The 55,664-nt window shown below is 71.7% G+C and carries 51 protein-coding genes (1 of these 51 only partly in view); 31 read left to right on the top strand and 20 right to left on the bottom strand.

The features are described from left to right. Positions 1 to 29 precede the first annotated feature (29 nt). The 4 genes from J2S22_RS16865 to hpnK all read left to right on the top strand — a co-directional run bounded on the left by J2S22_RS16865 (position 30) and on the right by hpnK (position 4,720). Complete coding sequence (locus tag J2S22_RS16865) at positions 30 to 1,034, top strand: lysylphosphatidylglycerol synthase domain-containing protein (protein WP_272778552.1); 1,005 nt, start codon at positions 30 to 32, stop codon at positions 1,032 to 1,034. 6 nt (positions 1,035 to 1,040) lie between these two features. After that, entirely contained in the window at positions 1,041 to 2,237 is a 1,197-nt protein-coding gene (hpnI, locus tag J2S22_RS16860) for a bacteriohopanetetrol glucosamine biosynthesis glycosyltransferase HpnI (RefSeq protein WP_272778551.1), read from the top strand. Continuing rightward, positions 2,237 to 3,667 (top strand): hopanoid biosynthesis associated radical SAM protein HpnJ, encoded by a 1,431-nt coding sequence (gene hpnJ, locus J2S22_RS16855; RefSeq protein ID WP_307155851.1) that lies wholly within the window; start codon positions 2,237 to 2,239, stop codon positions 3,665 to 3,667. The genes hpnI and hpnJ overlap by 1 nt, the downstream gene beginning before the upstream one ends. 207 nt (positions 3,668 to 3,874) lie before the next feature. Further along, the gene (gene hpnK, locus J2S22_RS16850) at positions 3,875 to 4,720 is read left to right on the top strand and encodes a hopanoid biosynthesis-associated protein HpnK (RefSeq protein ID WP_272778549.1); all 846 of its coding nucleotides are present in this window, start codon (positions 3,875 to 3,877) and stop codon (positions 4,718 to 4,720) included. 116 nt (positions 4,721 to 4,836) lie between these two features. Here hpnK and hpnA read toward each other — a convergent pair whose 3' ends face one another. From hpnA to waaF, 7 genes are all read right to left on the bottom strand, one after another. Next, on the bottom strand, positions 4,837 to 5,829 hold the full coding sequence (hpnA, locus tag J2S22_RS16845) for a hopanoid-associated sugar epimerase (RefSeq protein WP_272778548.1): 993 nt from the start codon (positions 5,827 to 5,829) through the stop codon (positions 4,837 to 4,839). A gap of 76 nt (positions 5,830 to 5,905) precedes the next feature. Next, positions 5,906 to 7,336, bottom strand: a complete 1,431-nt coding sequence (locus tag J2S22_RS16840) for a hypothetical protein (protein ID WP_272778547.1) — start codon at positions 7,334 to 7,336, stop codon at positions 5,906 to 5,908. A 171-nt stretch (positions 7,337 to 7,507) separates the two neighbouring features. Continuing rightward, entirely contained in the window at positions 7,508 to 9,016 is a 1,509-nt protein-coding gene (locus J2S22_RS16835; protein WP_272778546.1) for a tripartite tricarboxylate transporter permease, read from the bottom strand. A gap of 9 nt (positions 9,017 to 9,025) precedes the next feature. Then, positions 9,026 to 9,565, bottom strand: a complete 540-nt coding sequence (locus J2S22_RS16830) for a tripartite tricarboxylate transporter TctB family protein (RefSeq protein WP_272778545.1) — start codon at positions 9,563 to 9,565, stop codon at positions 9,026 to 9,028. Positions 9,566 to 9,679: 114 nt separating this feature from the next. Further along, entirely contained in the window at positions 9,680 to 10,657 is a 978-nt protein-coding gene (locus J2S22_RS16825) for a Bug family tripartite tricarboxylate transporter substrate binding protein (RefSeq protein WP_272778544.1), read from the bottom strand. Between the two features lie 254 nt (positions 10,658 to 10,911). Continuing rightward, positions 10,912 to 11,982, bottom strand: a complete 1,071-nt coding sequence (locus J2S22_RS16820; RefSeq protein ID WP_272778543.1) for an Ldh family oxidoreductase — start codon at positions 11,980 to 11,982, stop codon at positions 10,912 to 10,914. A 164-nt stretch (positions 11,983 to 12,146) separates the two neighbouring features. Next, positions 12,147 to 13,217, bottom strand: coding sequence for a lipopolysaccharide heptosyltransferase II (gene waaF / locus J2S22_RS16815; RefSeq protein WP_272778542.1), 1,071 nt, complete (start codon positions 13,215 to 13,217; stop codon positions 12,147 to 12,149). 154 nt (positions 13,218 to 13,371) lie between these two features. Here waaF and rfaD point away from each other — a divergent pair, with 154 nt between their 5' ends. Together rfaD and rfaE1 are read left to right on the top strand one after the other, a co-directional pair. Then, entirely contained in the window at positions 13,372 to 14,352 is a 981-nt protein-coding gene (gene rfaD / locus J2S22_RS16810; RefSeq protein ID WP_272778541.1) for an ADP-glyceromanno-heptose 6-epimerase, read from the top strand. Positions 14,353 to 14,496: 144 nt separating this feature from the next. Continuing rightward, positions 14,497 to 16,011, top strand: coding sequence for a D-glycero-beta-D-manno-heptose-7-phosphate kinase (gene rfaE1 / locus J2S22_RS16805; RefSeq protein WP_272778540.1), 1,515 nt, complete (start codon positions 14,497 to 14,499; stop codon positions 16,009 to 16,011). Between the two features lie 120 nt (positions 16,012 to 16,131). Here the strand turns inward: rfaE1 and J2S22_RS16800 are convergent, their stop codons facing one another. Next, positions 16,132 to 16,749 (bottom strand): flavin reductase family protein, encoded by a 618-nt coding sequence (locus tag J2S22_RS16800; protein WP_272778539.1) that lies wholly within the window; start codon positions 16,747 to 16,749, stop codon positions 16,132 to 16,134. A 58-nt stretch (positions 16,750 to 16,807) separates the two neighbouring features. Then, positions 16,808 to 18,073, bottom strand: a complete 1,266-nt coding sequence (locus tag J2S22_RS16795; protein WP_272778538.1) for an HAD-IIIA family hydrolase — start codon at positions 18,071 to 18,073, stop codon at positions 16,808 to 16,810. A gap of 250 nt (positions 18,074 to 18,323) precedes the next feature. Between J2S22_RS16795 and J2S22_RS16790 the strand changes: the two genes are divergently transcribed. Continuing rightward, positions 18,324 to 19,742 carry a mannose-1-phosphate guanylyltransferase/mannose-6-phosphate isomerase gene (locus tag J2S22_RS16790; RefSeq protein ID WP_272778537.1) on the top strand — a complete coding sequence of 473 codons (1,419 nt, stop codon included), beginning with the start codon at positions 18,324 to 18,326 and terminating at the stop codon, positions 19,740 to 19,742. Between the two features lie 33 nt (positions 19,743 to 19,775). Beyond that, positions 19,776 to 21,335, top strand: coding sequence for a hypothetical protein (locus tag J2S22_RS16785; RefSeq protein WP_272778536.1), 1,560 nt, complete (start codon positions 19,776 to 19,778; stop codon positions 21,333 to 21,335). A gap of 164 nt (positions 21,336 to 21,499) precedes the next feature. Here J2S22_RS16785 and J2S22_RS16780 read toward each other — a convergent pair whose 3' ends face one another. After that, complete coding sequence (locus J2S22_RS16780) at positions 21,500 to 22,093, bottom strand: D-sedoheptulose 7-phosphate isomerase (RefSeq protein WP_272778535.1); 594 nt, start codon at positions 22,091 to 22,093, stop codon at positions 21,500 to 21,502. 255 nt (positions 22,094 to 22,348) lie between these two features. Here J2S22_RS16780 and J2S22_RS16775 point away from each other — a divergent pair, with 255 nt between their 5' ends. From J2S22_RS16775 to J2S22_RS16750, 6 genes are all read left to right on the top strand, one after another. Then, positions 22,349 to 23,374: a lysylphosphatidylglycerol synthase transmembrane domain-containing protein gene (locus J2S22_RS16775; protein WP_272778534.1), complete on the top strand. Its 1,026-nt coding sequence runs from the start codon at positions 22,349 to 22,351 to the stop codon at positions 23,372 to 23,374. A 63-nt stretch (positions 23,375 to 23,437) separates the two neighbouring features. Next, entirely contained in the window at positions 23,438 to 24,769 is a 1,332-nt protein-coding gene (locus tag J2S22_RS16770; RefSeq protein WP_272778533.1) for an FAD-binding oxidoreductase, read from the top strand. Then, positions 24,766 to 25,512 (top strand): SDR family NAD(P)-dependent oxidoreductase, encoded by a 747-nt coding sequence (locus J2S22_RS16765; protein WP_272778532.1) that lies wholly within the window; start codon positions 24,766 to 24,768, stop codon positions 25,510 to 25,512. Before J2S22_RS16770 ends, J2S22_RS16765 begins: the two co-directional genes overlap by 4 nt. A gap of 146 nt (positions 25,513 to 25,658) precedes the next feature. After that, positions 25,659 to 26,606, top strand: a complete 948-nt coding sequence (locus tag J2S22_RS16760; RefSeq protein ID WP_272778531.1) for an NAD-dependent epimerase/dehydratase family protein — start codon at positions 25,659 to 25,661, stop codon at positions 26,604 to 26,606. A gap of 2 nt (positions 26,607 to 26,608) precedes the next feature. Further along, positions 26,609 to 27,889 (top strand): NAD(P)/FAD-dependent oxidoreductase, encoded by a 1,281-nt coding sequence (locus tag J2S22_RS16755; RefSeq protein WP_272778530.1) that lies wholly within the window; start codon positions 26,609 to 26,611, stop codon positions 27,887 to 27,889. Next, a complete protein-coding gene (locus J2S22_RS16750) occupies positions 27,886 to 28,335 on the top strand; it encodes a GtrA family protein (RefSeq protein ID WP_272778529.1) in 450 nt (149 codons plus the stop codon). The genes J2S22_RS16755 and J2S22_RS16750 overlap by 4 nt, the downstream gene beginning before the upstream one ends. 138 nt (positions 28,336 to 28,473) lie before the next feature. Here the strand turns inward: J2S22_RS16750 and J2S22_RS16745 are convergent, their stop codons facing one another. Continuing rightward, entirely contained in the window at positions 28,474 to 29,934 is a 1,461-nt protein-coding gene (locus J2S22_RS16745) for a UbiA family prenyltransferase (protein WP_272778528.1), read from the bottom strand. Positions 29,935 to 30,035: 101 nt separating this feature from the next. Further along, positions 30,036 to 31,118: an NAD-dependent epimerase/dehydratase family protein gene (locus J2S22_RS16740; RefSeq protein WP_272778527.1), complete on the bottom strand. Its 1,083-nt coding sequence runs from the start codon at positions 31,116 to 31,118 to the stop codon at positions 30,036 to 30,038. A gap of 261 nt (positions 31,119 to 31,379) precedes the next feature. On the opposite strand from J2S22_RS16740, the gene J2S22_RS16735 reads away from it, so the two are divergent. Beyond that, entirely contained in the window at positions 31,380 to 31,754 is a 375-nt protein-coding gene (locus J2S22_RS16735; RefSeq protein ID WP_272778526.1) for a hypothetical protein, read from the top strand. Positions 31,755 to 31,779: 25 nt separating this feature from the next. Here J2S22_RS16735 and J2S22_RS16730 read toward each other — a convergent pair whose 3' ends face one another. After that, positions 31,780 to 32,529 (bottom strand): GntR family transcriptional regulator, encoded by a 750-nt coding sequence (locus J2S22_RS16730; protein ID WP_272778525.1) that lies wholly within the window; start codon positions 32,527 to 32,529, stop codon positions 31,780 to 31,782. A 171-nt stretch (positions 32,530 to 32,700) separates the two neighbouring features. Between J2S22_RS16730 and tcuA the strand changes: the two genes are divergently transcribed. Together tcuA and J2S22_RS16720 are read left to right on the top strand one after the other, a co-directional pair. After that, positions 32,701 to 34,200 carry an FAD-dependent tricarballylate dehydrogenase TcuA gene (gene tcuA, locus J2S22_RS16725; protein ID WP_272778524.1) on the top strand — a complete coding sequence of 500 codons (1,500 nt, stop codon included), beginning with the start codon at positions 32,701 to 32,703 and terminating at the stop codon, positions 34,198 to 34,200. 328 nt (positions 34,201 to 34,528) lie between these two features. Further along, positions 34,529 to 35,521: a Bug family tripartite tricarboxylate transporter substrate binding protein gene (locus tag J2S22_RS16720; protein WP_272778523.1), complete on the top strand. Its 993-nt coding sequence runs from the start codon at positions 34,529 to 34,531 to the stop codon at positions 35,519 to 35,521. On the opposite strand, the gene J2S22_RS16715 is transcribed toward J2S22_RS16720, so the two are convergent. Further along, positions 35,508 to 36,935: a sigma-54 interaction domain-containing protein gene (locus tag J2S22_RS16715; RefSeq protein WP_272778522.1), complete on the bottom strand. Its 1,428-nt coding sequence runs from the start codon at positions 36,933 to 36,935 to the stop codon at positions 35,508 to 35,510. The genes J2S22_RS16720 and J2S22_RS16715 overlap by 14 nt on opposite strands. 228 nt (positions 36,936 to 37,163) lie before the next feature. On the opposite strand from J2S22_RS16715, the gene cydP reads away from it, so the two are divergent. Genes cydP through J2S22_RS16690 form a run of 5 tightly spaced genes read left to right on the top strand, consistent with a single transcriptional unit; the run spans position 37,164 to position 40,519 of the window. Continuing rightward, the gene (cydP, locus tag J2S22_RS16710) at positions 37,164 to 37,352 is read left to right on the top strand and encodes a cytochrome oxidase putative small subunit CydP (protein WP_272778521.1); all 189 of its coding nucleotides are present in this window, start codon (positions 37,164 to 37,166) and stop codon (positions 37,350 to 37,352) included. After that, on the top strand, positions 37,342 to 38,898 hold the full coding sequence (locus J2S22_RS16705; RefSeq protein WP_272778520.1) for a cytochrome ubiquinol oxidase subunit I: 1,557 nt from the start codon (positions 37,342 to 37,344) through the stop codon (positions 38,896 to 38,898). The genes cydP and J2S22_RS16705 overlap by 11 nt, the downstream gene beginning before the upstream one ends. 18 nt (positions 38,899 to 38,916) lie before the next feature. Next, positions 38,917 to 40,056 carry a cytochrome d ubiquinol oxidase subunit II gene (gene cydB / locus J2S22_RS16700; protein WP_272778519.1) on the top strand — a complete coding sequence of 380 codons (1,140 nt, stop codon included), beginning with the start codon at positions 38,917 to 38,919 and terminating at the stop codon, positions 40,054 to 40,056. A 12-nt stretch (positions 40,057 to 40,068) separates the two neighbouring features. Then, on the top strand, positions 40,069 to 40,218 hold the full coding sequence (gene cydX, locus J2S22_RS16695) for a cytochrome bd-I oxidase subunit CydX (RefSeq protein WP_272778518.1): 150 nt from the start codon (positions 40,069 to 40,071) through the stop codon (positions 40,216 to 40,218). Continuing rightward, complete coding sequence (locus J2S22_RS16690; RefSeq protein WP_272778517.1) at positions 40,211 to 40,519, top strand: cyd operon YbgE family protein; 309 nt, start codon at positions 40,211 to 40,213, stop codon at positions 40,517 to 40,519. Before cydX ends, J2S22_RS16690 begins: the two co-directional genes overlap by 8 nt. Positions 40,520 to 40,573: 54 nt before the next feature. On the opposite strand, the gene J2S22_RS16685 is transcribed toward J2S22_RS16690, so the two are convergent. Beyond that, on the bottom strand, positions 40,574 to 41,569 hold the full coding sequence (locus J2S22_RS16685; RefSeq protein WP_272777452.1) for a Bug family tripartite tricarboxylate transporter substrate binding protein: 996 nt from the start codon (positions 41,567 to 41,569) through the stop codon (positions 40,574 to 40,576). A 242-nt stretch (positions 41,570 to 41,811) separates the two neighbouring features. Between J2S22_RS16685 and J2S22_RS16680 the strand changes: the two genes are divergently transcribed. After that, a complete protein-coding gene (locus J2S22_RS16680) occupies positions 41,812 to 43,599 on the top strand; it encodes a gamma-glutamyltransferase family protein (protein ID WP_272777453.1) in 1,788 nt (595 codons plus the stop codon). Positions 43,600 to 43,676: 77 nt separating this feature from the next. Here J2S22_RS16680 and J2S22_RS16675 read toward each other — a convergent pair whose 3' ends face one another. From J2S22_RS16675 to modB, 3 genes are all read right to left on the bottom strand, one after another. Beyond that, positions 43,677 to 44,138, bottom strand: a complete 462-nt coding sequence (locus J2S22_RS16675) for a hypothetical protein (RefSeq protein WP_272777454.1) — start codon at positions 44,136 to 44,138, stop codon at positions 43,677 to 43,679. A 207-nt stretch (positions 44,139 to 44,345) separates the two neighbouring features. After that, positions 44,346 to 45,455, bottom strand: coding sequence for a molybdenum ABC transporter ATP-binding protein (modC, locus tag J2S22_RS16670; RefSeq protein ID WP_272777455.1), 1,110 nt, complete (start codon positions 45,453 to 45,455; stop codon positions 44,346 to 44,348). Further along, positions 45,452 to 46,150: a molybdate ABC transporter permease subunit gene (gene modB, locus J2S22_RS16665; protein ID WP_272777456.1), complete on the bottom strand. Its 699-nt coding sequence runs from the start codon at positions 46,148 to 46,150 to the stop codon at positions 45,452 to 45,454. Before modB ends, modC begins: the two co-directional genes overlap by 4 nt. A gap of 256 nt (positions 46,151 to 46,406) precedes the next feature. Here modB and J2S22_RS16660 point away from each other — a divergent pair, with 256 nt between their 5' ends. From J2S22_RS16660 to J2S22_RS16650, 3 genes are all read left to right on the top strand, one after another. Beyond that, positions 46,407 to 46,949: a hypothetical protein gene (locus J2S22_RS16660; RefSeq protein ID WP_272777457.1), complete on the top strand. Its 543-nt coding sequence runs from the start codon at positions 46,407 to 46,409 to the stop codon at positions 46,947 to 46,949. A 126-nt stretch (positions 46,950 to 47,075) separates the two neighbouring features. Further along, the gene (locus tag J2S22_RS16655) at positions 47,076 to 48,113 is read left to right on the top strand and encodes a YeiH family protein (RefSeq protein ID WP_272777458.1); all 1,038 of its coding nucleotides are present in this window, start codon (positions 47,076 to 47,078) and stop codon (positions 48,111 to 48,113) included. Between the two features lie 92 nt (positions 48,114 to 48,205). Beyond that, positions 48,206 to 49,045, top strand: a complete 840-nt coding sequence (locus J2S22_RS16650) for a DUF5131 family protein (protein WP_272777459.1) — start codon at positions 48,206 to 48,208, stop codon at positions 49,043 to 49,045. Here the strand turns inward: J2S22_RS16650 and tcmP are convergent. Together tcmP and J2S22_RS16640 are read right to left on the bottom strand one after the other, a co-directional pair. After that, positions 49,042 to 49,950, bottom strand: coding sequence for a three-Cys-motif partner protein TcmP (tcmP, locus tag J2S22_RS16645; RefSeq protein ID WP_272777460.1), 909 nt, complete (start codon positions 49,948 to 49,950; stop codon positions 49,042 to 49,044). The genes J2S22_RS16650 and tcmP overlap by 4 nt on opposite strands. Before the next feature lie 85 nt (positions 49,951 to 50,035). Further along, positions 50,036 to 50,506, bottom strand: a complete 471-nt coding sequence (locus J2S22_RS16640; protein ID WP_272777461.1) for an Lrp/AsnC family transcriptional regulator — start codon at positions 50,504 to 50,506, stop codon at positions 50,036 to 50,038. 169 nt (positions 50,507 to 50,675) lie between these two features. On the opposite strand from J2S22_RS16640, the gene J2S22_RS16635 reads away from it, so the two are divergent. The 5 genes in view from J2S22_RS16635 to J2S22_RS16615 are tightly spaced (at most 40 nt apart) and all read left to right on the top strand, a layout consistent with a single transcriptional unit that may run on beyond the window. After that, on the top strand, positions 50,676 to 51,392 hold the full coding sequence (locus J2S22_RS16635) for an aspartate/glutamate racemase family protein (RefSeq protein WP_272777462.1): 717 nt from the start codon (positions 50,676 to 50,678) through the stop codon (positions 51,390 to 51,392). A gap of 27 nt (positions 51,393 to 51,419) precedes the next feature. Continuing rightward, the gene (locus J2S22_RS16630; RefSeq protein WP_272777463.1) at positions 51,420 to 53,735 is read left to right on the top strand and encodes a molybdopterin-dependent oxidoreductase; all 2,316 of its coding nucleotides are present in this window, start codon (positions 51,420 to 51,422) and stop codon (positions 53,733 to 53,735) included. Positions 53,736 to 53,769: 34 nt separating this feature from the next. After that, positions 53,770 to 54,711, top strand: a complete 942-nt coding sequence (locus tag J2S22_RS16625) for a 4-hydroxy-tetrahydrodipicolinate synthase family protein (RefSeq protein ID WP_272777464.1) — start codon at positions 53,770 to 53,772, stop codon at positions 54,709 to 54,711. Positions 54,712 to 54,749: 38 nt separating this feature from the next. Then, positions 54,750 to 55,529, top strand: coding sequence for an SDR family oxidoreductase (locus J2S22_RS16620; RefSeq protein ID WP_272777465.1), 780 nt, complete (start codon positions 54,750 to 54,752; stop codon positions 55,527 to 55,529). 40 nt (positions 55,530 to 55,569) lie between these two features. Continuing rightward, positions 55,570 to 55,664 carry the beginning of a Bug family tripartite tricarboxylate transporter substrate binding protein gene (locus J2S22_RS16615; protein WP_272777466.1) on the top strand. The gene runs 907 nt beyond the window's last position, so only the first 95 of its 1,002 coding nucleotides appear in the window; it begins with the start codon at positions 55,570 to 55,572; its stop codon lies off the right edge, out of view.

The following is a 55,664-nucleotide window of genomic DNA, read 5'->3' as shown; positions in this document are numbered from 1 at the left end:
CGGAGTAACCGGGCTTTCCGGGACGGCGCATGCGCATCGTTCGGACCACCGGGGTTCTCGGCCTCCTGATCGGCATTGCCGTGCTGATCGGCCTGACCGTCTGGTCGGGCACCGGCCTGGTGCGCGACGCGGTCGCCTCCATCGGCGTCGGCATCGTCCTCGTCGTGCTGGTGCGGGCCGGCACCGCCAGCGTCGCGGCGGTCGGCTGGTGGGTGCTGTTCCCGCCCAAGGAGCGGCCGCCGCTCGCCACCTGCCTGTCGCTGCGCTTCGTGCGCGAGGGGGCGAACGCGCTGCTGCCGCTCGGCCAGGTCGGCGGCGACCTCCTGGGCGCCCGTCTTCTCACCTTCAAGGGCGTGCCCGGCGCGCTCGCCACCGCGAGCGTGATCGTCGACGTGCTGGCGCTCGCGGTCACGCAGGCGCTGTTCGCCCTCACCGGCCTCGCCGTGCTGATCTGGCTCGGGGCCGATTCGTCGGTCGCCTGGATCGCGGCGGGCGGGCTCGCGCTCGCCGTGCCGGCGCTGGTCGGCTTCTGGATCGCCCAGCGGCGCGGCGGCCACAAGGCGTTCGGCTGGGTGCTGGCGCGCTTCCGCGGCGACTGGGCCCGGGTGGTCGGCGAGAAGGTCGACCGCCTGTTCCGCGACCTCTCGGCCCTGCACGCCAGCCGCACCCGCATGGGCGCGAGCCTGCTGCTGCACTATCTCGACTGGATGACCGGCGTCGGCGAGGTGCTGGTCGCCTTCTGGTTCATGGGCCATCCGGTGAGCCTCGCCGAGGCGCTGGTGATCGAGAGCCTGATGCACGCGATCCGCGGCGCCGCCTTCGCGATCCCGGGGGCGCTCGGTGCCCAGGAGGGCGGGCTGATCGTGCTGTGCGCCGTGTTCGGCATCCCGCCCGACCAGGCGATGGCGCTGTCGCTGGTCAAGCGCGTCGCCGATCTCGCCACCGGCCTGCCCGGTCTGGTCGTCTGGCAGTGGATGGAGGGCCGGCGCTGGCGGGAGCGGCGCGACGTTTCGGCGTCGCGGCCGGCCGGCTGATCCGCCATGGCCATTGTTCTCGCCATTCTGCTGATGCTGCTCGCGACCGCCGGCTGCGCCTATCTCGCCGTCGCGGCCGTGCTGGTCGGACGCTTCGCGGCCCGGCCGGCGCCGGGCGTGCCCGAGGGAGAGCCGGCGCCCGGCGTGACGGTGCTGAAGCCGCTGCACGGGGCGCCGCCCGGGCTGCTCGACGACCTCGCGACCCTGTGCCGGCAGCGCTATCCGGGGCCGCTGCAGATCGTCTGCGGCGTCGCCGATCCGGCCGACCCGGCCGTCGCCGTGGTCGAGCGGCTGATCGCGAGCCATCCCGGCATCGCCATCGACCTCGTGATCGACCCGGCCGTGCACGGCACGAACCGCAAGGTTTCCAACCTGATCAACATGGCGGCGAAGATCCGGCACGAGGTCGTGGTGCTGTCCGATGCCGACATCCGGCTGCGCCCGGACGACCTCTCGCGGGTGGTCGCGGCGCTGCGCCAGCCGGGCGTCGGGGCGGTGACCTGCCTGTATGGCGGGCAGGGGGCGGCCGGGGTGTGGTCGGATCTGGTGGCGCTCGGGCTCGTCTCGCACTTCCTGCCGAATGCTGTCCTCGGGCTCGAGCTCGGCCGCGCAAAGCCTTGCTTCGGCGCGCTGATCGCGCTCGATCGCACGACCCTGGACGGGCTCGGCGGCTTCCGGTCGTTCGTCGACACGCTGGCCGACGACTACGCGATCGGCGCCGCCGTGCGCGCGTCGGGTCGCCGCGCCGTCCTCGTCCCGTCGTTCGCCGTCGTCCACCGCTGCGACGAGGCGAGCCTCGCCGCCGCCTGGTCGCACGAGCTGCGCTGGGCCCGCACCGTGATGAGCCTCGATCCGGCCGGCTGGGCCGGCGCGGTGGTGACGCATCCGCTCGGCTTCGCGCTGCTCGCGGCGGCGTTCGGGGGCGGGCGGCCGGCGCTCGGCCTCGCGCTCGCAGCGATCGTGGGACGCGCCGCGCTCGCGTGGCGCGTGGGTGTGGCCTTCGCGCTTCCCGTCCCGGCTCTTCCGCTGGTGCCGGTCCGCGACCTCTTGACCTTCGCGGTGTTCGTGGCGAGTTTCCTCGGCCGCGGGGTGACCTGGAAGGACCAGGACTATCGGATGCGGGCGGACGGGACGTTCACGGAGCAGGACGCTCCGGGCCGGACCATTCCCGGCACCGCCGCGAAAGGGGAGTCCCAGACATGATGCGTACGTTGTTCCTGCAGGGGCCCTCCTACGACGGCTGGGACGGGGGCGCCGGCGCCCGCTATCAGTCGAAGCGCGAGATCCGCTCCTTCTGGTACCCGACCTGGCTGGCCCAGCCGGCCGCGCTGGTCGAGGGCTCCAAGCTGATCGACGCGCCGCCGCACCGGCTCGGCATCGACGACGTGCTGCCCGAGGTGAAGAACCGCGACCTCGTGGTGCTGCACACCTCGACGCCGTCCTTCTCGTCCGACATCCGCACCGCCGAGGCCGTGCGGGCCGCCAATCCCTCCGCCATGATCGGCCTGGTCGGCGCCAAGGCGATGGTCGACCCGAACGGCTGCCTGGCCGCGTCGCCCGTGGTCGACTTCGTCGCCCGCGAAGAGTTCGACTTCACCGTGAAGGAGATCGCCGAAGGCCGCGACCTCGCGAGCGTGAACGGCATCTCCTGGCGCAACCGCGACGGCGTGATCAGCCACAATCCGGATCGCGCGATCCTGGAGGACATGGACTCGCTGCCCTTCGTCAGCCCGGTCTACAAGCGCGACCTCGTCATCGAGAACTACTTCTCCGGCTATCTGCGCCACCCGTACCTGTCGTTCTACACGGGACGCGGGTGCAAGTCGCGCTGCACCTTCTGCCTGTGGCCGCAGACCATCGGCGGCCATCGCTACCGGGTGCGCAGCGTCGGCCACGTGATGGACGAGCTGCGCTGGGCCAAGCAGGCGTTCCCGCAGGTGCAGGAGTTCTTCTTCGACGACGACACGCTGACCGACAACGCGCCGCGGGTCGAGGAGCTGGCGCGTGAGATCGGCAAGCTCGGCATCATGTGGTCGTGCAACGCCAAGGGCAACGTCTCGCGCGAGACCCTCAAGGTGATGCGCGACAACGGCCTGCGCCTGCTCGTCGTCGGCTACGAGTCGGGCAACCAGCAGATCCTGCACAACATCAAGAAGGGCATGCGGATCGAGACGGTGAAGAAGTTCACCAAGGACTGCCAAGACCTCGGCGTCCAGATCCACGGCACCTTCATCCTCGGCCTGCCGGGCGAGACCCGGGAGACCATCGAGGAGACGATCCGGTTCGCCACCGAGATCAATCCGCACACCATCCAGGTGTCGCTCGCCGCGCCTTATCCGGGCACGTTCCTGTACAACCAGGCGATCGAGCAGGGCTGGCTGCTCGACGAGAACATGCAGCTCGTCTCGCAGCACGGCGTTCAGGCGGCGGCGATGAACTATCCGCACCTCTCGCACACCGAGATCTTCGGCTCGGTCGAGGACTTCTACCGCCGGTTCTACCTGCGCGCGCCGAAGATCGCCTCGATCGTCTCCGAGATGGTGCGCTCGCCCCAGATGATGAAGCGCCGCCTGCGCGAAGGCGTCGAGTTCTTCCGCTTCCTGCGCGAGCGCAAGGAAGCCCAGGCCTGCTGAGCCGAGGGTCTTGAAAAGACCTGCCGCGAGCACGGACCGACCCTCTCCCCTCGCGGGAGAGGGTGGATCGCCGCGAAGCGGCGAGCCGGGTGAGGGAGCCATCCTCTCGCTCGGAGCTCGCGGCACGCCCCCTCACCCGTCCGCGCTTCGCGCGGCCACCCTCTCCCACGAGGGGAGAGGGTTCGGAGGAGACGCCGGAACGTGGTCATGAAGCGCCTCGTGGTCACGGCCGACGACTTCGGGCTCGCCGTCGAGGTGAACGCGGCGATCGAGCAGGCGCATCGCGACGGAATCCTCTCCGCCGCGAGCCTGATGGTCGGCGCGCCGGCGGCGGCCGACGCGGTCGCCCGCGCCCGGCGACTGCCCGGCCTGAGGGTCGGCCTGCACGTCGTGCTGCTGGAGTCGCGGCCCGTTCTCTCACGAGACCAGGTGCCCGACCTCGTCGATGCGGACGGACAGTTCCGCAGCGACATGGTGCGGCTGGCGTTCGAGATCTTCGGCGTTCCGCGCGTGCGCAACCAGATGCGGGCCGAGGTGGCGGCGCAGTTTTCGGCGTTCCGCGAGACCGGGCTGACGCTCGACCACGTCAACGCGCACAAGCATTTTCACCTGCACCCGACGATCCTCTCCGTCGTGATGGAGGAAGCGCGAAAGGCCGGCGTGACGGGCCTGCGCCTGCCGGTCGAGCCGGCGGCGATCGTCGATGCGTGCGGGCAGGGGGCTTCGCCGTCCGGCGCCAGGGCGACGGCGGGGTGGGCCCGAACGCTCGCGGCACGGGCCCGACAGGCGGGCTTCGTCGTTCCTGATCAGGTCTTCGGCCTCGCCTGGTCGGGCGCCATGACGGCACCGCGCGTCGCCGCGCTGATCGACCGCCTGCCGGAGGGCGGCACGGAGATCTACGTCCATCCCGCGACCGCCGACGTGTTTCCCGGCCATGCGCCGGGCTACCGCTACGCCGACGAGCTGGCGGCGCTGACCGATGCCGACGTGATCACGACGGCGGAGAGGTCGGGGGCGGTGCGGGGCGGGTTTATGGATCTCGGAACACGCTGAACGCTCCGGTCATTCCGAGGCGCGCCGCAGGCGCGAACCCGGAATCCAGCGTCGAACACCGTCCTCGTGGCTGGAGTCCGGGTTCGCCGCTCCGCGGCGCCCCGGAATGACCAGGGCTACCCCACCATCCCGGCCTGCCGGAACCACGCCAGCGCGTCGGCGATGCCGTCCTGCCAGGGGCGGGACACGTAGCCGATCTCACGGCGGGCCTTCTTGTCGTCGAAGAACATCCGGTACTTGGCCAGCCGCAGCCCGTCGGCGGTGACGAAGGGCTCGCGGCCGGTGAGCTTGGCGACGCCCTCGGCCGCCCAGGCGAGCGGGAAGAGGGCGCGGCGCGGCAGCTCGAGGCGCGGCGGCCGCCGGCCGACCCGGCGGGCGATCTCGATCAGCATGTCGCGCAGGAAGACGTTCTCGCCGCCCAGGATGTAGCGCTCGCCGACCTCGCCTCGCCGCAAGGCGAGCAGGTGCCCGGCCGCGACGTCGTCGACATGGGCGAGGTTGAGGCCGGTGTCGACGAAGGCCGGCATGCGGCCGCCGGCCGCCTCGACGATGATGCGGCCGGTCGGCGTCGGCTTGACGTCGCGCGGGCCGATCGGCGTCGACGGGTTGACGATCACGGCCGGCAGTCTTTCACGCGCCACCATCTCCTCGACGACGCGCTCGCCCAGCACCTTGCTCTTCTTGTAGGCGCCGATGGCGTGGTCGGCGTCGAGCGGCATGGTCTCGTCGGCGACCACGCCCTCGGCCAGCCGCAGCGTGGCGACGCTCGACGTGTAGACGACGCGTTCGACGCCGGCGCGCAGCGCCTCCTCCATCACCAGCCGCGTGCCGTCGACATTGACGCGGAACAGCACCGACGGATCGGACGCCCACAACCGGTAGTCGGCCGCGACGTGGAAGAGATGCCGGACGCCGTGCATGGCGCGGGCGAGCGAGGCCCGGTCTGTCAGGTCGCCGGTGACCACCTCGTCGGAGGGATCGAGATTCTCGCGCGGGCTCGTCGGCCGCACGAGAACACGCACGCGAAATCCGTCGCGGCGCAGAACGTTCGCGACGGCGGCGCCGAGAAAACCACTGGCTCCGGTGACCAGGACGATGTCGGACGGCACGTCGGCTCCGTTGCTGAAAAAGGACGCGCGACCCTCTCCGAAAGGGCCGCGCGACGCAAGCGATTGCGTGACGGGATCAGCGGACCAGGCGCGGGCCCCCGAGGGAGGCGCGCGGCGGCGCGAAGCCCGGCCGCGGACCCGGGCCGATGCCCGGGCGGACGAGCGTCTGCGGGCCGGCTCCGAGCGGGCGTCCGACCACGGCCGGGGCGAGCGGCCGCTCGCGGGCCGGCGCGGTGGCGATGCAGCGCATGGTCGTGGGGCTCGTCTTCGCAAGCCGGTCGGTCGGCGGGCACAGGCAGGTGGTGGCCGTCACGGTGCCGCCGATGCAGACGAGTCGCGGCGGCCGCGGCTTCGGGGCCGGCGGCAGAGCGACGGGCGGCGCCACGAGCCCGGCCGGCTGGCGGTTCTCCGGCTTGCGGTCGGCCGGGGGAGCGACCGGATCACGGTCGACGGTCGGGGAGACGAAGTCGCCGTTGCAGTGGACCGTGATGCTCTTCCACGGCGTCGACGGGGCGAAGGTGCCGCCGATCACCTCGGCCTTGTAGAGGAAGGTCGTGGTCTTGGAGACCGTCTCGGTCTTCACCCAGTCGTCGCCGAAGCCGCCGGCCGGGAGGCCGGACGTCACGAGCTGCTTGCTCTCGCTGGTGATCGGCCCGGCGTCGACCTTGCGCCACAGCCGCACGCTGACGGGCCCGTCCCGGTCGGTCGCGACACGGGTCGTGACCCGCACGGGCTTGCAGGTCGTGCCGGACGGCCCACGCTCGCCCGGCTGCAGGACCGTCGCGAGGAAGAGGTCGAGGCTGGTCGCCGTGATCGGCTGCCGATGCGGATCGGGGCGCGGATTCGTGGCCGTCCTGGCGGTCGCGCGGCAGTGCACCACGACCGGAAGCTCGTCGCGCCGCGTCACCTCCCCGCCGTTGTAGGCGGGCGGACCGTCCTGCACCTCGCCGGGCGTGATCTTGCCGGCCTGGGTTCTGGTGTTCACCGAGAACGAGAGGGTCACCGCATGCGAGAACGAATGCGGCCTGGTGGCGCCGTCCGGCTGCAGGCCGGCATTGCATTTCCGCAGGATCTCGTCGCCATGGGGGACTACGGCGATGCCGGTCGCGGACGACACCGGGATCACGCTCGTGGAGGCCGTGATCAGCTTCTTGCCCGAATAGTCGCGGGTGGCGGGCCATTCGTGAAGGAGCAGCGGATAGCCGTTGCCGCATTGCAGGTTTTCACAGGCTCCCAGGAAGAGTCCGACCTGCTCGACATAGCCCGGCCAGCGCGTGTCGACCGCCATGTCGGCCCAGAAGCGGATGTCCTTCGGCACGATGGTGTCCCACCTCGTGCCGTCGCTCGACGTCACCTCGATGTCGGGCGGCTGCAAATGGGGGCTGACGGCGAACGACAGCGACTTGATCCGGGCGTCCTCGGCGAGCGACGGGCCCGCCGCGGCACAGGCCAGGGCGATCGCGGCGGCGCCGGCCGCGATGGTGTTCGAGAGGGATCGGTTCGACACGGGGGTAATCCTCGTTGAGGGTGCCTCCCGTTTGGACGACCGGGCCTGCCCGGGTGTTCATCACGGCCCGGCCGCCGTGTGCGCCGGATCACGTCGCTCGCGCGCTGCAGGACACGCAAAAGCCCGGCGCCGCGAGGCGCCGGGCTCCGGTCGGGATCGCAGCCTGCGCCGTCACGCCGCCTCGGCGGTCTCCGCGACGGCCTTGTACTGCTTCGAGCGCTTGAGCAGCATCGGCAGGAACAGGAACAGCACGGCGCAGATCAGCAGCACCAGCGAGATCGGCTTCTCCAGGAAGATCATGTTCGATCCCTTGGAGATGATCAGCGCCTGGCGGTACGCCTGCTCGAGCCGGCCGCCGAGGATCAGGCCGAGGATCAGCGGCTCGACCGGATACTTGTTGACCCGCATGTAGTAGCCGAGCAGGCCGGCGGCGCCGGTGAGCACCAGGTCGACGGCGCTGTAGCTCAGCGACCACACGCCGATGGTCGAGATCACCAGCACGGTCGGCATCAGGTACATGGCCGGGATGCGCATGACCCGGGCGAAGACGTTGACCAGCGGCCAGTTGAGCAGCAGCAGCAGCGTGTTACCGACATACATGCTGGCGATCAGCGTCCACACGATGGCGCCGTGCTTCTCGAACATCAGCGGGCCCGGCGTGATGTCGAGCATCATCAGGGCGCCGAGCATGACGGCCGTGGCGCCGCCGCCCGGCAGGCCGAGCGTGAGCAGGGGCACCAGCGAGGCGCCGCTCGCCGCGTTGTTGGCCGACTCGGGATTGGCGACGCCGCGGATGTCGCCGGTGCCGAGCCGCTCGGGATGCCGGCAGACCCGCTTCTCGAGATTGTAGGCGATGAAGGTCGAGAGCGTCGCGCCGGCGCCGGGCAGCATGCCGATGACGAAGCCGAACACGGTGCCGCGCAGGATCGCCGGCAGGCTGTAGAGGAACTCCGACCAGGAGATCCACACCTTGCCGGCCTTGACGATCTGGGCCCGCGTGCCCTCGTGCACCTCGCGCGCCGTGATCACCACCTCGGTGAGGGCGAACATGCCGATCGCCACCACGACGAAGTCGACGCCGTCCTGCAGGAACGGGTTGCCGAAGGTGAAGCGCGCCGCGCCCGAGACCAGGTCGATGCCGATGGTGGCGATCATCAGGCCGAGGCAGGTCGAGATGATCGACTTGGTCACGTTGGTGCCGGTCAGGCTCGCCACCGTGCACAGGCCGAACACCATCAGGGCGAAGAACTCGGCCGGCCCGAACAGCAGCGCGTAGCGGGCGATCGGCGCGCCGACGAAGGTCAGCATCAGCACCGAGAAGGTGCCGGCGATGAACGACCCGATCGCCGCGACGGCGAGGGCCGGGCCGGCGCGGCCCTGCATGGCCATCTTGTGGCCGTCGATCGTGGTGATCACCGAGGCGGACTCGCCCGGGATGTTGACCAGGATCGAGGTCGTCGATCCGCCGTACATCGAGCCGTAATAGACCGAGGTCAGCAGGATCAGCGCGGTCGCCGGCGGCATGCTGAAGACGAGCGGGATCAGCATGGCGAGCGTCGCGGTCGGCCCGAGGCCGGGCAGCACGCCGATCAGCGTGCCGACCAGGCAGCCGCAGAGCGCGATCAGCAGGTTCAGGGGCAGCAGGGCGACGGCGAAGCCGTTCAGGAGATGCTCGAACATGGTCGCCCCCTACGAAGCCAGCAAGTCGAGGACGCCGAGCGGAAGCCGCACGTTCAGTCCGTACTTGAACCCGAAGAACACCACCGCCGTGACGCCCAGCGACAGGCCGAACAGGATGTGCAGGCGCTTCTCGCCGAGCAGCCAGGTGAAGGCGAACAGCAGCACGAAGGTGGCGACCGGGAAGCCGACGTCCGGCATGAACCACAGATAGGCGAGGACCACGACCCACAGCGCGACGAAGTAGCCGTCGATGCCGAGCCGGGCGAGCAGGCTCTCCTGCGCCGGCGCGGCCGGTGGGACGCTCGCGGCCACGCCGGCGCCCTTGGCGCGGATGCGGGCCATGATGTCGGCCGGCGAGACGAGGAGCCACAGCCCCATGAAGGCGAAGACCAGCCCCAGCAGCTCCGGGAAGGTCTTCGGCCCGGGCGTGTCGGGGAGCTGGTAGAAGTCCGGGATGTCGAAGGTCTCCCAGAGATATCCGCCGGCGACCAGCAGGATCACGAGGCCTTCGAGGCGGGTGCGGAGCGACCCGCGCGTGGCGATGTCCATGAGGCGCATCCTTGCTCGTTCGTGCATTCGGCGTCCGTCCGGCGGCGTGACGCGGTCACGCCGGCCGGCGGGGTGCCGTGCCGAGGCCGGCGGCCCGGCACGGCGGCCGAACGGCTATTTCAGGAAGCCGAGCTCTTTCAGGAGGACGCGGTACTGCGCGGCTTCCCCGTTCACGTACTGGGCGAACTCGTCGCCGAACCGGGTCACCGGCTCCCAGCCGAGCTTCTCGCGCTCGGCGGCGAACTCCGGCGAGGCCACCATCGCCTTCATGGTGGCGATCCACCAGTCATAGGCCTCCTTCGGCACGCCCGGCGCCATGTAGAAGCCGCGCCAGATCACGTAGTTGACCTTTGCACCCTGCTCGGTGGCGGTGGGGATGTCGGGGAACTTGGTGGAGCGCTTGTCCGACAGCACGGCGAGGCCGCGGATCTTGCCCGCCTCGAGCTGGCCGGTGGCCTCCGACACGTCGAGCGCGGCGACCTGGGTGTGGCCGCCCAGCATGGAGGTGAGCGCCTCGCCGCCGCCCTGGAACGGCACGTAGACGACCTTGGTCGGCTCGACGCCGATCGCCTTGGCGAACAGCGCGACCTTCATGTGGTCCTGGCCGCCCGGCGCCGAGCCGCCCGAGAAGGTGACCGACTTCGGATCCGCCTTCATGGCGGCGATCAGGTCGGCGAGGGTCTTGTACTTGGAGTCGTCCCGCACGAAGAAGCCGCCGAGCTCGGCGCCGACCTGCGCGAGCGGCATCACCTCCTTGAAGGTGTAGGGCGTGCGGCCGAGCGCCACCGTGAAGGTGAGGGCGTTGGAGGCCGACACGATCAGATTGGGATCGCCCTTGCGCTTGGTGGCGACGTTGGCGATGGCCACGGCGCCGCTGCCGCCCGGCATGTTGGTGACGTAGATCGAGCCCTTGAAGGCGCCGGTCTTCTGCAGAACCGTCGAGGCGGTGCGGCAGGTGATGTCCCAGCCGCCGCCCGGATTGGCCGGGGCGATGCATTCGCCCTGTCCCTTCGGCTCCCAGGCGACGGCCGGACCGGCGACCAGCGGGCCGGCGAGAGCCAGCCCGGCGAGAAGCAGCGCATATCGTGTCATGGGTGGTTTCCTTTCCAGCGGCGATGGCTGGAGCACGCGGCGTCTAGCCGCCGTCAGCTCCGTTGAAGCAGGACCGGGCTTTCGTCAAGCGGTCGTGAGGCCCGGATGGCACGGGCCCCGCGATCCTTACGCGGACCTTACGTCCGCGCGCCGTGTGGCGGTGCGCGACCGCGGTGCCGTCATGCTCGTCTTCGCATCTGCGAAAGCGTCCGTGACGGCGTCGGTCGGTCGTGATCAGCATCCGGGGCATCTCGTCAGAACGGCAGCGCGGCGGCGGGGCCGGTCTCGGCGGCGAGCCGCGCGAGGTCGGCGCGGGTGTCGGCCGGCAAGGCGAGGCCGCACCGCCGGTTCTCGGCGTCGCGGCGGGCCTCGAGCTCGCCCGGATAGAGGATCTCGTCGAAGCCCTGCGCGGTCGGCACCCGCCGGAGCGACATGATCAGCTCGCCCATGCGGGCCGTGAAGGCGTCGAGCGGCTGGATCGCGGCGATGTCGATCGCGATCATCAGGTGCCCGGCACCGCTCCGCTGCCCGGGCTCGTAGGGGCCGTGCACGTCCGCCCCGAAGGCGCTGCCGGTGAGCACGCCGGCGAGCACGTCCATCACCAGCGCGATGCCGTAGCCCTTGTGCTGCGCCATCGGCAGGATGATGCCGGCGATCGCCTCGGTCGGATCGGTGGTCGGCGCGCCGTCCGCCGTGAGGGCCCAGCCCTCCGGGATCGACCGGCCCTCCTGGCGGGCCAGATAGATCTTGCCGCGCGCCACGCCCGTGTTGGCGATGTCGAGCACGAGGGGCGCCCGGTCGCCCGCCGGGGCCGCCCACGACCACGGATTGGTGCCCACCGTCTTCCGGCGTCCGCCCCAGGGCGCCATCGCCGGGCTCGCATTGGTTGCGAGGAACGCGACGCACCCCTGCGGCGGCCCCATCAGGGTGAAGTACATCGCGGTGCCGAAGTGATTGGAGTTGCGCATCGCGACCGCGGCGATGCCGTGCCGCCGGGCGCGGGCGATCGCCTCGCGCGCCCCGAACGCCGTCACCACCTGGCCCATGGCGTCGTGGCCGTCGATCACGGCGATGCCGCCGGCGTCGACGACGATCTCGGGACGGCCGCGCGGATCGCAGGCGCCGCTCTTCAGCCGCGCCGCGTACCAGGGCAGGCGCAGCACGCCGTGGCTCTGATGGCCCCAGAGATCCGCCTGCACCAGCGTGTCGGCGCACAGCGCCGCGTCGTCGTCGGCCATGCCGAGGCTGCGGAGGACGGCGCTCGCGAAATCGCGGAGGCGATCCGGAGACACGCGGCAGGCCACGGCGCCGTCGGGACACGTCATGGGCACGTCCGTTCCGCGGTTGCCGGGCGCGCGGAAGCGGGTCGACGGCAAACGTCACGAGCGGAACGGTCGTACAGCACCACACCGGCCGGCGGAATCGGGAGCGCCACGGATGCGGTGCGACCACCGTCCGAATCGGGGAGCGCCGATCCCGGGTCGGCGGATCAGGCCGAGACGGTGCGGACGGCGCGGCGCGCGGCGTCGAGCACGGTCGCGGCCGGGATGTCGCGCATGCAGGCGTGATGGCCCATCCGGCAGGTCGGCTTGTGGCAGGGCCGGCACGGCACCACGGTGGTGGTCTCGATGGTGGCGGCGATCGGGTTGAGCGGGGCCCAGTGCCAGGCGCTGGTCGGGCCGAAGATGCCCACGGTCGGCGTGCCGATCGCGGCCGACACGTGCAGCAGGCCCGAGTCGTTCGACACCGCGACGTCGGCGGCGGCGAGCCCGAGAATGGCGTTACGCAGATCCGGACCGGTGAGGTCGCGCACCCGCGCGCCGCCGAGGCCGGCGATCTCCGCCGCCAGCGGCGCCTCGCCGGGACCGCCCAGCACCCAGACGTCGAAGCCCTCGGCGGCCAGCGCCTTCGCCACCGCGCCGTACGACCCGGACGGCCAGCGCTTCGACGGGCCGACCGCGCCGGGCGCGAGCGCCGCCACCGGCCGGCCGCTCCCGAGCCCCATGCGGCTGCGCCAGGCGGCGATCTCGGCGGGAGGGACGACCAGCTCGGGCACCGGCCATTCGGCCGGCCGCGCGGCGCCCTTCGGCAGGGCGAGCACGGCGCACTGGTCGATCATGCGGGGCAGCCGCTTCTCGCCGAAGCGCAGGTCGTTGACGATGCCGAACCGCATCTCGCCCAGGAGGCCCGTGCGGACCGGGATGCCGGCGAGAAACGGCGCCAGCGCCGCCTTCCACTTGCGCGACATGATCAGCGCCCGGCCGTAGCCCTCCGGCCTCAGCCGCGCCGCCAGCGCCCGGTGCTCGGCGTAGGCGAGCCGGCCGCGCGGCAGATCCCAGACGATGCCCTTGCGCACGCCCGGCATGTAGTCGAGCAATGGCGCAACCATGGCGGTGGTGAGCACGTCGACCGGCCGCTCCGGGTCCTGCGCCTTCAGGACGCGCACCACGCTGTGGCAGCGGACGAAGTCGCCGATCCACATGTAGGGGACGATGAGCAGCGGCGGCCCGCCGGTGCGGGCGGGGGCGGGGCTCGGGGAGGGGGCGACCGGCGGCGTCATGCGTGGGAGGCGCTAGCCCGGCGCGGCCCGGAAGTCCAGAGGCGGCCCGGCGGGTCGCCGAACCGTCGAAAAATACCGTGTTGCACAACGGTGTGCGGCAGGGCTAGGGAACCCGGCCGGCCGCGCGGGCCGAGCCGGGACGGGACGCGGAACGATGTTTCTGGTGACGGGGGGAGCGGGGTTCATCGGCTCCAACGTGGTGGCGAGCCTCAACGAGGCCGGCCGCACCGACGTGGTGGTGAACGACCGGCTCGGCTGCGACGCCAAGTGGAAGAACCTGGCGAAGCGCGAGATCGCCGACTTCGTGCCGCCCGAGGATCTGGCGCGCTGGCTGGACGGCCGCCGGCTCGACGCGGTCATCCACATGGGCGCCAACTCCGACACCACGGCCCGCGACGGCGACGAGGTGATGGAGTCGAACTTCCGCCTGTCGCTGCGCCTGCTCGACTGGTGCACGGCGAACCGCACGCCGTTCGTCTACGCCTCGTCGGCCGCGACCTACGGCAACGGCGACGGCGGCTTCGTCGACGACGAGAGCCTGGAGGCGCTGCGCCGGCTGCGGCCGCTCAATCTCTACGGCTGGAGCAAGCACCTGTTCGACCTCGCCCTGAAGAACCGGCAGGCGCGCGGCGAGGCGCTGCCGCCGCAATGGGTCGGGCTGAAGTTCTTCAACGTGTTCGGCCCCAACGAGTACCACAAGGGCGAGATGGCGAGCCTGGTCGCCAAGCGCTTCGACGACGTGAAGGCCGATCGCACCGTCACGCTGTTCAAGTCGCATCGCGACGGCATCGCCGACGGCGACCAGCGGCGCGACTTCATCTGCGTCGACGACGCCGTGGCGGTGCTGCGCTGGTTCCTCGACACGCCGACCGTGTCGGGGATCTTCAACGTCGGCACCGGCGAGGCGCGGAGCTTCCGCGAGCTGATCACGGCCGCCTTCGCGGCGCTCGGCAGGCCGGCCAACATCGAATACGTGGACATGCCCCTGTCCATCCGCGACCAGTACCAGTACTTCACCCGGAGCTCGGTCGAGAAGCTGCGGCGTGCCGGGTACAACGGCGGCTTCACCCGGCTGGAGGACGCCGTCGGCCGCTACGTGACCGGCTTCCTCGACCGGGCGGACCGGTACAGGTGAGGCCGATCGTCTCCGTCGTCATTCCGGGGCGCACCGCAGGTGCGAACCCGGAATCCAGCGACGCATGCAGAGTTCGCCGCTGGATTCCGGGTTCGGCGCTGCGCGCCGCCCCGGAATGACGGTGGCGAGGTTCGGGACAGACCCATGCTCGACTTCGAAGTCTTCCTCTCGCGCATCCCCTCGCAGACCGTGATCTGCGTCGGCGACCTGATGCTCGACCAGTTCGTCTACGGCGAGGTGTCGCGGGTGTCGCCCGAGGCGCCCGTGCCGGTGATCGCGGTCAAGCGCGAGGAGACGATCATCGGCGGCGCCGGCAACGTCGCCTGCAACATCGCGACGCTGGGCGCCGCCTGCGTGTTCGTCGGCGTGGTGGGCGACGACGAGGCCGGGCAGACGCTGCGCGCCGCCTTCGCCCGCCGCGACGGCCGGGTCGACGCGCGGCTCGTCGTCGACCCGCTGCGGCCGACGATCAGAAAGCTGCGCTTCGTCTCCGAGCACTATTCGAGCCACCTGCTGCGCGCCGACTGGGAGCGCGTCTCGCCGGTGCCGGTCGCCATCGAGGACGCGATCCTGGCGGAGGTCGAGGCGGCGCTGCCGGCCGCCGGCGCCGTGGTGCTGTCCGACTACGCCAAGGGCGTGCTCACCCCGCGCGTCGTGCGCGGCGTGATCGAGCGGGCGAGGGCGCTGGGCAAGCCCGTGGTGGTCGACCCCAAGGGGCGCGACTTCTCGGTCTATCGCGGCGCCACCCTGATCACGCCGAACCGCAAGGAGCTCGGCGAGGCGTCGCGGCGGCCGCTCGGCGGGCTCGAGGACGTCGCCGAGGCGGCCGAGGAGCTGCGCCGTGCCGCCGAGAGCGACGCGCTGCTCGTCACGCTGAGCGAGGAGGGCATGCTGCTGAAGCAGGCGCTCCGTCCGCCCGTGCACGTGCCGGCGAACCCGGTGCGGGTGCGCGACGTGTCGGGCGCCGGCGACACCGTGGTCGCCGTGCTGGCCCTGATGCTGGCCGCCGAGTCGGGCTTCGAGGCGGCGATGCGGATGGCCAACGCGGCCGCCGCCGTGGTGGTCGGCAAGCGCGGCACCGCGACGGTCTCGGCGCTCGAGCTGCGCTCGCAGCTGCTGCCCGCCGCGGCGCTCGCCTCGGAGGAGAAGATCGTCTTCGACGACGCGGTGCTGGCCGAGCGGGTCGCGGCGTGGCGGGCGCAGGGGCTGCGCATCGGCTTCACCAACGGCTGCTTCGACATTCTCCACCCGGGCCACGTGCGGGTGCTGAGCCGGGCGCGTGCCGCCTGCGACCGGCTGGTGGTCGGGCTCAACAGCGACGCCTCGGTGAAGCGCCTCAAGGGCGAGGGGCGGCCGATCCAGGACGTGGCGGCGCGCGCCGACGTGCTGGCCGCGCTGGAGGCGGTCGACCTCGTCGCCGTGTTCGAGGAGGACACGCCGATCGAGCTGATCCGCCGGCTGCGCCCCGCCGTGCTGGTGAAGGGCTCCGACTACCGGGTCGACCAGGTGGTCGGCCACGAGATCGTCGAGGCGGACGGCGGCGAGGTGGTGCTGGTCGACATCGTGCCGGGCCACTCGACCACCGGCATCCTCAAGAAGTCCGGGCAGGCGCCCGAGCGGGCCGGCGGCCCCGCCGTGCCCGACGCGATGCCGCGGTAGTTTCTGTCGGTCATTCCGGGGCGGCGCGCAGCGCCGAACCCGGAATCCAGCCGAGAGTGCAGAGCCGGTGGTTGGATTCCGGCTTCGCGCCTGCGGCGCGCCCCGGAATGACCAAACAGCTCACCCCGGCCGCGTCATCCGGAACAGCGTCTCCGGGGTCGCCTCGAAATAATGGTCGCGGTAGCCGGCCCGCATGATCGGATGCGCCGCGCCGGTGTCGAACAGGCCGTCGCGGATGAACGCGCGGCGGATGTGGACGCCGACCACCTGGCCGATCACCAGCCAGTGGTCGGCCGAGGTGCCGGCGAGGTCCTTCAGCTCGACGATCTGCAGCACCCGGCATTCGAGTGCGGCGGGCGACGCCGCGACCCGCGGCGGCTTGACGAGCCGGCTCGGCGCGGGGTCGAGGCCGGCGAGCACGAACTCGTCGACGTCGGCCGGCACGGTCGCCGAGGAGGCGTTCATCGGCTCGGCGAGGGCGCGCGTCGCCATGCTCCAGACGAACTCGCCGGTCGCCTCGGCGTTGGCCAGGCTGTGCTTCCGCCCCGCCGACGAGAACGCGATCATCGGCGGCTTGTCGGACACCGCGTTGAAGAAGCTGTAGGGGGCGAGGTTCGCCACGCCGTCGGCGCCGAGGGTGGAGATCCAGCCGATCGGGCGGGGCGCCACGATGGCCTTGAACGGATCGTGGCTCAGGCCGTGGCCGCGGCCCGGCTCGAAGAAATGCACATCGCTCATGCCGACAGACTAGGCGGCCGCCGGCGCGGCGCAAGGCCATGGCTGCGATGCGGCGGCGTCAGGCCTGGGCCAGCACGACGTCCACGGCGGCGCCGATGTCGGCGAACATGCGGTCCGGGGTGCCGTCGAGGCCGTCGCGGGCCCGGCCGGTGTCGCGGCAGCCGTGACCGGTCATCACCCCGTAGCCCGGGATGCCGACGGCGTGCGCCGCCATGATGTCGCGGGTGCTGTCACCGACCATGCAGGCGCGCCCCGGATCGATCGGCAGCTCGGCGAAGGCACGGCGGAACAGCAGCGTGCCGGGCTTGCGGCACTCGCAGGCGCGGACCAGCTCCGGCACCCCGCCATGCGGGAAGGGCCCGGGGTGGTGCGGGCACACATAGATGTGGTCGAGGTATCCGCCATCGGCGGCGAGCAGCGCCTCCAGCCGGCCGAGGATGCGGTCGAGCGCCTCGAACGAGACGTCGCCGCGCGCCACCTGGGCCCGGTTGGTGATGGCGGCGATGACGAAGCCGGCGGCGCGGGCGCGGGCGAGCGCCGCCCCGGCGCCGTCCACCATCACGATGTCGTCGGGCGCCAGCGTGCCCTGCGGGCCGGGATCGTGGTTGAGGACGCCGTCGACGTCGACCAGCAGGGCCGGGCGGCGATGCGCGAGGCGCAGCGCCTCGGGGCGGCCGGCGGCCAGATCCCGCTCGGCCGCGGCGCGGGCGGCGGCGGCGTCGACCCGGGCGAGGTATTCGGTGGTCCGATGGACCGCCACCGGGCGGCCGGCGGCCAGCAGGGCCGGCACCACGTCGCGGCAGAGGTCACGCCAGGGCTCGCCTCCGCGGCCGGGCAGGGCGCCGGGTCCGGCGAGCCACAGGCCGGCGGGCGACAGGTTGCGCTGGTCCTGCGGGTCCGGCCGGTCCTTCGGGAACACGGCGGCGAGGCGGCCGTCGCGCTCGGCCAGGAGATCGCTCTCCCGCGGCCGCAGGGTCGGCTGCGCCACCACGGTGAGGGCGGCCGCGTGCGCCGCATGGGCCGCGGCGAGCCGGGCGAGGTCGAGATCGAACAGCACCGGCCCGTCGACCACCAGGACCGGCGCGCCGTCCTCGCCGGGGGCCCGGTCGAGCGTCAGGCCGAGCGCCGCCGCCTCGCCGGCCGCGAGCTCGGCGATCGCCGGCGCCTCCGGCCCGTCCGCGGCGACCGCCAGCCGGCGGACGCCGGCGCCGGCGAGCGCACGCATCTGGCGGAGAAGCAGCGGGACGCCGGCCACCGGCCGCAGCAGGGCGGCTCCGGCGGGGCCGCCGGGGGCCGGACGATCGGCCAGGACGAGAGCACGCATGACGATCCAGAGATGACGATCCAGAGATGACGGTCCAGAGACGGCGGTCCACGGGTCGGGCGGGCGGCGCCCGCCGGCGCGGCGCCGGCCGGGCGGTTCACCACGTCGGCGCGCGGCGTTTCCGTTCCGGCCGAAAATGCCTTAAGCAGTCGCCGGCGCGTTGGGAAGCCCTCCGGTCCGGCCGCCCGGACGCCTTCGCTCGCGGCGCACGCGCCGTCGCCCCGGTACGAACTAACCCGCACGGTTTCCGATGGCTCGACCGAAGATCATCCCCCTCCTGCTCGCCGGCGGTTCCGGCACCCGCCTGTGGCCGGTGTCGCGCGACGCCATGCCGAAGCAGTTCCTGCCGCTGGTCGGCGACCGCTCGACCTACCAGCAGGCGCTGGCGCGGGTCGCCTCGCCGGAGCTGTTCGGTCCGCCGATCGTCATGACGGCGAACGACTTCCGCTTCTTCGCCAAGGCCCAGGCCGAGGAGCTCGGCATCGACGCGACCGTCGTGCTGGAGCCGATGCGGCGCGATTCGGGCCCGGCCATCGCGGCCGGCGCGGCGCTCGCCCGCAAGCGTGACCCCGACGCCGTGGTGCTGGCGATCGCCGCCGACCACGTCATCCTCGACCAGGACGTGTTCGAGGCGACCTGCGCGGCCGGCCTCGCGGCCGCCGAGGCGGGCCGCATCGTCACCTTCGGCATCCTGCCGAGCGCGCCGAAGACGAGCTACGGCTACATCCGCAGGGGCGAGACGCTCGGCATCGACGGGGTCGCCCGGGTCGACGCCTTCGTCGAGAAGCCGGACGCCGCGACCGCGGCCCGCTACGTCACCGACGGCTATCTGTGGAACTCGGGCAACTTCCTGTTCGGCGCCGAGACGCTGCTCGCCGAGCTCGCCCGCTTCGAGCCCGAGATGGAGCGGGCCGTCGTCGCCGCGGTCGACAAGGCGTCGCTCGATCTCGGCTTCGTGCGGCTCGACGCCGACGCCTTCGGGGCGGCGCCGCAGAAGTCGATCGACTACGCCGTCATGGAGCGCACCGACCGCACCGCCGTGATCGAGGGCCGGTTCCGTTGGTCCGACATCGGCTCGTGGGACGCCGTGTTCGACATCGCGCCGCGCGACGAGGCCGGCAACGTGGTGTCGGGCCCGGTCGCGACCCTCGAGGCGCAGGACTGCATCGTCCACGCCGAGGACCGGCTCACCGTCGCGCTCGGCGTCAAGGACCTCGTCATCGTGACGACGCCCGACGCCGTCCTCGTGCTGCCGCGCTCGCGCGCCGAGGACGTCAAGGGGGCGGTGGCGATGCTCAAGAAGCAGGGCCGTGCCGAGGCGACCGCCCACCGGCTGTGCCATCGCCCGTGGGGCCATTACGATTCGCTCGACCGCGGCGAGCGCTACCAGGTGAAGCGCATCGTCGTGTCGCCCGGCGCCCAGCTGTCGCTGCAGCGCCACTATCACCGGGCCGAGCACTGGGTGGTGGTGCGCGGCACCGCCGAGGTGACGACCGGCGACCGGCGCTCGATCGTGCACGAGAACGAGTCGATCTTCATCCCGATCGGCACGGTCCACCGCCTCGCCAACCCGGGCAAGATTCCGCTCGAGCTGATCGAGGTGCAGACCGGCAGCTATCTGGGCGAGGACGACATCGTCCGGCTCGAGGACGACTACCGGCGCGACTGAGCGGCGCCGCGCCGCGGACAACCGGACCCGACCATGCATGCGAGCCTCCGGCTTCCGCCCGAGACGCGCCGGCGCCTCGCGCAGGCCGGCGCGACCGCGCTGCGGCTGGCGCCGCCGGCCGGCTGTCTGCTGGTCGTGCTCGGCGCCAAGCTGTGGCTGATCGCCAGCCACGGCAGCCCGACCCCGTTCTGGGACCAGTGGGACGCCGAGGCGGTGCTGATCTACCCGGCCTGGCTCCAGGGCCGGCTCGGCCTCGCCGAGCTGCTCGCCCCGCATGTCGATCACCGCATCCTGTTCACCCGCCTGCTCGCCATCGGCCTGCTCGCGCTGCAGGACCGCTGGGACCCCATCCTGCAGATGGTGGCCGGCGCGGTCCTGCATGTCGGCACGCTCGCCCTGGTGCTGGCGGTCCTGCTCCGCGGCCTCGGGGCGGGCGAGCGGCTGGCGCTGTGCGGCTTCGCGGCGCTGGTGTTCGGGCTGCCGTTCGGCTCCGACAACACCCTGTGGGGCTTCCAGTCGCAGTTCTATTTCCTGCTGCTGTTCAGCGTCGCCGGCCTCGTGCTGCTGGTGCCGGCGCCGGCCTTCGGGCCGCGCTGGTGGGCCGGCCTCGCGGTCGCCTGCGCGGCCTATCTCGGCATGGCCTCGGGCGGCGTCGCGCTGCTCGCGGTGCTGACGGTCGCGGTGCTGCAGATCGCCGCCGGGCAGCGGCGCGGCGGCCGCGAATGGGCGGCGCTGCCGGTCTATGCCGCGCTGTTCGTCGGCTCCTGGCTGCTGCTGCCGGTGCTGCCCGGCAACGACCATCTGCGTCCGGCGACCGTGCTGGCCTTCGTCCGCAGCCTGCTCTCGGCGGGGGCCTGGCCGGTCGTCGCGCCGCACGTCGCTCTCGGCCTGCTGGCGGCCGTGGCGCTGTTCGTGCAGGCGCCCGTGGCCCTGGTCGCCGCGGCGCTGTGGCGCGAGCGGCCCGGCCTGCGCCACCACGGCTGGCTGCTGCTCGGCCTGTGGGTCTGGGTCGCCCTGCAGGCCCTGGCGATCGTCTACGGGCGCGGCGCCGCCTTCCCGGCGCCGCGCTATCTCGACATCTTCGCGGTCGGCCTGGTGCTGAACTTCGCCATCCTGCTGTGGACGCTGTCCCGCGCCGGCGCGGGGGGGCGGCGGCTCGCCGCGGCCGCCAGCGTCTGGGTGCTGGTCGTCGCGGCCGGGGCGGGGCGCTGGTTCAACGGCAGCACCCTGTTCGAGATCGGCTACCGTCGCGACATGGCGGTCATTCAGACCGAGCGGGTGAAGGCCTATCTGGCCTCCGGCGACATCCGCGAGCTGCAGGACCGGCCGCCCCTGCACATTCCCTATCCGACCGCGGAGCGGCTCGCCTTCGCGCTCGCCCAGCCCGGCATCCGCGAGCGGCTGCCGCCGGTGCTGCTCGGGCAGGACGACTCGGAGGAGCGGCGCCGCGGCGGCCTCGCCGGCTTCGTGGCGCGCCAGAAGGAGAGCCTGCTCAAGCGCGGCCCGCTGATCGCCGGGCTCGGCCTCGCTTTGCTGCTCGCCGCCGCGACGGCGCGCCTGCGCGGCCGCGAGGCGGACGGCGCGCCGGGGTGATACGGGGGCCGCTGATCGCTGCGGTGGTCATTCCGGGGCGCGCGGAGCCGCGAACCCGGACTCCGGCCGAGAATTCGGAGCCTGCCGCTGGAGTCCGGGCTCGCACCTTCGGTGCGCCCCGGAATGACGGCGAACCTGATCAACCGTGTTTGGCTCGACGCCGGTCAGCCGTGGGGTCCGCCGAACAGCGCGTCCTCGACGACGGTGCAGATCGCATGCGCGGCGACGATGTGGATCTGCTGGATCAGCGGGGTCGACGACGACGGCGCGGCGAGCACGTGGTCGCACAGTGCCGCCATGTCGCGCGGCCCCTCGCCGGTGAAGCCGACCGTCACGACCCCCTGCTTCTTCGCCGCCTTCAGGGCCGCAAGCACGTTGGGCGAGCGGCCCGAGGTCGAGATCGCGATCAGCACGTCGCCGGCGCGGGCGAGGCCGCGCACCTGCCTCTCGAAGGCCAGATCGAAGCCGTAGTCGTTGCCGACCGCGGTGAGCACCGAGGTGTCGGTGGTGAGCGCGATCGCCGGCAGCGGGTCGCGGTCGTAGTTCATCCGCGACAGGAACTCGGCCGCGATGTGCTGCGCGTCGGCGGCGCTGCCGCCGTTGCCGGCGATCAGGAGCTTGCCGCCGGAGCGGAACGATCGGGTGATCGCCGCGGCGATCTCGGCGATGGCGTCGAGCAGCGCCGCGTCGGTCGCGGCGCGCTCCATGGCCTCGCGCGACCTCTCGAAATGCGCCGCGATGCTGTCGGCTGCCGGCATGGTCGGTCTCCCCGGGGTCCGGGGCAGCCGCCGTGGCACGGCGGTCGCAAGGCCGGACGCGGCGATAAAGCGGGCTCCCGCCGGAACGTCAAGGCGTCGCCGCCGGGAGCGGGAGGCCCGGCCGGGCCGCAACCCGCCGGGCAGGCGCCCGAGGCCTCTGCGGCGCCCCAATTCCGGGCGCAATTCATTTACGTAGCGCTGGTAAGGTGAGGGTGGATGTCAGACACGGGCCGACCAGGAGGGCAGGGGGCGATCATGCCGGCGACGACGGCGCTGTCCGAATCCGTGGCCGCGGCCGCGCCCGAGAGCGCCATGGTGCTGCGCCCGGCGCTGCGTCGCGCCGCCGTGGTCGCCGCGACGCTCGCCGGCCTGTCGCTGCTCGCCGCCATCGTGGTGCTGGCCGCCCGCAACGACCTCGACAAGGCGGTCCGGGTGCTGGCCGACGCGCCGGTCTGGCTGGTCCTCGTGGTGGTCGCCTTCGCCACCCTCAACTACGCGATCCGCACCTGGCGCTTCGTCTATCTGGCGCGGCTGCTCGGCCTCTCGGTGCCGTTCGGCGAGATGTCGGTCTATTACGTCGCCGGCTTCGCGCTCACCATGTCGCCCGGCAAGATCGGCGAGATGGTGCGGCTGTGGTTCATGAAGCGTAAATACGCCTTCACGTACCGGCGCGGCATCGCGCTCCAGCTCGGCGACCGGATCAGCGACGTCTACGCCATGCTGCTCCTGTGCCTGGCCGGCCTGACGGGCTTCGAGCAGTATCGCGGCTCGGTGCTGGCCGTGCTGACCGTCGCGGCGGCCGGCACGCTGCTGCTCGCCCGGCCTCGCCTGCTGATCGCCTGTCTGAACACCGCCTATGCGGTGGTCCGCATCAAGCCGCGGCTGTTCGTCCATCTCCGCCACATGGTCCGCAACACCGCCCTGGTGATGCAGGGCCGGGCCTTCGTGGTGGCTCTCACCCTCGGCATCGCCTCCTGGTTCGCCGAGGCGGTGTCGCTGTGGATCGTCCTCCACCTGCTCGGCGCTCCGGTCGACCTCCTCGCCGCCACCTTCGTGTTCGCCTTCGCCGGCGTGGTCGGCGGCCTCACCATGCTGCCGGGCGGCGTCGGCGGCTTCGAGATCGTCATGGTGATGCTGCTCGGCCTTCAGGGCGTGCCGACCGAGGTCGCCCTGGTGGCGACCGCCATCCTGCGCCTCGGCACCGTCTGGTACGCGACCGCGGCGGGCTTCCTGGCCGTGCCGGCGGCGCTGCGCCTGTCCACGCCCCGCTCCGCCGCCTGAGGGACCGCCCCCGACACGTCCCCTGGCTTGCCCGCCGCCGCTTCGCGAGGATACACCGTCCGCATGAGCACGACGCCGACCGCCGCGATGTCCGACGTCTCCGCCTGGGGCCGGCTGAGCCGGCTGCCGCACGCGGTCTCGCGGCCGCCCTTCCTGGACGACGCCGCGGCGATCGTCGGGGCTCCCGGGAGCCCGCTGCTCGTCCGCGGGCTCGGCCGCTCCTACGGCGACGTCTGCCTCAATGCCGGCGGCCGCCTGATGGTCACCGACCGGCTCGACCGCCTGCAGTGGATCGACCTGCAGGCCGGCCGGGTGCGGGCCGAGGCGGGCCTCTCGATCGACCGGCTGCTGCGGGTGATCGTGCCGCGCGGCTGGTTCGTGCCGGTGACGCCCGGCACCAAGTTCGTGACGCTGGGCGGGGCCGTCGCCAACGACGTGCACGGCAAGAATCACGAGACCGCCGGCAGCTTCGGGGCCCATGTCGAGCGGCTCGGACTGCGGCGCTCGACCGGCGAGACCCTGACCCTGTCGCGCGACGCGAACGCCGAGCTGTTCGCCGCCACGATCGGCGGCCTCGGCATGACCGGCTTCATCGCGTGGGTGGAGATGACGCTGGTGCCGATCCGCGCGGCCCGGCTCGCCATCGAGACGCTGGCGATCGCCGACGTCGACGACTTCTTCCGCATCGCCGAGGCGAGCCGCGACTGGCCCTTCACGGTCGCCTGGGTCGACTGCCTCGCCAAGGGGCGCGAGCTCGGCCGCGGCCTGTTCATGCGTGGCCGCTGGGCCGAGACGGGCGGCCTCGACATCCACAGGCCGCCGCGGCTCGGCTTCGCGCCGGAGCCGCCGGGACTGCTGCTCAACAGCCTGACCATGCGGGCCTTCAACGCCCTCTACCGCAAGCGCCCCTATGCGCTCGGCGCCGGTACCCAGCACTACGACCCGTTCTTCTATCCGCTCGACACGCTGGCGGCCTGGAACCGCCTCTACGGCAAGCGCGGCTTCTACCAGCACCAGTCGGTGATCCCGTTCCCGGCGGCGCGCGACACCGTCGTGCGGCTGCTGGAGACCACCGCGGCGCAGGGGCAGGGCTCGTTCCTGGCCGTGCTCAAGCTGCTCGGCGAATCGCGCTCCGGCGGCGTGCTGTCCTTCCCGATGCCGGGCGCGACGCTGGCGCTCGACTTCCCCAACAAGGGCGAGCGGACCCGCCGCCTGCTCCTGACGCTCGCCGAGATCGCGACGGCGGCCGGCGGCCGCCTCTATCCCGCCAAGGACTCCGTGATGACGCCCGACATGTTCCGGGCCGGCTATCCCGAATGGCGCAGCGTCGAGGCGTGGCGGGACCCCGCCTTCGGCTCGGACTTCTGGCGACGCGTGACCGGAGACGCCGCATGAGCGCGCCCTGCCGCATCCTGGTGCTCGGCGCGAGCTCGGCGATGGCGCAGGCCTATGCCCGCCGCCGCGCCGCCACCGGCGCCTCGTTCCTGCTGGTCGGCCTCAACGCCACGCGGCTCGCCGCCGTGGCCGACGACCTGCGCGCCTCCGGCGCGCCGGCGGCCGAGATCGCCACCATGGACCTCGCCGACCTCGCCGGAATCGAGACGCGGGCGGCGGACCTGCGCGGGCGCTTCGGCGAGCCCGACGAGGTGCTGATCGCCTATGGCGAGCTTCCCGACCAGGCCGAGAGCGAACGCGATCTCGACGCCGCGCGGCACGCCTTCGAGGTGAACTTCGTCAGCGTGGCGCTGTGGATCCTGGCGCTCCTGAAGGATCGTCCGCCGCAGGCGCCGCTGGCCCTGATCACCATCGGCTCGGTCGCCGGCGACCGCGGCCGTGCCTCGAACTTCGTCTACGGCGCCGCCAAGGGCGGGCTCGACCGCTTCCTCGAAGGGCTGGCGCAGAAGCATGCCGGCACGCCGGTGCGGATCGTCACGGTGAAGCCCGGCTTCGTCGATTCGCCGATGACCGACGCGATCGCCAAGGGGGCGCTGTTCGCCAGCCCCGACGCGGTCGGCGCCGACATCGTCCGGGCGGTCGAGAAGGGCCGGCGGGTCGTCTATGCGCCGTGGTTCTGGTGGGTGATCATGGCGATCATCCGCAACCTGCCGTGGTTCGTGTTCAGGCGCCTGCGCATCTGACCGCGGTGCAGGACCGGCGTCCGGCCGGCTTTTTCAATGGCCAGCGCCGTCCGACTGCGTTAAGCGAGCCTGCCGGTGCCCGACCGGGAGGCGCGCGTCGCCCTCCGGATGCGGCGTGAGTCGACCGACCAGCTTCCGGGATTCCGATGGCCGACGAAACCCCATCCGCGCTGCGCGTGGCCGTCACGGGAGCCGCCGGGCTGGTGGGGCAGAACCTGATGCCGCGGCTGAAGGCGCGCGGCGTCCGCGACATCGTCGCCATCGACAAGCACCCGGCCAACACGGCGACGCTGCGCCGGCTGCACCCCGACGTCACGGTGATCGAGGCCGACCTCGCCCGCGACGACGGCTGGCAGGAGGCGGTCGCCACCGCCGACGTGCTCGTCGTGCTGCACGCCCAGATCGGCAGCCTCGACCGCGATGTCTTCGTGGCGAACAACGTCACGGCGACCGAGCGCCTGCTCGCGGCGGTGGCGGCGCGCAGGCCCTATGTCGTCCATGTCAGCTCGTCGGTGGTGACCTCGGCCGCCGAGGACTGGTACGTCGAAACCAAGGCGGGGCAGGAGACGCTGGTGCTGGCCTCCGGGCTCGACTGCGTGGTGCTGCGCCCGACCCTGATGTTCGGCTGGTTCGACCGCAAGCATCTGGGCTGGCTCGCCCGCTTCATGCGCAAGGTGCCGGTGTTCCCGATCCCCGGCGACGGCCGCTATCTGCGCCAGCCGCTCTATGCCGGAGACTTCGCGGACATCGTGACGGCGTGCATCGCGCGGCGGCCGTCCGGCACGTTCAACATCTCGGGGCTGGAGCGCATCGACTACATCGACCTGATGCGCGCCGTGAAGCAGGCGAGCGGCGCGAAGGCCGCGATCGTGCGCATCCCGTATGCGGCGTTCTGGGCGCTGCTCTGGCTCTATGCGCGCTTCGACGGCGATCCGCCGTTCACCACGCGCCAGCTCGAGGCGCTGGTGACACCCGACGTGTTCGAGGTGATCGACTGGCCGGGCCTGTTCGGCGTCCGCGCGACGCCGCTGCAGGCGGCGCTGGAGGAGACGTTCCGGCATCCGGTCTATTCCGACGTCGTGCTGGAGTTCTGAGCATGGCGCGCGTCGTCGTGGTCGGAGCCGGCGCCATGGGGCTCGCGGCCGCCTACCATGCGGGCCGGCGCGGCCACGCCGTGACGGTGCTCGAGGCCGCCCCCGAGCCGGGCGGCATGGCGGCACATCTCGATCTCGCCGGGCTGTCGATCGAGCGCTTCTATCACTTCGTCTGCCGCGCCGACCGGCCGACCTTCGACCTGATGAGCGAGCTCGGCCTCGGCGACCGCATGCGCTGGGTGCCGACCAGCATGGGCTACTACGTCGACGGCTCGCTGCATCCCTGGGGCGACCCGGTGTCGCTGCTGCGCTTCCCCGGCCTGTCGTTCGTCGAGAAGCTGCGCTACGGCGCCATGATGGCCATCGAGACGAAGCGCCGCGACTGGCGGGCGCTCGACACCGTCTCGGCGCGCGACTGGATCACGCGCTGGTGCGGCGCGCGCGTCTACGAGCGGATGTGGGCGCCGTTGTTCCGGCTGAAGTTCTTCCAGCACGCCGACACCGTCTCGGCGGCCTGGATCTGGACCCGCATCAGGCGGCTCGGCACGTCGCGGCGCTCGCTGTTCCAGGAGGAGCTCGGCTACATCGAGGGCGGCTCGCAGACGCTGGTCGATGCGCTGGTCGCCGCGGTCGAACGGCAGGGCGGAACGGTGCGCTGCGGGGTTCCGGTCGAGCGCATCGACATCGCCGAGGGCGCCGTGGCGGGCGTCACGGCCGGCGGCGAGGTCTTTCCGGCCGATGCCGTCATCTGCACGGTGCCGACGCCTCATGTGAGCGCCCTGGTGCCGGCCATGCCGGCCGCCGAGCGGGCCCGCTACGACGCGATCGAGAACATCGGCGTCGTCTGCGTGCTGGTCCGGCTGAAGCGGTCGATCACGCCGCATTTCTGGGTCAACATCGCGGACCCGCGCTTCGCCATTCCCGGCATCGTCGAGTTCTCCAACCTGCGGCCGACCGGCGACACGGTCGTCTACGTGCCGTACTACATGCCGCCGGACCGGCCGGAGTTCTCGCGCGACGACGCGACGTTCCGGGCCGAGGCGCTGGGCTGTCTGAAGATGCTGCAGCCGGCGCTGCGGGACGAGGACGTGGTCGCGGTGAAGATCGGCCGGCTGCGCCACGCCCAGCCGGTGTGTCCGCCGGGGTTCTCGACCATGCTGCCGCCGGTCGAGACGTCGGTGCGCGGGCTGCAGATCGCCGACACGGCGTTCTACTATCCGGAGGACCGCGGCATCGCCGAGAGCGTCCGGCTCGGCCGGGAGATGGCGGAGCGCGTGCCGTGACGGTGCCGGAGCCGCCGGACACGGGCGGGACCGCCGCCTCCGATCCGCGCGCCCGCTGGCGCTTCGTGCTGTTCCTGGCCGCCGGCGGCACCGCGGCGCTGGTCAACGTGCTGTCGCGGATGGCGCTGAGCCTCGCGATGTCCTACGAGGCCGCCGTCGCGGTCGCCTATCTGTGCGGCATGACCGTGGCCTTCGTCCTCAACCGCGCCTTCGTGTTCGCGCCGTCGGGCCGCGCCGCCCACCAGGAGTATGTCCGCTTCGCCATCGTCAATGCGGCGGCGATCGTGCAGGTGTGGATCGTCAGCGTCGGTCTCGCCCGCGCCGTGTTTCCGGCGATCGGCTTCGCCTGGCACGCCGAGACCGTGGCGCACGTCGTCGGCGTCGCCGTGCCGACCGTGACCAGCTATCTCGGCCACAAGCATTTCTCGTTCGCGGCGCGGGGGTGAAGGGCTCCGAACAGGCTTTGTCCCGTCACCCTGAGGTGCCCGGCAGAGCCGGGCCTCGAAGGGCGACGGCCCGTGACTCCGGGGCCGTTCATCCTTCGAGGCTCGCTGCGCGAGCACCTCAGGATGACGGAGAGAGTCTCAGATCGCCACGAAGAACGCCGCGCCGACGGCGGCGCCGAGGAGGAGGCTGCGGGGGTCGGCGAGGGCGAAGACGACCGGGTCGTCGTTCAGCTCGGCGCGCTGCGCCAGGAGCCAGATGCGCTGCAGCCACAGCGCCATCAGCACCGGGACGGCGTAGAGCCAGGCGGCGTGCCGGTAGAAGCCCGAGGGCGAGGCGTCGTTGGTGAGATAGAGCAGCATGATGACCAGCGAGAACAGCCCGGCGCCGACCCCGAACACCAGGGTCAGCGGCCAGTCGTCGCCCGTGTAGCCGCGGCCGGCGATCTCGCGGGCGTCGCTGCGGGCGGCCCGGATCACCTCGGCGTGGCGCTTGGCGAGCGCCAGCGACAGGAAGAAGGCGAGCGCGAAGGAGAGGAGCCAGGGCGACTGGCCGAGGCCGATCACCGCCGCGCCCATGGCGACCCGCAGCGTGAACAGGCAGCCGATGACGAACACGTCGGTGAGCGCCTCGCGCTTCAGGGCGAGCGAGTAGGCCGTGGTCAGCGCCAGGTAGATCAGCAGCATCAGGGCGAAGTCCGGCGACAGCAGGGCGCCGGCGGCGATCGCGCAGACGATCATCACGGGCGCCGCCACGAGGCCGAGCGACAGCGGCAGGGCGCCGCTGGCGAACGGGCGGCGCCGCTTGGTCGGATGCTTGCGGTCGGCGCCGAGGTCGGCGATGTCGTTGAGCAGATAGGTGCCCGACACCATCAGCGAGAGCACCAGGAAGCCGGCGACCGCGGCCGCGACCTTGGCCGGATCGGTGAACACGTGGCCGACGAACAGCGGCACGAACAGCAACACGTTCTTGGACCACTGGTGGACGCGCAGCGCCCGCAGCCACACCCGGGCGCCCGGCCGCGGCCGCGACAGGACGCCGAGCACCGGCGTGCCGCAGCGGGCGACCGCGCCGGCGACGCGCTTCGCCACGTCGCACAGCACCGCGCCCCTGGCGGCGGCGAACAGGGGCAGGTCGGCCGGGCTGTCGCCGGCATAGAGGAAGCCGTCGGGGAAGCGCTCGCGCAGATGGGCGAGCTTGGCCGTGCCCTTGAGGTTGCGGACGCCGTCGCTGCCGGTGGCGCTGTCGAACAGGCCGAGCGCCTCGGCGACGCCGTCGGCGACCGCCTGGTCGGCCGCCGTGACGAGATGCACGGGCCGCCCGCGCGCCCGCTCGGTGCGCAGCAGCGCGACGAGGTCCTCGCGCCACGGCATGTCGGCGAGCTCGAGCAGGGCGTGGCCGGCGAGCCGCCGCTTGAAGGCGGCGCGGTCGCGGATCGCCAGCAGCGCAGCGACGGCGGCGACCGGCTTGCGGAACAGCACGACGCTGAAGCTCTCCACCAGCGAGTCGCCGAGCAGCAGCGTGCCGTCGAGATCGACGACCAGCGGGATCGCGACGTCGGCGTCGAGGCCGCGGCGGTCTTCGGGCTTGGGCTCCAGCATGACGGGTCCGTCGAACGCGCCCGGGCCTCGCCCGGCTCGGCGGACTTATAGCAGGGCGTCGCCGGACGCGCAGCCCGGGCGCCGCGGTGGGGAGACGGGCGTCACGCCGTCAGGCCGAGCGGCGCCTCGCGGGCCAGCAGGCCGTCGTGGATGTCCTGCAGGGTGCGGCGGATGTCGCGGGTGATGCGCCAGTGCGGGTAGCGGGCCTGGAAGCGGCGCAGGTCGCTGACGTACCAGACGTGGTCGCCGAGGCGGGGCTCGTCCTCGTAGCGCCAGGCGAGGCGGCGGCCGGCGATCTCCTCGCACAGCGCGATCGCCTCCAGCATCGAGCAGTTGGCGGCCCGGCCGCCGCCGATGTTGAACACCTCGCCGCAGGGCGGGTCGCGCCACACCGCGTCGAACGCGGCGATCAGGTCGGCCGAGTGGATGTTGTCGCGCACCTGCTTGGCCTTGTGGCCGAACACCGTGTAGGGGCGGCCCGCCATGGTGCATTTCATCAGGTAGGCGAGAAAGCCGTGCAGCTGGGTGCCGGAATGGTTCGGCCCGGTCAGGCAGCCGCCGCGGAACACCGCGGTCCTGAGGCCGAAATAGCGGCCGTACTCCTGCACGAGCACGTCGGCCGCCACCTTGGAGACGCCGAACAGGCTGTGGGTCGACTGGTCGAGCGTCATGGTCTCGTCGATGCCGTGCGCCGCGTAGCGGTGCGTCGGGTCGATCTCGAAGCGGGTCTCGCGCTCGACCAGCGGCAGCCGGTTGGGCGTGTCGCCGTAGACCTTGTTGGTCGAGGTGAAGACGAACACGGCGTCCGGCGCGTGCCGGCGCATCGCCTCGAGCAGCACCAGCGTGCCGTTGGCGTTGATGGTGAAGTCGGCCCGCGGGTCGCGCGCGGCCCAGTCGTGCGAGGGCTGGGCGGCGGTGTGGACGATCAGCTTCAGGTCGCGCCCGTAGGCCGCGACGATGCGGCCGACCGCGGCCTCGTCGCGGATGTCGACGTCGTGGTGCCGGTAGTTGGGCAGCCGCTCGGTGAGCCGGGCGGAGAGCCAGCGGGTCGACGCCTCGGCGCCGAACAGGCGCGCGCGCATGTCGTTGTCGATGCCGATCACCCGGTCGAAGACGCCGCCGAAGTGGAGGACCGATTCGCTGCCGACCAAGCCGCCCGAGCCCGTTACCAGCGCGACCGTCATTCCGTGCGTCTCCCGCGAAGACCGGCGGCTGTACCGGCCTTCGTAGAAGCCGCCGGTCCGGAATCCGTTCCGCCGCGGCCGGGGATGCGGCCGGCGGGAGGCCGCGCCGGGCGCCGCGCCGTCGGGCGGCGGTTTCTTTCGGCCGGGCCGGAACCATACAGGGGCGAGTTCGTTGCCATGGATCACCGGCCACGACCCCATGGGCGCCGGTGGCTGAGAGAGGCTTGTGCTCCCGCCTGTTCGGCAGAACGGAGCACGGCCATGCGCGGTCCCCGCGATCCTCCCGTCCATGCAGGCGAGCCTGCCGCGGCCCGGACCGGCGGCACGCCGACCGAAGCCGCTCCGTCCGCAGGCGCGCCTGCGGCGACGACCGGGACCGAGCCGGCCTCGACCGAGGCGAGCTGGACCGAGGCGAGCTGGGCCAGGAACCGGCCGCGCTCGCGCCAGGCGCGCCAGGTCGCCATGCAGGACCTCACCCGCGCCGCCTGCACGGAATCCCGGGTGCTGATCGACGGGGCGGCGGAGCGCGTCTCCAGCTCCGACCAGGCCTGCGCCGTGCATCGCGAGCAGGTCGCCAAGAGCCGCGCCACCATCGCCCAGACGCGCGCCCTGATCCGGCGCCTCGACGACCGGTGAGGCGCCGCCGGCCGTCCGGGCCGGCCTAGCCGGCGCCCTGCATCAGCTTGAGCCGCGCCCGCAGCGCCTCGCGGATGTGGGCGCGCGCCGCCTGCTCGGCCGCGTCGGCGTCGCGCGCCGCGATCGCCGCGACGATCGCCGCGTGCTCGGCCACCGCGGTCGCCGGCCGGCCGGCGACGTTGAAGGTGGTCGGGCCGAGCAGCGCGATGGCGTCCTGCATCTCGCGCAGCGCGCCGTCGAGGAAGCGGTTGCGGGCGGCCCGCACGATCGCCTCGTGCAGCAGCCGGTTGAGCCGCGCCATCTTTCGCGCGTCGTCGGCGGTCGCGAAGGACTCGGCGAGCTCGGCCAGGGTGTCGATCTCCGGCGCGCTCGCCTGGCCGGCCGCCAGCCGCGCCGCGGCCCCCTCCAGAATCTCCCGCATGGCGTAGAGCTCCAGCACCTCGGCGGCGTCGGGCCGGCGCACCACCATGCCGCGGCCGCCGGCGTGCTCGACCAGGCCCTTGGCGAGCAGCCGGCCGAGCGCCTCGCGCACCGGCGTGCGGCTGACCTCGAGCTTCTGGGCGACCTCGTCCTCGACGATGCGGTCGCCCGGCCGGTAGACGCCGTCGCGCAGCGCCCCGCACAGCGCCCGGAACACCGCCTCGCCGAGCGGCAGGGCGCCGCGCTCGAGCGCCGCCCGGTCGAGCCCCGGCCGGGCGAGGCCCGGCCCGGCGGCTCCCGCCGCGGCCGGCCCGGCCTCGGGCTCCGGGGGCCTGTCGTCCTTCGCTGCCGGCATGGTGCGGGTCGCGCCTCTCTGGTTCGGGCCGCCGAGGGGCGGCGCCCGGCGCCGATTCGCGCCGTCCCCATTCCAGCATCGAACGTGGCGCTTGACGACCGTGTGTGTTCGTATCTTATTGTATACGAACGGACCCGAAAATGGCGGGCCGGAATCGGAGGGGTGAGGGCGATGGGCGAGCTGCCGTCGGCCGTGGACGTGGTGGTGGTGGGCGGCGGCAACGCGGCCTTTTGCGCGGCGCTGGCGGCGGCCGAGCACGGGGTCTCGGTGCTGGTGCTGGAGCGGGCCCCGGAGGACGAATCGGGCGGCAACTCGCGCTTCACGGCGGGCGCCTTCCGCTGCGTCTACGACGGCGTCGAGGACCTCGAGGCACTGATGCCCGACCTCACCGAGCAGGAAATCGCGGTGACGGATTTCGGCACCTACACCGAGGAGAAGTTCTTCGACGACATGGGCCGGGTCACCGAGTATCGCACCGACCCGGACCTGTGCGAGCTGCTGGTGACGAAGAGCCGCGAGACCATGCAGTGGATGCGCGGCAAGGGCGTGCGCTTCGCGCCGATCTACGGCCGCCAGGCCTACAAGGTCGACGGCCGCTTCAAGTTCTGGGGCGGCCTCACGGTCGAGGCGTGGGGCGGCGGACCGGGCCTCGTCGAGGCGCTGACCACGGCGGCCCGGAAGAACGGCATCGCGGTCGTCTACGAGGCCCGCGCCACCGCGCTGATCGCCGACGACGACGGCGTCAAGGGCGTGCGCGTCCGCCACCAGGGCCGGACCCGCGAGATCGCCGCCCGCGCCGTGGTGCTCGCCGCCGGCGGCTTCCAGGCCAACACCGAGTGGCGCACCCGCTATCTCGGGCCGAACTGGGAACTCGCCAAGATCCGCGGCACCCGCTTCAACACCGGCGACGGCATCAGGATGGCGCTGGAGATCGGTGCGATGGCGACCGGCAACTGGTCGGGCTCGCACGCCGTCGGCTGGGACCGCAACGCGCCGGAGTTCGGCGACCTCGCGGTCGGCGACAATTTCCAGAAGCACTCCTATCCGTGGGGCATCATGCTCAACGCGAACGGCGAGCGCTTCGTCGACGAGGGCGCCGACTTCCGCAACTACACCTATGCGAAGTACGGCCGGGTGATCCTGATGCAGCCGGGCCAGTTCGCCTGGCAGGTGTTCGACGCCAAGATCATCCCGATGCTGCGCGACGAGTACCGCATCAAGCAGGTCACCAAGGTGCGGGCCGACACGCTGGAGGAGCTGGTCAGGAAGCTCGAGGACGTCGACGCCGACAAGGCGCTCGCGACCATCCGGGCCTACAACGCCGCCGTGACGACCGAGGTGCCGTTCGATCCCAACGTCAAGGACGGGCGCTGCACCCGCGGGCTCGCGGTGCCCAAGAGCAACTGGGCCAACACCATCGATACGCCGCCCTTCGAGGCCTATGCGGTGACCTGCGGCATCACCTTCACGTTCGGCGGCCTCAAGGTCGACACCTCCGCGCAGGTGATCGACACCGACGGCCGGGTCATCCCGGGTCTCTGCGCCGCCGGCGAGCTGGTCGGCGGCATCTTCTATTTCAACTATCCGGGCGGCACCGGCCTGATGTCGGGCTCGGTGTTCGGCCGCATCGCCGGCGCCAGCGCCGGCGCGCAGGCCGCGGCGAAGCGGTGAAGCGCGCCGTTCCGGAGCGCCGCTGAGCGGCGCCCCCCGAAATCCATATCCCCGTTATCGGCGGCACACGACAGACAGGGGGTATGGGCCCGGGCTCGGCGCCTCGCGCCGGGCCCGGGACGACGGAGCTGAGGTCGTGCGAGGCCCGCGCCGCCGCGGCGCACGACGGACGAGAGGCCGTCGTGATCCGGCCACGGGCCGGACCTCACGCGAGTCGAGACGACCGACGGCACGACGCAGCGAGCGAGAGACCCGCAAAGGGCCCGGCTGCGCGTGATGGAGCGAAACGCATGTCTGGAGGGAGTCGATGTCGACGAACAGTCGAAGCGTGTCCGCGCGTGTGTTCCGGCGGGCCGCGGCCGCCGCCCTGATCGGCGCGAGCGTGCTCGCGGGCCCGTCCCCGGCCGCCGCCCAGCCGCAGGACTATCCGAACCGCTCGATCACGCTCGTCGTGCCGTTCCCGCCGGGCGGCTCGACCAGCATCGTCGGCCGGCTGGTCGCCGACAAGATGAGCGAGATCCTCGGCCAGCAGATCGTCGTCGACAATCGCGGCGGCGCCGGCGGCACGGTCGCGGCCCGCGCCTTCACGCGGGCGACCCCGGACGGCTACACGCTGCTGTTCGGCTATTCCGGCACCATCGCGATCGGCCCCAGCCTCTATCCGGCCGCGGGCTTCGACCCGCGAAAAGACTTCGCGCCGGTGGGCATGATCGGCACGGCGCCGGCCGTGCTGGTCGTGCATCCGGGCTTCGACGTCGCCTCGGCCGGGGCCCTCGTCGCCCTCGCCAGGGACAGGCCGGGCCAGCTCGCCTACGGCTCGGCCGGCGTCGGCACGGTGACGCACATCGCCGGCGAGCTGTTCGTCGCGATGTCGGGCGCGAAGCTCACCCACATCCCGTATCGCGGCTCGGGGCCGGTGCTCAACGATCTGGTCGGCGGCCACATCAAGATGTCGTTCACGCCGATCCCGGCGGTCCGTGCCATGGTCCAGAACGGCAGCCTGAAGGCGCTCGCCGTCACCAGTGCGCAGCGCTCGGCCCTGATGCCGAGCGTGCCGACCGTCTCGGAGACCGGGCTGCCCGGCTACGAGGTCGTGCTCCGCTACGGGCTGCTCGCCCCGGCCGGCACGCCGCGGCCGATCGTCGAGACGCTCAACAAGGCCTTGCGCGAGGCGCTCGCCGCGCCGGACCTGCAGCAGCGTCTCGCCCACGAGGGCGCCGAGGTGCTGGCCAGCACGCCGGAAGAGTACGCCGCCGACATCGACCGCGAGGAGACCAAGTGGTCGAAGGTGATCCGCGAGGCGGGCATCAAGGCGGAGTAACGGACCGCCGCCGGGGAGCGGCCGTCCTCGGATGCTCGGCGGGCCCCGGTTTCGGCTCGCCGTCGAGGTCGATCTTCGCCTCGGCCAGGCGACGATAGAGGGTGCGCACGCTGATGCCGAGCTTCGCGGCGAGCTCGCCGCGGGTGCCGCGATGCGCCGCCACCGTGTCGCGCAGCAGCTGCGCCTGCAGCGCGTCCCAGCGCATCGGGCCGGCCGCGGCGGAGGCGCCCGCCATGTCCAGGGCCATATCGAGCGCCGGGGCCGCGTCGGCGCTGCCGCGGCGGACCTCCTCGGCGAGATGCTCGGGGCGGATCTCGCCGCCGTCGCACAGCAGGCTCGCGCGCTCCACGAGGTTGCGCAGCTCGCGCACATTGCCCGGATAGTCGTAGGCGACCAGCACGTCGACGGCGGCCGGGGAGAGCCGCAGATGGCGCCCGGGCGCCACCCGCATCAGCAGCGCCTGCGCCAGCAGCGGGATGTCCTGCCGGCGCTCGCGCAGCGCCGGCAGGCAGATCGGGAAGGTGTTCAGGCGGAAGAACAGGTCCTGCCGGAACTCGCCGGCGGCGGACATCTGGCGCAGCGGCCGGTGCGTCGCCGAGACCAGCCGGAAGTCGGCCCGGCGCAGCTCGGTGCTGCCGACCCGGCGGAACGTGCCGGTCTCCAGCAGGCGCAGGAGCTTCACCTGGGTCGAGGGCGGGCTGTCGCCGACCTCGTCGAGGAACAGCGTGCCGCCGGCCGCCGCCTCCACCAGGCCGGTCTTGCGGGTCGCGGCGCCCGTGAACGCGCCCTTCTCGTGGCCGAACAGCTCGCTCTCGAACAGCGTCTCGGGCAGGCCGGTGCAGTCGAGCACGACGAACGGGCCCTCGGCGCGGCGGCTGGCGTCGTGGATCGCCTTGGCGACCAGCTCCTTGCCGGTGCCGGATTCGCCCTGCAGCAGCACGGTCGCGTCGGACGGCGCGACCCGCGAGATCAGGTCGAGCATGCGGCGGAACGCGGGCGAGTGGCCGAGCAGCCCCTGGGCGTGAGCGACCCCGCGCCCCACCGGAAGCTCCTCCAGGCGCTCGACGAAATAGACGATCTCGCCGGTCGCGTCGCGGATCGGCGTGACGTCGATGCTCTCGTAGATCTCGCCGGTGGCGGAATGGTGCAGATGGACGACGCGCTCGCGCCGTCCGGTCTGCCGGCAGGCCGACAGCGGACAGGTCTCGCCGACCTGGTCGCACGGCCTGGCGTAGCGATGCGAGATCTCGTAGCAGCGCGCCCCCACCACCTCGGCGCCGCCGGCGCACGCGCGGCGGTAGGCCGAGTTCGCGGCGACCACCCGGTAGTCGCGGTCGCACAGGATGTGCGGCTCGGGCAGTCCCTCCAGGAAGGACGCCAGCTCGACGAGTCCGGGCGGCACGACGCTGGGCATGTGCCTCTATGGCACTGCCAGTTTCGTCACACAATATGCAAAAACCAGCATGCAATGACACCGGCCTCCGCCGCCGCTCGTGATCTGATGCCGAAAACACGCGGTTTCACGACGGTCGGCGGCTGGCACGGTTTATGCGGTTCGTCTCGCCGGGGCCGATCCGCGCCCCTCGACCGGCCCGCAGGGCGACCTCGCGGCGAACGTGCAACCACTCTCGGACGACCATCCATGACCGGGCGCGATCTCCGCCTGCGCAACGAGCTCGTCGCGCTCGTCGTTCTCAAGATCGGGGTTCTCGTCCTCCTGTGGCTCGTCTTCGTGCACGGCGCGCGTGTGCCGGTCGATGCCGCCGCCGCGGCGCGCCACGCCGTGGCGGAGCCGAGCCTTTCCCCGACAGGAGCGCCTCATGGTCTCTGATGCCCTCGTCGACCTGTCGCGGCTGCAGTTCGCCGCGACCGCGATGTATCACTTCCTCTTCGTGCCGCTGACGCTCGGGATGACCTGGATTCTGGTCATCATGGAGTCGGTCTACGTGATGACCGGCAAGACCGTGTACCGGGACATGACGCAGTTCTGGGGCAAGCTGTTCGGCATCAACTTCGCGCTCGGCGTCACCACCGGAATCACGCTGGAGTTCCAGTTCGGCACCAACTGGGCCTACTACTCGCACTATGTCGGCGACGTGTTCGGGGCGCCGCTGGCGATCGAAGGCCTGATGGCGTTCTTCCTGGAGTCGACCTTCATCGGCCTGTTCTTCTTCGGCTGGGACCGGCTCTCCAGGGTGCAGCACCTCGTCGTGACGGTGCTGATGGCGATCGGCACCAATCTCTCGGCGCTGTGGATCCTGGTCGCCAACGGCTGGATGCAGAATCCGGTCGGGGCCGAGTTCTCCTTCGTCACCATGCGGATGGAGATGACCGACTTCTGGGCCGTGCTGTTCAATCACGACGCCCAGGCGAAGTTCGTCCACACCGTGTCGGCCGGCTACGTGACCGGCGCCGTGTTCGTGCTGGCGCTCTCGTCCTGGTACCTGCTGCGCGGCCGCGACATCGCCTTCGCCAAGCGCAGCTTCCGGATCGCCGCGGCGTTCGGCTTCGCCTCCGCCTGCTCGGTGATCGTGCTCGGCGACGAGTCGGGCTACTCGGTCAGCGAGGCGCAGAAGACCAAGCTGGCCGCCATGGAGGCGAGCTGGGAGACCGAGGCGGCGCCGGCCGGCCTGAACCTCGTCGCCGGCATCAACGAGAAGGAGATGCGGAACGACTGGGAGGTGAAGATCCCGTGGGTGCTCGGGATCATCGGCACCCGTTCGGTCGACCGCCAGCTTCCCGGCATCAAGGAGCTGCGGGTCCACAACGCCGGGCGCATCGCCTCCGGGGTCGAGGCCGTCCGGGCACTGGAGACGCTGCGCCGCGATCCGGCCGACGCCGCGGCGCGCGAGCGCTTCGAGGCGCACAAGGCCGATCTCGGCTTCGGCCTGCTGCTGAAGAAGTACGTCGCCTCGATGGACGAGGTGACGCCCGCCCTGATCGAGCGCGCCGCCGCCGACACGATCCCGGCCGTCGCCCCGATGTTCTGGTCGTTCCGGATCATGGTGGCCCTCGGCTTCATGTTCTTCGCGCTGTTCGGCCTGGCGTTCTGGCACAGCCTCCGCAACACCTTCCAGGACCGGCGCTGGCTGCTGCGCTGGGCGTTCTGGTCGCTGCCGACGCCGTGGATCGCCTCCGAGCTCGGCTGGTTCGTCGCCGAGTACGGCCGCCAGCCGTGGACCATCTACGGCGTCCTGCCGACCCATCTCTCGGTGTCGACCCTGACCGTGGAGAGCCTGTACGGCTCGATCGCCGGCTTCGTCGGCTTCTACACGATCCTGCTCGTCGCCGAGCTCTATCTGATGGTGAAGTTCGCGCGGCAGGGGCCGGGCAGCCTCGGCACCGGGCGCTACGCCGGCGAGCCCTCCCACGCCTGACCAACCGGAAACGCGATCATGCTCGACTACGAAACCCTGAAGATCGTCTGGTGGCTGCTGGTCGGCGTGCTGCTGATCGGCTTCGCCGTGATGGACGGCCACGACATGGGGGTCGGCACGCTGCTGCCCTTCGTCGGCCGCGACGACACCGAGCGGCGGGTCGTCATCAACACCGTGGGGCCGCACTGGGACGGCAACCAGGTGTGGTTCATCACCGGCGGCGGCGCCATCTTCGCGGCCTGGCCGCTGGTCTACGCCACCGCCTTCTCGGGCTTCTACTGGGCCATGCTGGCGGTGCTGTGGGCCCTGTTCTTCCGCCCGGTCGGCTTCGACTACCGCAGCAAGATCGCCGATCCGCGGTGGCGCTCCACCTGGGACTGGGGGCTGTTCGTCGGCGGCGCCGTGCCGCCGCTGATCTTCGGCGTCGCGTTCGGCAATCTGCTGCAGGGCGTGCCGTTCCACTTCGACGCCAATCTCGTCCCCTACTACACGGGATCGTTCTGGGCGCTGCTCAACCCGTTCGCGCTGCTCTGCGGCGTGGTGTCGAGCGCCATGATCACGTTCCACGGCGGCATCTACCTGATGCACCGGACCGAGGGCGACATCCAGGCGCGCGCCCGCCTCGCCGTGCTCGGCGCCGGCACGGTCGTGCTGGTCGGCTTCACGGCGGCGGGCGTCTGGCTGTGGGCGGACGTGCCCGGCTACGCCATCGGCTCGGCGATCGATCCGGCCGGGCCGGCCAATCCGCTCGCCAAGACGGTGGTGCGCGCGCCGGGCGCGTGGCTCGCGAACTACGGCCGCCACACGTGGATGCTGCTGGCCCCGGTGCTCGGCTATGCGGGCGTGCTGCTCGGGATGCTGCTGGCGTGGCGCGGCCGGACCCTGACGGCGTTCGTGGCCTCGTCGTTCGGCATCGCCGGCATCATCGCCACGCCGGGCGTGTCGATGTTCCCGTTCGTGATGCCGTCGTCGACCCATCCGGGGTCGTCGCTGACCGCGTGGGACAGCGTCTCCAGCCACCTGACCCTCGGCATCATGTTCTGGGCCACCTTGATCTTCATGCCGCTGGTGGTCGTCTACACCAGCTGGGCCTATCGCGTGATGGCCGGCAAGGTGACGGCGGCCTATGTCCGCGAGCACAGCCATTCGGCCTACTGAGGGGAGCGAGCGATGTGGTACTTCGCATGGGTGCTCGGCATCGGCTTCGCGGTGCTGCTGTCGATCCTCAACGCCATGTGGCACGAGGCGCAGGAGGACCGCGTGACGATCTGCGGCGGGCAGCAGGGAGGCGGGACGATCGATGCCGGACAGTATGCCTGACGCGGCCACGGCGTTCGTGCCGGAGCGGCCCGGCGCTCGGCCGGGTCCGGGGTGGAGCGTCCCGGCGCTGCTGATCGGGATCGGCGTCGCCGTCACCGTGACCATCTATCCGCGCGCCGTGACGCGGCCGGACGGCGCCCCCGACATGCTCGCCGCGGCGCTGCTGTTCGTGGCGATGAGCGCCGGCTTCGTGCGCGGCACCGGCTTCGTGCCGCGCAATCTCGTCGGCCGCCTCGGGCTGTCGCTGCCGGTCAGCCTGCTGGCGCTGGCGGCCGCCGTGGTCCGGCTGATGCCGCTCTAGCCGGCGGTGCCGGACGGGCGGCCGCCGCGGCCGCCCGTCCGGCCGGGCCGCGTCTCACTGCAGCTTGATGCCGAGCTCGCGGATGGTCCGGCCCCACTTGTCGGCGTCGGCGACCGTCATGGCGCCGAGCTCGTCGGGGGTCGAGCGGGCCACCTCGACGGCGAGGTCCTCCATCCGCTTCCTCACGTCGGGCAGGAACAGGATCCGGCCGAGCTCGGCATTGAGCTGGGAGACCACCGAGGAGGACATGCCGGCCGGGCCGTAGGCGCCGTACCACACCGACATCTCGTAGCCGGGCAGCGTCTCGGCGACGGTCGGCACGTCCGGCAGCAGCGCCGAGCGCCGCGCCTCGGTGACGGCGAGCAGCCGCAGCTTGCCGACCTTCACGTGCTCCAGGCTCTGGGTGCCGGCCGTGAAGAAGACCTGCGTCTGGCCCGCCACCGTGTCGACCACGGCGGGCGCGCCGCCCCGATAGGGCACGTGCAGCATCTCGACGCCGGCCATCTTCTCGAACAGCGCCGCCGAGAGGTGGTTGGTCGAGCCGTAGCCGGCCGAGGCGTAGGTGACCTTGCCGGGATTGGCCTTGGCGTAGGCGATCAGCTCGGGAATGGTCGTCGCCGGCACCGAGGGATGCACCACCACGGTGTTGGTGACGTAGGCGAGCAGGCCGATCGGCGCGAAGTCCTTCACGCCGTCGAACGGCATGGAGGCGAAGAGCGCGTGGTTCATGGTGTGCACGCTCATCGTGTTGAACAGGATCGTGTGGCCGTCCGGCGCGGCGCGCGCCACGAAGGCGGCGCCGACATTGCCCGACGCCCCGGTGCGGTTCTCGATGACGACCGGCTGGCCGAGCGACTGGCGCAGGTGATCCGACACGATGCGGGCCAGGATGTCGGTCGAGCCGCCGGGCGCGAACGGCACGACCAGGCTGATCGGCCGCTCCGGCCAGGTCTGGGCCCGCGCCGGGGCGGCGGCCAGGCCGGCGGCGCCGGCGACACCGGCGAGGCCGGCGAGAACGGAGCGGCGGGTGGGGGTCGGACAGGCGGTCATGCGGGTCACCGGGTCGGAGCGATGCTTGCGGCCCGGTGTTCCGGCTGACACGAGGACGCCGCGATGGCTCGTGGAAAGCGGCCGACTATCGCGGGTTTTCGACGCAGGTCAATCGCAGCGATCGGCGTGACGCGCCGGCCGCGCAGCCCAGGCGTGTGCCCGGCGCAGGCGCCGCGATCGCGTGTTTGACAACGCATGGCGTGCACGGTTCGGTGCGCCGTCCTCCTCGCCTGCGAGCCGTCATGCACACCTTCACGACCCGTCCTGAGATCCGCGGCACCTTCGGTGCGATCGCCACCACCCACTGGATCGCCAGCGCGGTCGGCATGTCGGTGCTGGAGCGCGGCGGCAACGCCTTCGATGCCGCGGCCGCTGCCGGCTTCGTGTTGCAGATCGTCGAGCCGCATCTGGTCGGCCCCGGCGGCGACCTGCCGATCATCCTGAAGGCGCACGACGCGCCGGCCCCGGTGGTGATCTGCGGCCAGGGGCCGTATCCCGCGGCGGCGACGCGCGAGGCGTTCGGAGCGCTCGGCCTCGCCCAGGTGCCGGGCACCGGCCTGCTGCCGTCCGTGGTGCCGGGGTCGTTCGACGCCTGGATGCTGCTCCTGCGCGACTACGGCACCTGGACGGTCGCCGACGTGCTGGCGGCGGCGATCGGCTATGCCGAGACCGGCTTCCCGGTGCTGCCGCGGGTGGCGTCGTCGATCTACGCGGCGCGGGACTTCTTCAAGGCCGAGTGGCCGACCTCGGCGGCCGTGTGGCTGCCGGGCGGTGAGGTGCCGCGGCCGCGCGCGCTGATGCGGACGCCGGCGATCGCCGCGACCTACAGGCGCATCGTCGCCGAGGCGGAGGCGGCGGGGCGCGACCGCGTCGCCCAGATCGAGCGCGCCCGCGACGCGTTCTATCGCGGCTTCGTCGCCGAGGCGATCGACCGCTTCTACGCGACCGCGGCGCTGATGGACTCGACCGGCCGCCGCAACCGCGGCCTGCTGACCGGCGACGATCTCGCCCGCTACAGCGCCCGCGTCGAGCCGACCGTGTCGCGCCGCTTCGGCGAGGTCGAGGTGCACAAGACCGGGCCGTGGGGGCAGGGGCCGGTGATGCTGGAGACGCTGGCGCTGCTCGACGGCTTCGACCTCGCCGCCATGGATCCGGCCGGGCCCGACTTCGTCCATGTCGTGGTCGAGAGCATGAAGCTCGCCTATGCGGACCGCGAGGTCTTCTACGGCGATCCCGACGTCGTCGACGTGCCGCTCGACACGCTGCTGTCCGACGACTACGCGGCGGCGCGCCGCGCGCTGATCGGCGAGACCGCCTCGACCGCGTTGCGGCCGGGCGACTTGGCCGGCGCCGCCGAGCGCATGGCGCGGGTGCTGGCCATGGCGGGGCGCGAGACGCCGGTCGGCCTCGGCCACGGCGAGCCGACCTTTCCGCCGCTGCCGGTCGAGTGGGGCGACACCGTGCATCTCGACGTGGTCGACCGCTTCGGCAACATGATCTCGGCGACACCGTCGGGGGGCTGGCTGCAGAGCTCGCCGGTGGTGCCGGGGATCGGCTTCCCGATCACCACGCGCGGCCAGATGGGGTGGCTGGAGCCCGGGCATCCGTCGACGGTGCGGCCCGGGGCGCGGCCGCGCACCACGCTGACGCCGACGCTGGTCACCCGCGACGGCGAGGCCTGCCTCGCCATCGGCACGCCGGGCGGCGACCAGCAGGACCAGTGGGTCGCGGCGGTGCTGCTGCGGCACCTGGTGCACGGGCTCGACCTGCAGGCGGCGATCGACGCGCCGCTGTTCACCTGCCGGCACTTCCCGCAGTCGTTCTATCCGCGCACCATCGAGCCCAACCGGCTGCTGATCGAGGAGCGGTTCGGCGAGGCGACGCTCGCGGCGCTGCGGGCGCGCGGGCACGACCTGAAGGTGGAGGGGCCGTGGTCGCTCGGCCGCGTCTGCGCGGTGGCGCGGCGCGACGGCATGATCACGGCCGCGGCGACGCCGCGGCTGATGCAGGCCTACGCGATCGGCCGCTGACCGGCCGCCGTCCGCGACGATCCGGTCGCGCGGAAAAAGGGCGGGCTTCCGCCCGCCCTCGAGATCACGTCACGTGATCAGCACTGGCTGTAGTCGGGCCGGTAGGCGCCGCGCACCGGGCAGTTGCTGCGGCCCCAGCCCCACGTGTTGCCCCAGCCGCCGCCCCAGCCGACGCTGCGGTAGCCGGGCGCGTAGGCGTAGCCGCTGTATCCCGGGCTGTAGGCGTAGCCGCCGCCCCAGCCGGGCGCGTAGCCGTAGCTCGGGCCGTAGCCCCACGACGAATAGCTGTAGGTCGGGCCGTAGGCGTATCCGGGCGCGTAGGCGTATCCGGGGCCGCCATAGTAGCCGCCGCCATAGTAACCGCCGTAATAGCTGCGGCTGGAGCTCGCCGCGGCGGCGCCGATGATGGCGCCGGCCGCCAGCCCGACGCCGGCGGCGGCGAGGAAGCGGCCCTTGCGGGCCTCGGCGGCGGACGAGGTCACCGCGAGCGCGCCCGCCAGAGCGAGGGCCGCGGCCGTCTTGGTCGTCATGAACGGCATGATGATCTCCTGCGCGTTGCCCCACACGGCGCGGCGGCACCCGCCTGCCTGCCCGTGCGACACCGGACCAATGCGAAGAGGCGTCCGGCGTTCCGGTTCCGGTCGGACGACGGCGGCCGGGATCGGCCGCCGCGCCTCGATTGGTCGCGCCAGGCGGGCGGCGGGTTCGTGCGGCGGATCACAAGGCCGTGCGCGGGCGCGGCATCGTCAGGCGGGGGCGGAGGCGGGGGCGAGGGCGACCGACTGCTCGTCGAGCGCCACGGTCTTGATCAGCGCGAAGACCGGATGGCCGGGCGCGAGCCGGAGCTCGTCGAGCGCCTTGCGGGTGGCGGAGGCGAGCACGTGCCCGTGGCCGTCGAGATCGACCACGATGCTGGCGAGCGGGCCCGCGTCGGCCTCGATGCGGGCGATGGTGCCGTGCAGAACCGTGCGGACGCTCAGGCCGCTCGGCCGCTCGGTCGCGAGCGTCACGTCGGTCGCCCGGATCACCACCCGGCAGTCGCGGCCGGGCGGCCCGGCCCGGCCGGCGAGCCAGATGGTGCCGGCGGAATGCGCGAGCTCGGTCAGGCCCCACGTCTCGTCGTGGCCGGCGACCCGGGCGGTGACGAAGGAGGCGCGGCGGAACCGGCTTTCGCCCGCCTGGGCGACGCTGCCGCCGAACACGTCCTCGACGCTGCCGGCGGCCGCCACCCGCCCGTGCGCCAGCACGACCACCCGGGCGGCGAGGCGCGCCACCTCCTCGACGGCGTGCGACACGTAGACGATCGGGATGCCGAACTCGTCGCGCAGCCGCTCGATCAGCGGCAGGATCTCCTGCTTGCGCTCGGCGTCGAGGGCGGCGAGCGGCTCGTCCATCAGGAGGAGCCGCGGCGACGACACCAGCGCCCGGCCGATGGCGACGCGCTGCTTCTCGCCGCCGGAGAGGCGGCCCGGCCGGCGGTCGAGCAGATGGCCGATGCCCAGCGTGTCGACCACCGGCTCGAGCGCGATGCGCCGCTCCGCCTTGGGCGCGAACCAGCGGCCGAACAGGAGATTGTGCTTCACGCTGAGATGCGGGAACAGCTGCGCGTCCTGGAACACGAGGCCGATGCGGCGGGCGTGCGGCGGCACGAAGGTGCCGGCCGCGGTGTCGACGAGGGCCCGGCCGTCGAGCGCGATCACGCCGCGGTCGGGCCGCGTCAGCCCGGCGATCAGGCCGATGGTGGCGCTCTTGCCGGAGCCCGACGGGCCGAACAGCGCGATCACGCCGCCGTCGCTCTCGAAGGCGATGTCGAGCGCGAAGGCCCCGAGCGTCTTGCCGACCGCGACCCGGATCATTCGAACTGCGCCAGCTTGCGGTTGGCGAAGCGCTGCACGGCCTCGGAGACCACCAGGGCGCCGAGCGCGATGACGATCGACACGATGGTGAGGCGCAGCGCCGCGGCGTCGCCGTCCGGGGTCTGCGTGAAGGTGTAGATCGCCGCCGAGATGGTCTGCGTCTCGCCCGGGATGTTGGAGACGAACGTGATGGTCGCGCCGAACTCGCCGAGCGCCTTGGCGAAGCACAGGATCGAGCCGACCATCAGGCCGGGCAGGGCGAGCGGCAGGGTGACGAGGACGAAGGTGAAGGGCCGGCTGGCGCCGAGCGTGCCGGCGGCGTCCTCCAGCCGGCGGTCGATCGCCTCGATCGACAGCCGGATCGCCCGCACCATCAGCGGGAAGCCCATCACGCCGCAGGCGAGCGCCGCGCCGGTCCAGCGGAACGAGAAGACGATGCCGAAGTTCTCCGCCAGGAAGGCGCCGATCGGCCCGCGCCGGCCGAACAGCAGCAGCAGCACGTACCCGGTGACGACCGGCGGCAGCACCAGCGGCAGGTGGACGAGGCCGTCGAGCAGCACCTTGCCGGGGAAGCGCCAGCGGGCCAGCGCATAGGCGACGAAGATGCCGAACGGCAGGCTCGCCAGGGTCGCGACGATGGCGATGCGCAGCGACAGGTGGACGGCGGTGAGCTCCTCGGGGGTCAGGTCCATCATGGCCGCCGGAAGGCCCCGATCTCGGCCTCGATCACGGTCCCGCCGCTGTCCGTCGTCCGCATTCCCGGCCGCCTCCTGCGCGTCCGTCGGTCCGGACGCGCGTGTCGTGCTGTAGCGTCGCGAATATAGCGGGGCGGGCCCGCCGATGCCAAGCCCGGGGCCGCGGCCGACTCCGGTCGATATCGGGGTTGCGCGCCCGGAGCGGCGCGGCGACAGTCGGCGCCGGTCGCGGGGGCGCGGCCGGGAGGAGAAGGGCGTGACGGCACCGGAGGAGCTCTACTGCCGGCTCGACAGGCGCAACCGGATCGTCGGGGTCGGCGGTGCGTGGGACGCCTTCGCGCTCGGCAACGACGGCGCGAGCGCGACGGTCGCCCGGGTGCTCGGCACCGACCTGCTCGTCCACGTGACCGGCGAGCCGACCCGTGCGCTGCTCGACACGGTGCTGTGGCGGGTGCGGCGCCGCGAGGACCCGGTGGTGCTGCCGTTCCGCTGCGATTCGCCCGACCGCGAGCGCCACATGGAGATGACCCTGCGGGCCGAGCCCGGCGAGGGGGTGCTGATCGCCTACCGGCAGCTGCGCACCGTCCCGCTGCCGTTCCGGCTGCCGCTGAACTTCTCGGCGAGCGGGCTGCCGCGTGGCCGCATGCTGTTCCGCTGCTCGAGCTGCAACCGCCTGCTGCGCGACGGCGTCTGGCGCGAGCCGGCCACCCTTGGCGAGCTGCCCGAGGTGCCGATCGCGGTGAGCTACGGCATCTGCGGCGACTGCCGCGCCGCCGTCGACCGGCTGCTGCCGGGGTGAGGCGGCGCGCCCGGCCGGCCGCGGCCCGCGTTGACGGTGCGCGCGGGCGTCCCCTAGATACCCGGGTTCCCGCATGCGTTCGCCGCGCCGGGCGGGGGCGCCCTCCTGGTCCCGACCGAGCCCCCGATGTCCATGCCCCTCTCCCGCACGACCGGACTCGCGGCGGCGCGCGCCGTCGCCCCGGGCCTCGCCCTCGCCGGGGCGGTCGCGGTCGCGGCCGTCGCGCTGGCGCCGCTGATCGCCCCGGTGGCGCCGATCCCCGCCATGGTGGTGGCGCTGCTGATCGGCATCGCGCTCAACCGCGTCGCCGCCCGGCCGGCCTTCCAGCCCGGTCTGGTGCTGAGCGTGAAGACGATCCTGCGCTGGGCCGTGGCGCTGCTCGGGCTGCGCATCGGGCTCGGCGACATCGCGGCGCTCGGCCTGTGGTCGGCCGTCCTCGTGGTGGTCGCGATGGCGGCGACGGTGGTGACCGGCTTTCTGTGCGCCGGCGCCTTCGGGCTCGCCCGCGGCTTCGGGGCGCTGGCCGGCGCGGGCACGGCGGTGTGCGGCGCCTCGGCGACGCTCGCCACCGCGACCGTGGTGCCGGCCTATCCGGGGCGCGAGGCCGACATCGCCTTCGTGGTGGTCGCCGTCAACGCGCTGTCCACCGTCGCCATGGTGGTCTATCCGCCGCTCGCCACCGCGCTCGGCTTCGATCCGCAGGCGACCGGCATCCTGCTCGGCGGCACCATCCACGACGTCGCCCAGGTGGTCGGCGCCGGCTACGCGGTGTCCGAGCCGGTCGGCAACACCGCCGTGATCGTCAAGCTGTTCCGCGTCTTCCTGCTGCTGCCCGTGATCGTCGCCATCGGCTGGTGGATGGTGAAGGCGACGCCCGGCGGCGCCAAGGCGCCGGTGCCGGTGTTCGCCCTGGCGTTCCTGGCGCTGTGCGTCGTCAACACGGTCGCGCCGGGCGTGCCGGCGATCGCGCCCCTCTATGGGGTCGCGAAGGATCTGCTGGTCGGGCTCACCACGGCGATGCTGCTCCTCGCCATCGCGGCGCTCGGGCTCGGCACCTCGCTCGCCGCCATGAAGATGCTCGGCTGGCGCCACCTCGTCACGGTGTGCGTGACCACCGTGGTGATCCTCGCGGTGGTGACGGCGGGGCTGCTTCTGCTCGGGTGAGCAGCTATCGTCCTGGTTGAGGAACAATTTCGATTCGGTGTGGATTCTCGACCGAACGCTCGACCGACGCGCGCACAACAGGACGTACGACCATGGCCGAGCGGTCAAAAATCGAATGGACAGATCATACGTTCAATCCCTGGACCGGCTGCACGAAGATCAGTCCTGGATGCGACCACTGCTACGCTGAATCTTGGGCGAAGCGGTCCGGACTGGTTCAGTGGGGAAATCACGCTCGGAGGAGGACGACTGCGGACTATTGGAAAGCGCCGCGTATCTGGAATGCGCGTGCCGAGCTTTTCCGAACTGCTCATGGGCGGCGCCAACGCGTTTTCTGCGCGAGCCTTGCCGATGTTTTCGACAACAAGGTTCCGACGGAGTGGCGTGCTGACCTTTTCGAGTTGATACGGGAGTGCCCAGGCTTGGACTGGTTGCTCCTGACAAAGAGACCTCAAAATATCGAGAAGATGCTGCCTGCCGATTGGAGAGCCGGATATTCGAATGTCTGGCTGGGCACCACCGCGGAGGATCAGGAGCGTTTTGATCAGCGGTGGCCGCATCTCGTCGCCATACCGGCGGTGGTCCGTTTCGTCTCATACGAGCCCGCTGTCGGTCCGCTTAGACTGCCAGCGTGCGGACCTTGGCCCGATTGGTTGATATGTGGAGGCGAAAGCGGAGGGCGGGCACGATCGATGCAGGCGCAGTGGGCGAGAGATATCATCGCGGATTGCCGTGCCCGTCGAGTTGCGCCGTTTCTGAAACAATGGGGCACCTACAGGAGCAATCCTCTGGTCAGCGAAGCCGGAATTGACGAACTCGGCGCCCGCGTCATCGATCCACATGGAAAAGGTGGGGGAATGATCGACGGGAGATTGATCAGGGACTTCCCGAAAACGGGAACTGCAATGAAGCCAGAGAAGTCCGTCGCCTAGGCCTTGGTTTGGTTTTTCAGAATGTGATCGGAGACGCGTTTGGCGAGGTCGATCGCGCCCCGACTCGGATTCGCCACGGCAAAAACCAGCGAGAAGCGGGGCTGGTTGTTCCTTTTGAGGTCCCTGGGCCGGTCGGCGACATAAGCGAAGTGGCATTCGAGCTTCGATATGAACCGGCGGACTACGTCCTCTGGTCTTGCGACGCGTTTCTCCTCCTTGGAGCATTCCGTCGACGCGAAGAGATCCGGCTGTTTCGAGAAGGGTGCGTACAGTTCCTCCCGCCACCATGGGCCGCCGAGGATTGCATTGAGCCTGGCCTCCCAGCCTGCCCGGATCGCCTCCGGGTTGTTTGCGAGAAGGCGGCCGACGGCATTCGTCGGGAAGAGGTACCAGAGATCGATCGCCCTGGTCCGGCCTATCGCGACGAGCGTTTCCCATTCAACCGACAGTGCGAAAGGGTCGAGGAAGGTGACTGCTCGAGTTCCGAGAAGACGGCCGCGGCGTGAATCCCAACGGGTGTCCGAGCATATTGCCCTCACCGCCGCGTTGGAATCCTCTGCGCGGATTTCAATGAGCTTTCCGGGATTTTGTTCTCTTATCCGCTCGAGCGATGCGATGCTGTCCCTGTCCTTGTCGATGAAGATCAGCTTGTCGAAACCAGGTTCCAGTTCGAGCGCCAGTTTTGCCGAGCCCGGGCGCGTGACGAGTCCCTCGGTGTCGCCTGTTCCAGAGAACAGCCCGGCATCGCCACGATCGAGTGCATAATCTCCTGTGCCTGCAAAAGCATCGATGTAGATCAGAAAGTATTTACCTTTGAGGGCTTTCGTATATGCAGCCAAATAGTCCCTTACGACTCGGAGCTTTTCCTCTGTTCTCTTGCTTCCGACAAACCGCCCGCCGACCATCTCGTGCCCCTCGGATCGCGAGAAGCGTTTACGACACTCATATCTGGCATGCAATCAAAAGTAGTGCCGCGGCGCTCGCCCGTCCTCACCGCGTCTTCGCGATGTAGCCGGTCGGCACGGCGGTGGTGTATTTCAGCTCCTCCATGGCGATGGCGGACGAGACGTCGGCGAGCTCGACGCGGTCGATCATGCGCTTGTAGACGGCGTCGTAGGCGTCGATGTCGGGCACCACGATGCGCAGCAGATAGTCGACGTCGCCGGTCAGCCGCCACACCTCGACGATCTCCGGGATGTCGGCGATCATGCCGCGGAAGTCGTCGACCCATTCCAGCGCGTGGCGGGTGGTGCGCACCGAGACGAACAGCGTCATCGGCACGTTCACCTTGCGGCGGTCGACCAGCGCAACCCGGCGCTGGATGACGCCGTCGTCCTCCAGCTTCCTGATCCGCCGCCAGCACGGCGCCGTGGAGAGGCCCACCTTCTCGGCGATGGCGGCGATCGGCAGCGTGGCGTCTCCCTGCAGGAGATCGAGTATTTTCTGGTCGATTCGATCCATGGAATGCCTATTTCGCGTGCAGGCGAGATATTGGAATCTCATTTCTTTTATCATGGAATCCGGCAAATCGCATTGCCGGTTCGCGGCCTTCCGGCGCATTGTTTTGCGAACCGAATGCGCCCGATACCGCCTAAGCTTGCCCGGTCGCGAGCAAGCAAGGGAGGCCGTCATGCGCACCATCGGGCTGATCGGAGGCATGAGCTGGGAGAGCACCGCGGTGTACTACCGGCGGATCAACGAGCAGGTGCGCGAGCGCCTCGGCGGGCTGCACTCGGCCGACGTGCTGATGCGCTCGGTCGACTTCGACGCCATCGTCGCGCTGCAGCGCGCCGGCGACTGGGTGCAGGCCGCGCAGGTGCTCGCCGACATCGGCCGCGGCCTCGAGAAGGCCGGCGCCGACTGCCTGCTGATCTGCACCAACACCATGCACAAGCTCGCCGACGACGTGCAGCGGGCCGTCTCGGTGCCGCTCCTCCACATCGTCGACGCCACCGCGGCGCCCCTGAAGGAGAAGCGGATCGCGAGGCCGCTGCTGCTCGCCACCCGCTTCACCATGGAGGAGGAGTTCTACCGTGCGAGGCTGCGCAACCGCTTCGGCATCGAGGCGATCGTGCCGGAGACCTCGGACGAGCGCGGCATGGTGCACGACGTGATCTTCGGCGAGCTGTGCTGCGGCGTGGTCAAGGACTCGTCGCGCGAGAAGTACCGGGCCGTCATGGCCAGGGGCAAGGCGCAGGGCGCCGACGCCGTGATCTTCGGTTGTACCGAGATCGGCCTGCTGGTCGGTCAGGACGACACCGACCTGCCGGTGTTCGATTCGACCTTCCTGCACGCCGACGCCGCGGTGGACTTCGCACTCGCGAAGAGTGCGGCGCTCGTTGCGTAGCGGCGAGGCCCGGTCCACAGTCGAGTCATGACCCCCGCACCCGCCTCCCACCGCAGTCCCTCGCTGTCCCACTGGGGCGCCTTCACGGCGACGGTCGAGAACGGCCGTCTGGTCCGCTGCACGCCCTTCTCGCGCGACCCGGCGCCCTCGCCGATGCTCGCCGCCATCCCGGCGATGGTGCATTCGCCGCTCCGCGTCACGCGGCCGGCGGTGCGCGAGGGGTGGCGGGAGGGCAGGCCGCGCACCGGCCACGACGCCTTCCGCGAGGTGTCGTGGGACGAGGCGCTGGACCTCGTCGCCGGCGAGGTGTCGCGGGTGCGCGGCGCGTACGGGCCGACCGCGGTGTTCGGCGGCTCCTACGGCTGGTCGTCGGCGGGCCGGGTGCACCACGCCCGCACGCTGGTGCGGCGGTTCCTGGCGCTGGGCGGCGGCTTCGTCGACCAGCTCGCCAACTACTCGTTCGGCGCCGCGCAGTTCCTGCTGCCGCACGTGCTCGGCACCTTCCAGCCGGTGACCGGCCGGGCCACCGACTGGCCGAGCGTGATCGCCAACGCGACGCTGATGATCGCCTTCGGCGGTCTCGCCCTGAAGAACAGCCAGGTCGGCTCGGGCGGCGTCGGCGCGCACGACACCGAGACGTGGCTGCGCCGTGCCCGCGCCGCCGGGCTCGCCTTCGTGAACGTCAGCCCGGTGAAGGCCGACGCGCCGGAGTTCCTCGACGCCGAGTGGATCCCGATCCGCCCCAACACCGATGTCGTGCTGATGCTCGGCATGGCGCAGGTGCTGCTCTCGGAGGGCCGGCACGACGCCGGGTTCATCGACCGCTACTGCGCGGGGTTCGATCGCTTCGCCGACTATCTGACCGGCAGGAGCGACGGCACGGCGAAGACGCCCGAATGGGCCGAGGCGATCTGCGGCGTGCCGGCCGGAAAAATACGCGAGCTGGCACGGCGCGCCGCCGGCGTGCCGACCTACATGACGGCGACCTGGTCGCTGCAGCGCGCCCATCACGGCGAGCAGCCCTACTGGGCGCTGATCACGCTCGCCGCCATGCTGGGCGGCATCGGCCTGCCGGGGCAGGGCTTCGGCTTCGGCCACGGCTCGATCCACGGGCCCGGCCTGCCGCGCCTGTCGCTGCCGGGACCCGAGGTGCCGCCGCCGCCCAACCCGGCGAAGAGCGCGATTCCGGTCGCCCGCATCGCCGACATGCTGCTCGATCCCGGCGGGTCCTACGAGTTCAACGGGCAGCGCCTGACCTATCCGGACATCCGGCTGGTCTACTGGGCGGGCGGCAATCCGTTCCACCATCACCAGGACCTCAACCGGCTGCAGCGCGCCTGGCAGAAGCCGGAGACCGTGATCGTCCACGAATCGTGGTGGACGCCGACGGCGCGCCACGCCGACATCGTGCTGCCGGCGACGACGACGCTGGAGCGCAACGACGTCGGCGGCACCTCGCGCGATCCGTTCGTGTTCGCCATGCACAAGGCGATCGCCCCGGTCGGCGAGGCGAGGAACGACATCGACATCTTCGCGACGCTCGCGGCCCGGCTCGGCTATGCCGAGGCGTTCACGCAGGGCCGCGACGAGATGGACTGGTGCCGCCACGTCTATCAGGGCATCCGCGACGGTGCCGCGAGGAAGGGCATCGAGCTGCCGTCGTTCCAGCAGTTCTGGGCCGAGGGCGTGATCGAGCTGCCGCCGCCGGAGCGCGACTACGTGCTGATGGAGGAGTTCCGCGCCGACCCGGCCGCCCACCGCCTCGCCACGCCGTCGGGAAAGATCGAGATCACGTCGGCGGCGGTGGAGACGTTCGGCTACGACGATGCGCCGCCGCATCCGGCCTGGCTGCCGCCGGCCGAATGGCTCGGCGCGGCGGAGGCGGCGCGCTTCCCGCTGCATCTGATCACCAACCAGCCGGTGCGGCGCCTGCACAGCCAGACCGATCCGGGCCCCGTCTCGGTCGCCGGCAAGATCCTCGGACGCGAGGCGATCCGGCTTCATCCCGACGACGCCGCACGGCGCGGCCTGAAGGACGGCGACATCGTGCGCGTCTTCAACGCCCGCGGGGCCTGCCTGGCCGGCGTGGTGATCGATCCGGGCCTCGCCGAGCGCGTCGCCGTGATGCCGACCGGCGCCTGGTTCGATCCGGCGCCCTCCGGCGACGGGCTCGACGTCCACGGCAACCCCAACGTGCTGACGCCCGATATCGGGACCTCGCGCCTCGCCCAGGGGTCGAGTGCCCAGTCGACGCTCGTCGAGGTGGAGAGATTCGTCGGCGCATTGCCGCCCGTCCGTGCCTTCGACCCGCCAGCCCTTGCGCGCGCCGCCGCGCCGGTGTGAAACCACCGTCAACTCGCTTTTCGCGGAGACCCACATGGCCAAGACCAAGCTCGCCGGCTCCTTCGTGGCGCTGATCACCCCGTTCAACAAGGACGGCACCGTCGACTTCGCGGCGTTCCGCACGCTGCTCAAGTTCCACGAGGACAACGGCACGGCGGCGATCCTGATCATGGGCTCGACCGGCGAGACCTCGATGCTCTCCATCGAGGAGAAGAAGGCCATCATCGTCGAGACGGCGAAGATGAAGACGCCGAAGATGCCGATCTTCTTCGGCTGCACCGGCAACAACACCGAGTCGACGATCGCGATGGTGAAGTTCGCCAAGGACAACGGCGCCGACGGCGCCATCCTGGCGGCGCCCGCCTATATCTGCGCGCCCGAGGACGACATCGAGCGGTTCTTCCTCGAGGTCGCCGACGCCACCGACCTGCCGCTCGGCATCTACAACAACCCGCCGCGGGTGAAGAGCGACCTGCACTGGGACAACCTGCTGCGCATCTTCAAGCACCCGAACTACGTGGTGCACAAGGAGTCGACCGGCCGCGTCGGCCAGGTCGCCCAGGTGCTGGCGGGCCGCCCCGACGTCTCCGTGATGTGCTGCGACAGCCCCAATCTCGGCCTCGTGGTGCCGACCATGAGCCTCGGCGGGCACGGCACCGCCAACATGACCGGCAACATCGCGCCGCGCGAGATCGCCACCATCTCGACGCCGTGGACCGACTACACGGACGCCATGGCCTTCCGCGAGACCTATCTGCGCATGCTGCCGCTGCTGCACTTCACCTACTCGGCCATCAACCCGGTCGCCGTGAAGTCGCTGATGAAGGCGGTCGGCCTGCCGGCCGGCGACCTGCGCAAGCCGCTCACCGGCCTCGCCGCCGATCACCTCGCCCGCGGGCTGCGCATCGTCTCCGAGCTCGGCCTCGACAAGACCTACGGCTTCGAGCTGAAGCCGGTGGCGGCGGTCGCGGCGTGAGCCGCGCCGCGGCATCCTGACGGCGCTGGAGGCGGCCCATGGATCTCGGATTGTCGGGCCGCAAGGCGCTTCTCTGCGGCGCGAGCCGCGGGCTCGGCCGGGCGTGCGCCGAAGCGCTCGCCCGCGAGGGCGTGGCGGTGACCATCGCGGCGCGCACCCGCACGACGCTGGAGCAGGCCGCGCGGGAGATCCGCGACGCCACCGGCGCCGAGGTGACCTGGGTCTCGGCCGACATCACCACCGAGGAGGGCCGTGACGCGCTCCTCGCCGCGTGCCCGGCGCCCGACATCCTGCTCAACAACGCCGACGGCCCGCTGCCCGGCGACTTCCGCGACTGGCGGCGCGACGACTGGATCGCCGCGCTCGACGCCATGATGCTCGGGCCGATCGAGATGATCCGCCGCACCGTCGACGGCATGATGGAGCGGCGCTTCGGCCGCATCGTCAACATCGTGTCGCGCAGCGTGAAGATCGCGCAGCCGGAGCTCGGCCTCTCCAACGGCGCCCGCTCCGGCCTCGTCGGCTTCGTCGCCGGGATCGCGCGCCAGACCGTCGCCCACAACGTCACGATCAACAACCTGCTGCCGGGCATCTTCGACAGCGACGCGCAGCGCCGCCACATCCGCGGCATGATCGACGACGTCGGAGACCGCTTCGAGCAGGTCTGGCATGCGCGGGCGGCAGCCAATCCGGCGCGCCGCTACGGCGATCCCGAAGAGCTCGGCGCGTATTTTGCTTTTTTGTGCTCGTCCAAGGCCGGATTCATAACCGGCCAGAATCTGCTGATCGATGGTGGAAGCTACCCCGGAACCTATTGAGAGCGCGTACGCTCCCGACCCGACCGACACGAGGACGAAAATGATCAGAAACACCCTGGCAGCGTGCGCTGTCGCCGTCACGGCCCTGACGGCCGCGACGTTCACGACCGCGAGCCTTCAACCGGCCGGCGCACA

This window comes from Rhodoplanes tepidamans (assembly GCF_030813915.1).
GTDB classification, from domain to species: Bacteria; Pseudomonadota; Alphaproteobacteria; order Rhizobiales; family Xanthobacteraceae; genus Rhodoplanes; species Rhodoplanes tepidamans.
The sequence above is the reverse complement of the archived record's forward strand: the minus strand, read 5'-3'. Positions and strand labels throughout refer to the sequence as shown.

Bases quoted from the DNA above. Each gene is read 5' to 3' on its own strand.
- J2S22_RS16865 (WP_272778552.1), top strand. From the start codon at position 30: ATGCGCATCGTTCGGACCACCGGGGTTCTCGGCCTCCTGATCGGCATT.
- hpnI (WP_272778551.1), top strand. From the start codon at position 1,041: ATGGCCATTGTTCTCGCCATTCTGCTGATGCTGCTCGCGACCGCCGGC.
- hpnJ (WP_307155851.1), top strand. From the start codon at position 2,237: ATGCGTACGTTGTTCCTGCAGGGGCCCTCCTACGACGGCTGGGACGGG.
- hpnK (WP_272778549.1), top strand. From the start codon at position 3,875: ATGAAGCGCCTCGTGGTCACGGCCGACGACTTCGGGCTCGCCGTCGAG.
- J2S22_RS16835 (WP_272778546.1), bottom strand. From the start codon at position 9,016: ATGTTCGAGCATCTCCTGAACGGCTTCGCCGTCGCCCTGCTGCCCCTG.
- J2S22_RS16830 (WP_272778545.1), bottom strand. From the start codon at position 9,565: ATGGACATCGCCACGCGCGGGTCGCTCCGCACCCGCCTCGAAGGCCTC.
- J2S22_RS16825 (WP_272778544.1), bottom strand. From the start codon at position 10,657: ATGACACGATATGCGCTGCTTCTCGCCGGGCTGGCTCTCGCCGGCCCG.
- J2S22_RS16820 (WP_272778543.1), bottom strand. From the start codon at position 11,982: ATGACGTGTCCCGACGGCGCCGTGGCCTGCCGCGTGTCTCCGGATCGC.
- waaF (WP_272778542.1), bottom strand. From the start codon at position 13,217: ATGACGCCGCCGGTCGCCCCCTCCCCGAGCCCCGCCCCCGCCCGCACC.
- rfaD (WP_272778541.1), top strand. From the start codon at position 13,372: ATGTTTCTGGTGACGGGGGGAGCGGGGTTCATCGGCTCCAACGTGGTG.
- rfaE1 (WP_272778540.1), top strand. From the start codon at position 14,497: ATGCTCGACTTCGAAGTCTTCCTCTCGCGCATCCCCTCGCAGACCGTG.
- J2S22_RS16800 (WP_272778539.1), bottom strand. From the start codon at position 16,749: ATGAGCGATGTGCATTTCTTCGAGCCGGGCCGCGGCCACGGCCTGAGC.
- J2S22_RS16795 (WP_272778538.1), bottom strand. From the start codon at position 18,073: ATGCGTGCTCTCGTCCTGGCCGATCGTCCGGCCCCCGGCGGCCCCGCC.
- J2S22_RS16790 (WP_272778537.1), top strand. From the start codon at position 18,324: ATGGCTCGACCGAAGATCATCCCCCTCCTGCTCGCCGGCGGTTCCGGC.
- J2S22_RS16785 (WP_272778536.1), top strand. From the start codon at position 19,776: ATGCATGCGAGCCTCCGGCTTCCGCCCGAGACGCGCCGGCGCCTCGCG.
- J2S22_RS16780 (WP_272778535.1), bottom strand. From the start codon at position 22,093: ATGCCGGCAGCCGACAGCATCGCGGCGCATTTCGAGAGGTCGCGCGAG.
- J2S22_RS16775 (WP_272778534.1), top strand. From the start codon at position 22,349: ATGCCGGCGACGACGGCGCTGTCCGAATCCGTGGCCGCGGCCGCGCCC.
- J2S22_RS16770 (WP_272778533.1), top strand. From the start codon at position 23,438: ATGAGCACGACGCCGACCGCCGCGATGTCCGACGTCTCCGCCTGGGGC.
- J2S22_RS16765 (WP_272778532.1), top strand. From the start codon at position 24,766: ATGAGCGCGCCCTGCCGCATCCTGGTGCTCGGCGCGAGCTCGGCGATG.
- J2S22_RS16760 (WP_272778531.1), top strand. From the start codon at position 25,659: ATGGCCGACGAAACCCCATCCGCGCTGCGCGTGGCCGTCACGGGAGCC.
- J2S22_RS16755 (WP_272778530.1), top strand. From the start codon at position 26,609: ATGGCGCGCGTCGTCGTGGTCGGAGCCGGCGCCATGGGGCTCGCGGCC.
- J2S22_RS16745 (WP_272778528.1), bottom strand. From the start codon at position 29,934: ATGCTGGAGCCCAAGCCCGAAGACCGCCGCGGCCTCGACGCCGACGTC.
- J2S22_RS16740 (WP_272778527.1), bottom strand. From the start codon at position 31,118: ATGACGGTCGCGCTGGTAACGGGCTCGGGCGGCTTGGTCGGCAGCGAA.
- J2S22_RS16735 (WP_272778526.1), top strand. From the start codon at position 31,380: ATGCGCGGTCCCCGCGATCCTCCCGTCCATGCAGGCGAGCCTGCCGCG.
- J2S22_RS16730 (WP_272778525.1), bottom strand. From the start codon at position 32,529: ATGCCGGCAGCGAAGGACGACAGGCCCCCGGAGCCCGAGGCCGGGCCG.
- tcuA (WP_272778524.1), top strand. From the start codon at position 32,701: ATGGGCGAGCTGCCGTCGGCCGTGGACGTGGTGGTGGTGGGCGGCGGC.
- J2S22_RS16715 (WP_272778522.1), bottom strand. From the start codon at position 36,935: ATGCCCAGCGTCGTGCCGCCCGGACTCGTCGAGCTGGCGTCCTTCCTG.
- cydP (WP_272778521.1), top strand. From the start codon at position 37,164: ATGACCGGGCGCGATCTCCGCCTGCGCAACGAGCTCGTCGCGCTCGTC.
- J2S22_RS16705 (WP_272778520.1), top strand. From the start codon at position 37,342: ATGGTCTCTGATGCCCTCGTCGACCTGTCGCGGCTGCAGTTCGCCGCG.
- cydB (WP_272778519.1), top strand. From the start codon at position 38,917: ATGCTCGACTACGAAACCCTGAAGATCGTCTGGTGGCTGCTGGTCGGC.
- cydX (WP_272778518.1), top strand. From the start codon at position 40,069: ATGTGGTACTTCGCATGGGTGCTCGGCATCGGCTTCGCGGTGCTGCTG.
- J2S22_RS16690 (WP_272778517.1), top strand. From the start codon at position 40,211: ATGCCTGACGCGGCCACGGCGTTCGTGCCGGAGCGGCCCGGCGCTCGG.
- J2S22_RS16685 (WP_272777452.1), bottom strand. From the start codon at position 41,569: ATGACCGCCTGTCCGACCCCCACCCGCCGCTCCGTTCTCGCCGGCCTC.
- J2S22_RS16680 (WP_272777453.1), top strand. From the start codon at position 41,812: ATGCACACCTTCACGACCCGTCCTGAGATCCGCGGCACCTTCGGTGCG.
- J2S22_RS16675 (WP_272777454.1), bottom strand. From the start codon at position 44,138: ATGCCGTTCATGACGACCAAGACGGCCGCGGCCCTCGCTCTGGCGGGC.
- modC (WP_272777455.1), bottom strand. From the start codon at position 45,455: ATGATCCGGGTCGCGGTCGGCAAGACGCTCGGGGCCTTCGCGCTCGAC.
- modB (WP_272777456.1), bottom strand. From the start codon at position 46,150: ATGATGGACCTGACCCCCGAGGAGCTCACCGCCGTCCACCTGTCGCTG.
- J2S22_RS16655 (WP_272777458.1), top strand. From the start codon at position 47,076: ATGTCCATGCCCCTCTCCCGCACGACCGGACTCGCGGCGGCGCGCGCC.
- J2S22_RS16650 (WP_272777459.1), top strand. From the start codon at position 48,206: ATGGCCGAGCGGTCAAAAATCGAATGGACAGATCATACGTTCAATCCC.
- tcmP (WP_272777460.1), bottom strand. From the start codon at position 49,950: ATGGTCGGCGGGCGGTTTGTCGGAAGCAAGAGAACAGAGGAAAAGCTC.
- J2S22_RS16640 (WP_272777461.1), bottom strand. From the start codon at position 50,506: ATGGATCGAATCGACCAGAAAATACTCGATCTCCTGCAGGGAGACGCC.
- J2S22_RS16635 (WP_272777462.1), top strand. From the start codon at position 50,676: ATGCGCACCATCGGGCTGATCGGAGGCATGAGCTGGGAGAGCACCGCG.
- J2S22_RS16630 (WP_272777463.1), top strand. From the start codon at position 51,420: ATGACCCCCGCACCCGCCTCCCACCGCAGTCCCTCGCTGTCCCACTGG.
- J2S22_RS16625 (WP_272777464.1), top strand. From the start codon at position 53,770: ATGGCCAAGACCAAGCTCGCCGGCTCCTTCGTGGCGCTGATCACCCCG.
- J2S22_RS16620 (WP_272777465.1), top strand. From the start codon at position 54,750: ATGGATCTCGGATTGTCGGGCCGCAAGGCGCTTCTCTGCGGCGCGAGC.